Annotated in this window: 62 protein-coding genes (1 of these 62 running past the window's edge); 28 read left to right on the forward strand and 34 right to left on the reverse strand. The window is 42.1% G+C overall.

Annotation, left to right across the window (positions count from 1 at the left end; genetic code table 11):
* The first annotated feature begins 164 nt into the window (after nt 1–164).
* From OU792_RS06835 to OU792_RS06855, 5 genes are read left to right on the forward strand one after another with little or no spacing between them, the layout of a single operon-like run.
* Nucleotides 165–1,403, forward strand: coding sequence for a dihydroorotase (locus OU792_RS06835; protein ID WP_274669813.1), 1,239 nt, complete (start codon nt 165–167; stop codon nt 1,401–1,403).
* Nucleotides 1,396–1,908 carry a DUF4199 domain-containing protein gene (locus OU792_RS06840; RefSeq protein WP_134202808.1) on the forward strand — a complete coding sequence of 171 codons (513 nt, stop codon included), beginning with the start codon at nt 1,396–1,398 and terminating at the stop codon, nt 1,906–1,908. The genes OU792_RS06835 and OU792_RS06840 overlap by 8 nt, the downstream gene beginning before the upstream one ends.
* A gap of 6 nt (nt 1,909–1,914) precedes the next feature.
* Nucleotides 1,915–2,463 carry a DUF4199 domain-containing protein gene (locus OU792_RS06845; protein ID WP_026947173.1) on the forward strand — a complete coding sequence of 183 codons (549 nt, stop codon included), beginning with the start codon at nt 1,915–1,917 and terminating at the stop codon, nt 2,461–2,463.
* Nucleotide 2,464: 1 nt separating this feature from the next.
* The gene (locus OU792_RS06850; protein WP_274669814.1) at nt 2,465–3,427 is read left to right on the forward strand and encodes a glycosyltransferase family 2 protein; all 963 of its coding nucleotides are present in this window, start codon (nt 2,465–2,467) and stop codon (nt 3,425–3,427) included.
* On the forward strand, nt 3,427–4,389 hold the full coding sequence (locus OU792_RS06855) for a glycosyltransferase (protein WP_026947171.1): 963 nt from the start codon (nt 3,427–3,429) through the stop codon (nt 4,387–4,389). Before OU792_RS06850 ends, OU792_RS06855 begins: the two co-directional genes overlap by 1 nt.
* Here the strand turns inward: OU792_RS06855 and OU792_RS06860 are convergent.
* Nucleotides 4,386–5,150, reverse strand: coding sequence for a class I SAM-dependent methyltransferase (locus OU792_RS06860; protein ID WP_274669876.1), 765 nt, complete (start codon nt 5,148–5,150; stop codon nt 4,386–4,388). The two genes, OU792_RS06855 and OU792_RS06860, sit on opposite strands and share 4 nt — an antisense overlap.
* 154 nt (nt 5,151–5,304) lie before the next feature.
* Between OU792_RS06860 and OU792_RS06865 the strand changes: the two genes are divergently transcribed.
* Nucleotides 5,305–6,780 (forward strand): TolC family protein, encoded by a 1,476-nt coding sequence (locus OU792_RS06865; protein WP_026947169.1) that lies wholly within the window; start codon nt 5,305–5,307, stop codon nt 6,778–6,780.
* A 26-nt stretch (nt 6,781–6,806) separates the two neighbouring features.
* On the opposite strand, the gene OU792_RS06870 is transcribed toward OU792_RS06865, so the two are convergent.
* The 9 genes from OU792_RS06870 to OU792_RS06910 all read right to left on the reverse strand — a co-directional run bounded on the left by OU792_RS06870 (nt 6,807) and on the right by OU792_RS06910 (nt 10,854).
* Nucleotides 6,807–7,199 (reverse strand): hypothetical protein, encoded by a 393-nt coding sequence (locus OU792_RS06870; protein WP_134202813.1) that lies wholly within the window; start codon nt 7,197–7,199, stop codon nt 6,807–6,809.
* 66 nt (nt 7,200–7,265) lie between these two features.
* The gene (locus tag OU792_RS06875; RefSeq protein ID WP_134202814.1) at nt 7,266–7,439 is read right to left on the reverse strand and encodes an Arc family DNA-binding protein; all 174 of its coding nucleotides are present in this window, start codon (nt 7,437–7,439) and stop codon (nt 7,266–7,268) included.
* Complete coding sequence (locus tag OU792_RS06880) at nt 7,432–7,932, reverse strand: hypothetical protein (protein WP_274669815.1); 501 nt, start codon at nt 7,930–7,932, stop codon at nt 7,432–7,434. Before OU792_RS06880 ends, OU792_RS06875 begins: the two co-directional genes overlap by 8 nt.
* A 3-nt stretch (nt 7,933–7,935) precedes the next feature.
* Nucleotides 7,936–8,784: an SPFH domain-containing protein gene (locus tag OU792_RS06885; RefSeq protein ID WP_026946855.1), complete on the reverse strand. Its 849-nt coding sequence runs from the start codon at nt 8,782–8,784 to the stop codon at nt 7,936–7,938.
* A 117-nt stretch (nt 8,785–8,901) separates the two neighbouring features.
* On the reverse strand, nt 8,902–9,858 hold the full coding sequence (gene ftsY, locus OU792_RS06890; protein ID WP_026946856.1) for a signal recognition particle-docking protein FtsY: 957 nt from the start codon (nt 9,856–9,858) through the stop codon (nt 8,902–8,904).
* 93 nt (nt 9,859–9,951) lie between these two features.
* The gene (locus tag OU792_RS06895) at nt 9,952–10,104 is read right to left on the reverse strand and encodes a DUF4295 domain-containing protein (RefSeq protein ID WP_081701440.1); all 153 of its coding nucleotides are present in this window, start codon (nt 10,102–10,104) and stop codon (nt 9,952–9,954) included.
* Between the two features lie 33 nt (nt 10,105–10,137).
* Nucleotides 10,138–10,320, reverse strand: coding sequence for a 50S ribosomal protein L33 (gene rpmG, locus OU792_RS06900; RefSeq protein WP_026946857.1), 183 nt, complete (start codon nt 10,318–10,320; stop codon nt 10,138–10,140).
* 29 nt (nt 10,321–10,349) lie between these two features.
* Complete coding sequence (rpmB, locus tag OU792_RS06905) at nt 10,350–10,592, reverse strand: 50S ribosomal protein L28 (protein ID WP_026946858.1); 243 nt, start codon at nt 10,590–10,592, stop codon at nt 10,350–10,352.
* A 103-nt stretch (nt 10,593–10,695) separates the two neighbouring features.
* On the reverse strand, nt 10,696–10,854 hold the full coding sequence (locus tag OU792_RS06910) for a DUF5522 domain-containing protein (protein ID WP_162142704.1): 159 nt from the start codon (nt 10,852–10,854) through the stop codon (nt 10,696–10,698).
* Between the two features lie 72 nt (nt 10,855–10,926).
* Here OU792_RS06910 and rocD point away from each other — a divergent pair, with 72 nt between their 5' ends.
* The 3 genes from rocD to hemB all read left to right on the forward strand — a co-directional run bounded on the left by rocD (nt 10,927) and on the right by hemB (nt 13,882).
* Complete coding sequence (gene rocD / locus OU792_RS06915; protein WP_134202817.1) at nt 10,927–12,195, forward strand: ornithine--oxo-acid transaminase; 1,269 nt, start codon at nt 10,927–10,929, stop codon at nt 12,193–12,195.
* A gap of 68 nt (nt 12,196–12,263) precedes the next feature.
* Nucleotides 12,264–12,911, forward strand: a complete 648-nt coding sequence (locus tag OU792_RS06920; protein ID WP_274669816.1) for an HAD family hydrolase — start codon at nt 12,264–12,266, stop codon at nt 12,909–12,911.
* A gap of 2 nt (nt 12,912–12,913) precedes the next feature.
* The gene (gene hemB / locus OU792_RS06925) at nt 12,914–13,882 is read left to right on the forward strand and encodes a porphobilinogen synthase (RefSeq protein ID WP_134202819.1); all 969 of its coding nucleotides are present in this window, start codon (nt 12,914–12,916) and stop codon (nt 13,880–13,882) included.
* A 32-nt stretch (nt 13,883–13,914) separates the two neighbouring features.
* Here hemB and OU792_RS06930 read toward each other — a convergent pair whose 3' ends face one another.
* On the reverse strand, nt 13,915–14,289 hold the full coding sequence (locus OU792_RS06930; RefSeq protein WP_026946862.1) for a co-chaperone GroES: 375 nt from the start codon (nt 14,287–14,289) through the stop codon (nt 13,915–13,917).
* Nucleotides 14,290–14,366: 77 nt separating this feature from the next.
* Nucleotides 14,367–16,283, reverse strand: a complete 1,917-nt coding sequence (gene dnaK / locus OU792_RS06935) for a molecular chaperone DnaK (protein WP_026946863.1) — start codon at nt 16,281–16,283, stop codon at nt 14,367–14,369.
* 401 nt (nt 16,284–16,684) lie between these two features.
* Between dnaK and OU792_RS06940 the strand changes: the two genes are divergently transcribed.
* On the forward strand, nt 16,685–17,482 hold the full coding sequence (locus OU792_RS06940; RefSeq protein ID WP_274669817.1) for an MOSC domain-containing protein: 798 nt from the start codon (nt 16,685–16,687) through the stop codon (nt 17,480–17,482).
* Nucleotides 17,483–17,531: 49 nt separating this feature from the next.
* Here the strand turns inward: OU792_RS06940 and OU792_RS06945 are convergent, their stop codons facing one another.
* The 7 genes from OU792_RS06945 to truA all read right to left on the reverse strand — a co-directional run bounded on the left by OU792_RS06945 (nt 17,532) and on the right by truA (nt 24,097).
* Nucleotides 17,532–18,272 (reverse strand): DUF6733 family protein, encoded by a 741-nt coding sequence (locus OU792_RS06945; protein ID WP_274669818.1) that lies wholly within the window; start codon nt 18,270–18,272, stop codon nt 17,532–17,534.
* 291 nt (nt 18,273–18,563) lie between these two features.
* Nucleotides 18,564–19,589, reverse strand: a complete 1,026-nt coding sequence (gene hemE, locus OU792_RS06950; RefSeq protein WP_274669819.1) for a uroporphyrinogen decarboxylase — start codon at nt 19,587–19,589, stop codon at nt 18,564–18,566.
* Between the two features lie 112 nt (nt 19,590–19,701).
* Entirely contained in the window at nt 19,702–20,250 is a 549-nt protein-coding gene (locus OU792_RS06955; RefSeq protein ID WP_274669820.1) for a hypothetical protein, read from the reverse strand.
* Nucleotides 20,251–20,409: 159 nt separating this feature from the next.
* Nucleotides 20,410–20,931 (reverse strand): hypothetical protein, encoded by a 522-nt coding sequence (locus tag OU792_RS06960; protein ID WP_222585033.1) that lies wholly within the window; start codon nt 20,929–20,931, stop codon nt 20,410–20,412.
* 3 nt (nt 20,932–20,934) lie between these two features.
* Nucleotides 20,935–21,516, reverse strand: a complete 582-nt coding sequence (locus OU792_RS06965) for a hypothetical protein (protein WP_222585032.1) — start codon at nt 21,514–21,516, stop codon at nt 20,935–20,937.
* Between the two features lie 43 nt (nt 21,517–21,559).
* Nucleotides 21,560–23,332: an ABC transporter ATP-binding protein gene (locus OU792_RS06970; protein ID WP_026946870.1), complete on the reverse strand. Its 1,773-nt coding sequence runs from the start codon at nt 23,330–23,332 to the stop codon at nt 21,560–21,562.
* Between the two features lie 6 nt (nt 23,333–23,338).
* On the reverse strand, nt 23,339–24,097 hold the full coding sequence (truA, locus tag OU792_RS06975) for a tRNA pseudouridine(38-40) synthase TruA (RefSeq protein WP_274669821.1): 759 nt from the start codon (nt 24,095–24,097) through the stop codon (nt 23,339–23,341).
* A gap of 101 nt (nt 24,098–24,198) precedes the next feature.
* Between truA and OU792_RS06980 the strand changes: the two genes are divergently transcribed.
* The gene (locus tag OU792_RS06980; protein ID WP_274669822.1) at nt 24,199–24,681 is read left to right on the forward strand and encodes a DUF4293 domain-containing protein; all 483 of its coding nucleotides are present in this window, start codon (nt 24,199–24,201) and stop codon (nt 24,679–24,681) included.
* A 44-nt stretch (nt 24,682–24,725) separates the two neighbouring features.
* Here the strand turns inward: OU792_RS06980 and OU792_RS06985 are convergent, their stop codons facing one another.
* Genes OU792_RS06985 through OU792_RS06995 form a run of 3 tightly spaced genes read right to left on the reverse strand, consistent with a single transcriptional unit; the run spans nt 24,726 to nt 26,727 of the window.
* Nucleotides 24,726–25,484 carry a hypothetical protein gene (locus OU792_RS06985; protein ID WP_274669823.1) on the reverse strand — a complete coding sequence of 253 codons (759 nt, stop codon included), beginning with the start codon at nt 25,482–25,484 and terminating at the stop codon, nt 24,726–24,728.
* Nucleotides 25,485–25,507: 23 nt separating this feature from the next.
* Complete coding sequence (locus OU792_RS06990; RefSeq protein WP_274669824.1) at nt 25,508–26,200, reverse strand: hypothetical protein; 693 nt, start codon at nt 26,198–26,200, stop codon at nt 25,508–25,510.
* The gene (locus OU792_RS06995) at nt 26,197–26,727 is read right to left on the reverse strand and encodes an RNA polymerase sigma factor (RefSeq protein ID WP_274669825.1); all 531 of its coding nucleotides are present in this window, start codon (nt 26,725–26,727) and stop codon (nt 26,197–26,199) included. Before OU792_RS06995 ends, OU792_RS06990 begins: the two co-directional genes overlap by 4 nt.
* A 138-nt stretch (nt 26,728–26,865) precedes the next feature.
* Here OU792_RS06995 and OU792_RS07000 point away from each other — a divergent pair, with 138 nt between their 5' ends.
* The 4 genes from OU792_RS07000 (at nt 26,866) to OU792_RS07015 (ending at nt 30,598) form a co-directional block, all read left to right on the forward strand.
* Nucleotides 26,866–27,978 (forward strand): trans-sulfuration enzyme family protein, encoded by a 1,113-nt coding sequence (locus OU792_RS07000; RefSeq protein ID WP_274669826.1) that lies wholly within the window; start codon nt 26,866–26,868, stop codon nt 27,976–27,978.
* A 97-nt stretch (nt 27,979–28,075) separates the two neighbouring features.
* On the forward strand, nt 28,076–28,468 hold the full coding sequence (locus OU792_RS07005) for a PAS domain-containing protein (protein ID WP_026946877.1): 393 nt from the start codon (nt 28,076–28,078) through the stop codon (nt 28,466–28,468).
* On the forward strand, nt 28,465–29,307 hold the full coding sequence (locus OU792_RS07010; RefSeq protein ID WP_134202830.1) for an MBL fold metallo-hydrolase: 843 nt from the start codon (nt 28,465–28,467) through the stop codon (nt 29,305–29,307). The genes OU792_RS07005 and OU792_RS07010 overlap by 4 nt, the downstream gene beginning before the upstream one ends.
* Before the next feature lie 199 nt (nt 29,308–29,506).
* Nucleotides 29,507–30,598, forward strand: a complete 1,092-nt coding sequence (locus OU792_RS07015; protein WP_274669827.1) for a 6-phosphofructokinase — start codon at nt 29,507–29,509, stop codon at nt 30,596–30,598.
* Here the strand turns inward: OU792_RS07015 and OU792_RS07020 are convergent.
* Both OU792_RS07020 and OU792_RS07025 read right to left on the reverse strand, forming a co-directional pair.
* Nucleotides 30,595–31,032 carry a DUF2214 family protein gene (locus tag OU792_RS07020; protein WP_274669828.1) on the reverse strand — a complete coding sequence of 146 codons (438 nt, stop codon included), beginning with the start codon at nt 31,030–31,032 and terminating at the stop codon, nt 30,595–30,597. The two genes, OU792_RS07015 and OU792_RS07020, sit on opposite strands and share 4 nt — an antisense overlap.
* Nucleotides 31,033–31,052: 20 nt before the next feature.
* The gene (locus tag OU792_RS07025; RefSeq protein WP_274669829.1) at nt 31,053–31,799 is read right to left on the reverse strand and encodes an MBL fold metallo-hydrolase; all 747 of its coding nucleotides are present in this window, start codon (nt 31,797–31,799) and stop codon (nt 31,053–31,055) included.
* A 282-nt stretch (nt 31,800–32,081) separates the two neighbouring features.
* Here OU792_RS07025 and OU792_RS07030 point away from each other — a divergent pair, with 282 nt between their 5' ends.
* Nucleotides 32,082–32,639 carry an HdeD family acid-resistance protein gene (locus tag OU792_RS07030; RefSeq protein ID WP_274669830.1) on the forward strand — a complete coding sequence of 186 codons (558 nt, stop codon included), beginning with the start codon at nt 32,082–32,084 and terminating at the stop codon, nt 32,637–32,639.
* 17 nt (nt 32,640–32,656) lie between these two features.
* Here the strand turns inward: OU792_RS07030 and OU792_RS07035 are convergent, their stop codons facing one another.
* On the reverse strand, nt 32,657–33,937 hold the full coding sequence (locus tag OU792_RS07035) for a metal-dependent hydrolase family protein (protein WP_274669831.1): 1,281 nt from the start codon (nt 33,935–33,937) through the stop codon (nt 32,657–32,659).
* A gap of 247 nt (nt 33,938–34,184) precedes the next feature.
* Here OU792_RS07035 and OU792_RS07040 point away from each other — a divergent pair, with 247 nt between their 5' ends.
* Nucleotides 34,185–34,658: a DUF2784 domain-containing protein gene (locus OU792_RS07040; RefSeq protein ID WP_274669832.1), complete on the forward strand. Its 474-nt coding sequence runs from the start codon at nt 34,185–34,187 to the stop codon at nt 34,656–34,658.
* Here OU792_RS07040 and OU792_RS07045 read toward each other — a convergent pair.
* The 6 genes from OU792_RS07045 to OU792_RS07070 form a co-directional block, all read right to left on the reverse strand.
* Nucleotides 34,627–35,334 carry a tetratricopeptide repeat protein gene (locus OU792_RS07045; RefSeq protein ID WP_274669833.1) on the reverse strand — a complete coding sequence of 236 codons (708 nt, stop codon included), beginning with the start codon at nt 35,332–35,334 and terminating at the stop codon, nt 34,627–34,629. The two genes, OU792_RS07040 and OU792_RS07045, sit on opposite strands and share 32 nt — an antisense overlap.
* A 9-nt stretch (nt 35,335–35,343) precedes the next feature.
* Entirely contained in the window at nt 35,344–36,225 is an 882-nt protein-coding gene (locus OU792_RS07050) for a restriction endonuclease (RefSeq protein WP_274669834.1), read from the reverse strand.
* A 26-nt stretch (nt 36,226–36,251) separates the two neighbouring features.
* The gene (locus OU792_RS07055) at nt 36,252–37,790 is read right to left on the reverse strand and encodes a YifB family Mg chelatase-like AAA ATPase (protein ID WP_026946894.1); all 1,539 of its coding nucleotides are present in this window, start codon (nt 37,788–37,790) and stop codon (nt 36,252–36,254) included.
* Between the two features lie 57 nt (nt 37,791–37,847).
* Nucleotides 37,848–38,219 (reverse strand): hypothetical protein, encoded by a 372-nt coding sequence (locus tag OU792_RS07060; RefSeq protein ID WP_274669835.1) that lies wholly within the window; start codon nt 38,217–38,219, stop codon nt 37,848–37,850.
* A 29-nt stretch (nt 38,220–38,248) separates the two neighbouring features.
* Nucleotides 38,249–40,081, reverse strand: coding sequence for an ABC transporter ATP-binding protein (locus OU792_RS07065; RefSeq protein ID WP_274669836.1), 1,833 nt, complete (start codon nt 40,079–40,081; stop codon nt 38,249–38,251).
* Nucleotides 40,082–40,181: 100 nt separating this feature from the next.
* On the reverse strand, nt 40,182–41,885 hold the full coding sequence (locus OU792_RS07070) for a hypothetical protein (RefSeq protein WP_274669837.1): 1,704 nt from the start codon (nt 41,883–41,885) through the stop codon (nt 40,182–40,184).
* 207 nt (nt 41,886–42,092) lie between these two features.
* On the opposite strand from OU792_RS07070, the gene OU792_RS07075 reads away from it, so the two are divergent.
* The 11 genes from OU792_RS07075 to OU792_RS07125 all read left to right on the forward strand — a co-directional run bounded on the left by OU792_RS07075 (nt 42,093) and on the right by OU792_RS07125 (nt 51,383).
* Nucleotides 42,093–42,338 carry a type B 50S ribosomal protein L31 gene (locus OU792_RS07075; RefSeq protein WP_024283367.1) on the forward strand — a complete coding sequence of 82 codons (246 nt, stop codon included), beginning with the start codon at nt 42,093–42,095 and terminating at the stop codon, nt 42,336–42,338.
* 72 nt (nt 42,339–42,410) lie between these two features.
* Complete coding sequence (locus tag OU792_RS07080) at nt 42,411–43,601, forward strand: GlmU family protein (RefSeq protein ID WP_274669838.1); 1,191 nt, start codon at nt 42,411–42,413, stop codon at nt 43,599–43,601.
* Between the two features lie 17 nt (nt 43,602–43,618).
* The gene (locus OU792_RS07085; protein WP_274669839.1) at nt 43,619–44,767 is read left to right on the forward strand and encodes a DNA polymerase III subunit; all 1,149 of its coding nucleotides are present in this window, start codon (nt 43,619–43,621) and stop codon (nt 44,765–44,767) included.
* Nucleotides 44,751–45,203 carry an ATP-dependent zinc protease family protein gene (locus tag OU792_RS07090; RefSeq protein ID WP_274669840.1) on the forward strand — a complete coding sequence of 151 codons (453 nt, stop codon included), beginning with the start codon at nt 44,751–44,753 and terminating at the stop codon, nt 45,201–45,203. The genes OU792_RS07085 and OU792_RS07090 overlap by 17 nt, the downstream gene beginning before the upstream one ends.
* Nucleotides 45,200–46,108, forward strand: coding sequence for a 30S ribosomal protein S6--L-glutamate ligase (rimK, locus tag OU792_RS07095; protein WP_026946901.1), 909 nt, complete (start codon nt 45,200–45,202; stop codon nt 46,106–46,108). Before OU792_RS07090 ends, rimK begins: the two co-directional genes overlap by 4 nt.
* Nucleotides 46,105–47,040, forward strand: a complete 936-nt coding sequence (gene hemC, locus OU792_RS07100) for a hydroxymethylbilane synthase (protein WP_222585009.1) — start codon at nt 46,105–46,107, stop codon at nt 47,038–47,040. Before rimK ends, hemC begins: the two co-directional genes overlap by 4 nt.
* A complete protein-coding gene (locus OU792_RS07105; RefSeq protein WP_274669841.1) occupies nt 47,037–47,882 on the forward strand; it encodes a peptidylprolyl isomerase in 846 nt (281 codons plus the stop codon). The genes hemC and OU792_RS07105 overlap by 4 nt, the downstream gene beginning before the upstream one ends.
* Complete coding sequence (locus tag OU792_RS07110; protein ID WP_222585008.1) at nt 47,872–48,789, forward strand: SDR family oxidoreductase; 918 nt, start codon at nt 47,872–47,874, stop codon at nt 48,787–48,789. The genes OU792_RS07105 and OU792_RS07110 overlap by 11 nt, the downstream gene beginning before the upstream one ends.
* A 39-nt stretch (nt 48,790–48,828) precedes the next feature.
* Nucleotides 48,829–50,214 (forward strand): sodium-dependent transporter, encoded by a 1,386-nt coding sequence (locus OU792_RS07115; RefSeq protein WP_026946905.1) that lies wholly within the window; start codon nt 48,829–48,831, stop codon nt 50,212–50,214.
* Between the two features lie 136 nt (nt 50,215–50,350).
* On the forward strand, nt 50,351–50,722 hold the full coding sequence (locus OU792_RS07120) for a response regulator (protein WP_026946906.1): 372 nt from the start codon (nt 50,351–50,353) through the stop codon (nt 50,720–50,722).
* 67 nt (nt 50,723–50,789) lie between these two features.
* Nucleotides 50,790–51,383 (forward strand): porin family protein, encoded by a 594-nt coding sequence (locus tag OU792_RS07125; RefSeq protein ID WP_134202850.1) that lies wholly within the window; start codon nt 50,790–50,792, stop codon nt 51,381–51,383.
* A 72-nt stretch (nt 51,384–51,455) separates the two neighbouring features.
* Here OU792_RS07125 and OU792_RS07130 read toward each other — a convergent pair whose 3' ends face one another.
* The 3 genes from OU792_RS07130 to OU792_RS07140 all read right to left on the reverse strand — a co-directional run.
* Nucleotides 51,456–53,960 (reverse strand): VPS10 domain-containing protein, encoded by a 2,505-nt coding sequence (locus OU792_RS07130; RefSeq protein WP_274669842.1) that lies wholly within the window; start codon nt 53,958–53,960, stop codon nt 51,456–51,458.
* Nucleotides 53,961–54,054: 94 nt separating this feature from the next.
* Nucleotides 54,055–55,221, reverse strand: coding sequence for a hypothetical protein (locus OU792_RS07135; RefSeq protein WP_274669843.1), 1,167 nt, complete (start codon nt 55,219–55,221; stop codon nt 54,055–54,057).
* A gap of 72 nt (nt 55,222–55,293) precedes the next feature.
* A protein-coding gene (locus OU792_RS07140; RefSeq protein WP_274669844.1) for a hypothetical protein crosses the window boundary here: on the reverse strand, nt 55,294–55,760 show its final stretch. Its footprint extends 730 nt past the window's final position; 467 of the gene's 1,197 nt are visible here — the last part of the coding sequence; the start codon falls outside the window, past its right edge — the gene reads right to left on this strand; its stop codon occupies nt 55,294–55,296.

Below are 55,760 nucleotides of genomic sequence, written 5' to 3' on the forward strand. Positions count from 1 at the left end.
CGCCGCCTCATTATTCAAAACCTCAGCCTAACAGCTGGGGTTTTTTGGTTTTAGGACAACCCACTTTTAGTGATCAATGAAATCTGATAATATTCATTCCTGATTAGGAGATTTATTTTTCATTTTTGGATTATTGTCGCAGTTTTGTAGCAAATCACGATCGAATGGCTGTATTATTTAAAGGGTTGAGATGGGTTCACAAGGGAAAGTCCACAATTGGGGACTTTATCTTTGATAATGGAGAGATTATTCCAGCTGGATCTTATGACTCATCGCCAGCTGAGACTATCATAGCTGATGGCTGGATTTGCTCTGAGGGTTGGGTTGATCTGAGAGTAAGTGCAGGAGAACCGGGTCACGAACATAAAGAAACAATTGAGAGCCTTTGCAATAGCCTTCATGTTTCTGGATTTTCGGCAGCTGTTCTTACTCCCAATACAGATCCTGTAATTGAAAACAAGGGATTGGTTGATTTCTTATTGAGTAAGGCCAAAGCCTTTCCAGTTGAAATCATACCCCAAGCTGCAGTTACTAAAGGTACTCAAGGAGAAGATCTGACAGAAATTTTGGATCTACATTTCCAGTCTGGGGTCACCATATTTGGTGAGGGAAAGGTCTCTCTTTCCAATAGTGATCGCTACCTCAAGATTGTCCAATATTTACAACGTGTCAACGGGATTCTTTTTGATCATACTTATGATCCTTTACTAGCAATATTTGGTCAGATGCACGAAGGGGAAGTTTCTACCCAATTAGGGATGAAAGGAATTCCAAGGCTTGCAGAAGAGGTAGCAATTCAAAGAAATCTAGAATTACTTCGATATGCAGGTGGACGTGTACATTTTCAAACTATCAGTACTGCAAAGTCAGTCGACCTGATAAAGCAAGCCAAAAAGGAAGGTTTGAATATTACAGCTGATGTCTCTATCTATCAATTGATTTTTAATGATCAGGATTTATTTGATTTTGATCCAAACCTAAAGGTCAACCCCCCATTTCGAGAGAAAGAAGATAGAGACGCATTGATTGAAGGTTTGAAGGATGGAACCATTGATGCTTTGGTCTCCAATCATCAACCTGAAGATTTCGATTCGAAATTTATGGAGTTTGATCTAGCCGCTTTTGGTATGACAGGATTGCAGACTTTTTTGCCTGCGCTAAATCAATTGCAAGAAGAGCTAGGTTGGGAATTATTATTAGAAAAAATAACCACTGGACCAGCAAAAGTACTTGATTCAAAGATTTCTCGGGGTTTTACGATTTTCGATCCAAAGGAAAAATGGATATACAACGAGGACTCCAATCATTCTTTAGCTTCTAATAATCCATGGTTTGGCAAAGAGTTACTCGGAAAGGTCAAATATAGAATATATGAAGGTAACATACTGAAAATCAATGAATAAATACCTCAGTTCTGCTTATCAGTTTGGAACCTTGGGAGGAATTCTAAGCTTAATTTCCTTTGGATTTTTAGCTTGGGTTCAGCCAGACCCGACAAATCTGAATTTGATTTTTGGATACATCATCACTCCAGTTTCCATTTTCTTGGCCTTGAGGTTTTTTAAAGATTACTCTAATAATGGCTATCTTTCCTTTGCGGAAGGAATGTCAGTAGGTTTCGTGACGTACATGCTGATTGCTATTATCTCTGCTTTGGGGATTTGGATTATTTTAGTTCTTTTTCCCGATCTTTTTGAAGTTATAAAGGCCTCAAAAATTCAGGTTATGGAGCAAAGTAAGGATACTATCATTACTCAAGTAGGGGAAGAGTCCTTTCAAGCAACCCAAAAAAGTATTCAAGAAATGGCTTCGATTGACATTGCGATCAACGATGGAATTTGGAAAATAGTCCCCGGACTGTTTTTTACCATTATTATTTCTATTATTTTCAGGAAAAACCCCAATTAAATGACTATGGAAGAAAAACAAACTCCTTTTCAAGCTGCCGTAAGACCAGGTCTTACCATTGGCTTAGTTTCTGTTGCACTTACGTTTCTGGTATATTTTATTGACTCTAGCCTCCTTGTAGCGGGTTGGTTTGGACTTGTGGCTCTTGCCATATTCTTCGTATTGGTTATCTTCTTCGGCAGACAGTACCGGGCTGAATTAGGTGGATTCATGACCTTTGGCGTGGCCTTCAATTTTTCTTTCATCACCATGGTGGTTGCTGGATTAATCTCCATTATAGGAGGAATACTGCTTTATCAAGTAATTGACCCTGCATTGCCTTCTGTTCTTGCAGAGCAATCTGTGGAAAATACTTTAGAAATGATGGAAAGTTTTGGTGCCTCCGCAGATTCGATGTCTGCTGAGCAATTGGACGAAATGAGGAATTCCATTTCAGATGGGTTCTCTTTAATGGGGCAAATTAAAAGCTTTGGCTTCGCTCTTATATTTTATGCAATTCTTTCCCTTATCACGGGTGCTATTCTAAAGAAAAAAGATAAATCACTGGATTACTGATATGTTGCAAATTTCGGCGGTTGTTCCTGTATTTAACGAGGAGGAATCCCTTTCAGAATTGACTCAATGGATTAGCCGTGTCATGAACGATCACGGCTTTTCTTATGAAATTATTTTGGTCAATGACGGAAGTACAGATGACTCTTGGGCTGAAATAAGCCGCTTGTCTGAAGACAATGGGAATATCAAAGGAATCAATTTTACCCGAAATTATGGAAAGTCAGCTGCACTGGATGCTGGCTTCAAAAAGGCACAAGGTAAAGTTGTCATCACCCTAGACGCAGACCTTCAGGATAGTCCGGATGAGATTCCTGAACTCTATCATATGATTCATGAGCAAGGCTATGATGTCGTCTCAGGCTGGAAAAAAGAGCGTCACGATCCAATCACCAAGACAATACCTTCCCGCTTCTTTAATGCAGTGACACGATGGATTTCTGGAATCAAGCTGCATGATTTTAATTGTGGGCTAAAAGCTTATAAATTAAAAGTCGTCAAAAATATTCAGGTCTACGGAGAAATGCACCGCTATATCCCCCTTCTAGCCAAGTGGAATGGGTTTGGGAAAATAGGTGAAAAGGTGGTCCAACATCAAGCCCGAAAATATGGTGTCTCAAAGTTTGGGATCGAGCGATTTCTCAATGGTTTTCTGGACTTGATTTCAGTTTCATTTGTACATCGATACAAAAAGAAACCCATGCACTTTTTCGGGCTCCTGGGTACGCTTTCTTTTGTTTCTGGTTTCTTGATCACTTGCTGGCTTATTTTTCAGAAGATTTATGGTCTGAAAAAGGGTTTAGAAGTGCGTGAAATCGTAGATCAACCGCTTTTCTTTTTAGCATTGGTGGCATTGATCATTGGGGTCCAATTGTTTGTTACCGGATTTATTGCGGAGTTGATGACTTCAAACCAATCCAAAGAATCAGAGTACAAAATAGACGAAGAAATCAATTTTGACTATTGATGTTTTTTTCGGTAATCATTCCAGTTTACAATCGCCCTGAAGAACTTCGGGAGCTTTTGGACTCACTTTCGGTCCAATCTTTCCAAGATTTTGAGGTGATTGTCATTGAGGATGGTTCATCGCTGACATCTGAGTCGGTATGTGATTCATTTAAAGAAAAGCTAACTATCCATTACCTCTATCAAGAGAATCAAGGTCAGGGCTTTGCTAGGAATCACGGAATGCAAGAAGCTAAAGGCTCTTTCTATGTCATTTTTGATTCGGATGTAATTGTTCCCAAAGATTACCTCGAAAAACTCAAGATGGCAATTGAGTCGAGAAATTTAGACGCTTTTGGAGGTCCTGATACGGCCGAATCCAGTTTTTCAACTTTGCAAAAGGCCATGGATTTTGCCATGACCTCTTTCTTGACGACAGGAGGGATTCGTGGAAAAATGAAAAACCCAGCTTCTTACCAAGCGAGAGGGTTTAATATGGGCGTATCGAGACAAGTTTTTGAAGAGACAAAAGGCTTTGTGGATCCGAATCGTGGAGAAGACATCGAATGGAGTATTCGAATAAAGAAGTCCGGATTTAAACTCGAGCTAGTCAAAGAAGCCTTTGTATTTCATAAGCGAAAGAATACTCTTAAGTCATTTTTCAATCAAGCCTATTCCTTTGGTCAGAACCGGATTAATGTGTCGAGGTATCACCCAGATGCCGTAAAGCTGGTTCATTTATTACCTTCTGCATTTTTGTTATTCTTAGCTTTAACCTTTGTTTCAGGACTTTTTTCCTGGTCGATTTTTCCAGTATTGCTCTTGGTCTTTTTGATTTGGATTTCCTTGGTCTTCTTTTTTGCAAGTCTTCAATACATGTCCCTAAAAGTAGGAGGGCTGTCTATGGCAACTTCCATTCTTCAATTGGCTGGTTATGGGGCCGGCTTGCTTGTCGAAGGTTTTAGAAAGCTTTTAAAGGGTTAAACGCCCTTTTTACAAACAAACATGGTCTCATCAGGAGGTAAAGCGAACTTTTGAACCATTTCAGCAGGAAGGTTTTTGACGAATTGATTCTCTTCAATTTGTAATCCTGACCTTCTCAACCGCACTGCATAGTCCTTTCCATACTTTCTTACATGGTCTCGCTGACCAAAGATTCGCTCCCTTTCAGCCGGGTCAGTGATTGATTTATCTTCCAAAGTTTCCGGGAGGTCATATACCGGCGATTGCAAGATTCCCCAGCCATTTGGCCTCAAAACCCGGTTGATCTCTGCACAAGACTTGATATCATCGTCGACGTGCTCTAATACATGATTGCAAAACACTACATCAAAGCTGGCATCAGGGAAAGGAATATCATGAATATCCATTTTAACCTTGGCCAAAGGAGACTCAATATCCGCGGTGATATATTCCAAGTTTTTTAGCGAATCGAAGGGCTTCAAAAAGCAGTGTTCGGGAGCCACATGTAATACGCGGAGATTGGCAGTGAAGAAGTTGGTTTTTTCCTGAAGAAAAAGCCACATCAAGCGATGCCGCTCTAATGAAAGGCAGTTGGGGCAAAGTGCATTTTCGCGTGCCTTTCTTCCATAGGGCAAAAACTTTCCGAATTGAGATTGGCATACTGGACACTGGACAGCATCACCTTTATTTTTCCAGGCAAAAAATTTCATAGCCAAAGGGCTGACACGTTGCAAAAAGGGTCTGGGAACGTAGCGAATGACGAAAGAAATGATGTTTTTGATCATGGAGCTGCAATTTAGCTATCGAAGCTTTGGTGAGCTAGTCATCCAAAAAATGTTTTAGCATTTTTTAGCATCAGATGAAGATGAGTAGGTTTGGAATTGAGATATCTATCAGTATTTTAGTTAAATTATTTCAACCGCCTAAGTTAACTGCATGAAAAAATTATTTATCCTACTACTCTCAATGGGGATTTTTTCTTTCCCCTTTTTTGAAGCCAAAGCCCAAGAGACGGTAACCTACACCCTTCAAGATATGGTGCAGCGTGCCAAGGAACTATCACCGGCTTCCCTTCGTGCCAAAACACAAAAGGAAAACAGATATTGGCAATACAGACTCTTTAGATCAAATTACAATCCTCAACTGCGATTGAACGGTACAATTCCTAGCTATTCTCAGGCATTTAATAGCATTACACAGCCTGATGGATCTATCGAATTCCTTGAGGTACAGCAGAACTTCATGGACTTGGAGTTGGGGCTTCAGCAGGTAATTTCACCTACCGGAGGGGTTATTTCAGTAAATACTTCAACCAATCGATTTGATAATTTCTTGGCCAGTCCAAATGATGTGCAGACTCGCTGGTCCGGTGTACCGGTAAATATTCGCTTGCAGCAGCCAATTTTCGCATACAATCCTTTCAAGTGGGATAAAAAAATTCAGCCTTTGCTTTTTGAAGAAAGCAAGCGAGCGTATGTACAGGAAATGGAACAAGTTTCTTTTTTCGTCAGTCAGCTCTTTTTTGATTATTTGCTTGCTCAGGCCAATGTGGATATCGCGACACAAAATCTGAGTAACACCGAGGAGATTTTTGAAATAGAGAAAGCGAGGTATCAATTAGGAACGACTTTCGAGGATAAGCTTCTGCAGGTAGAACTTCAGGTGCTTCAGGCGAGACAGGATTTGGCACAAGCAAAGTTGGACCTGGAAAGCTCAGCTCTTGCTGTGAATTCATTTATCGGCTTAGATCCGAATACACTGATACAGCTTGAATCGCCAGAGAATGTGCCTGATTTTGATGTAAACGTGGATAATGCCATTTCCCTGGCATTCCAAAATAGGGCAGAGGCACTCGCTTTTCAACGGAGGAAAATTGAGGCAGAGGCTGCTTTGGCGGAAGCAAAAGGACAACGCTTTGCCGTACAGCTAAATGCCAGCTATGGATTTAACAATGCCGCTTTAACCTTTCCTGATATTTATCAAAACCCCAACACCCAGGCTTTGGTCAGCTTAGGGTTTTCGGTACCTGTTTTGGATTGGGGTAGAAATAAAGCGCGAATGGCTCAAGCAGAAGCAAATCAGCAGCTTGTGGAATATACCGTGGAGCAGGATCAGATTAATTTCGAACAGGAGATCTTCACAAAAGTCAAAAACTTTCTAATGATCAAAGAGCGTCTTCAAGTGACAAAAGTATCTGACGAAGTGGCTCAGCGACGGTATGAAATCGCCATTAAGCGGTATCAGTCAGGTAATGTGTCGATCACTGATCTTTCCATTGCTCAAAATGAAAAAGATACCAATCGAAGGGCTTATTTCAGTGCATTGAGGGATTTTTGGTTGGCTTATTACGAATTGAGAGCGCTCACGCTGTATGACTTTGAGACAAATCAACTACTGTATACCGCTGAGTAAAAGATAAAGGTCAAAAAAAAGGCGGGTTAAGACCCGCCTTCTTCTTCATATTCAGCTATTTCTTCTTTTAGTTTTTCGATGTCTTTTTCGAGCTTTTCGATTGATTTTTCCTCTTTTTGAATTTTCTTAGTCAATTTTGCAACATCATTTGGAGAAAGTTTACCCCCCGTATTACTCTTATCAAATTTTGCTCTGCTCTTCTCAAGCTTTTCCTTCATTTTGGCGAGTTTCTCCTCGTTTTTAGCAAGTGATTCTTTAGCCTTTTCATAATTGGCCTTCGCTTTCATTGCTTTTTGCTCTTCTTTGGCAGCAACTTTTTCTTCCTTAGTCATTTCTGATTTCTGAGCATGTACCAATTGGGGCACTGCAAATAACGTCAAAAGAAAAAGGGGCAGTATGAGTTTGATAAATCGTTTCATAATTTCTATTGGTTAGTTTACCTGAATTTACAAATTTCATCAATCAAATAAAAAAGCAGGTAAAATTCATTCTTCGGATGACTTATGGTTTTTGGGTAATCTCCCGGCCTTTTTGAGTGCCTCGCGAATAATCCATTCCAGCTGACCGTTGGTGCTGCGGAATTCATCCGCAGCCCATTTCTCAATCGCTTGCATGGTATCCTCATTAATTCGTAGTGCAAAAGCCTTTTTCTTACTCATTATTTTCCTCCTGCCAGTATCTTAGAAAAGCCTTTAGTTCTGACTCTTTTCCAGTGCCAATCATTATTTTCTTTTTCTCACCTGTGTCTATTAGAAGCCCCATATCACCGATGATGCTAAAGGCTTTTGTTGTTTTATTTCCTTTGATTCCCCAACCTCCATAATCCGTCAATGGCGAGTAATTGATTACTTTCAGGCTCCGGATTTGAGATTTTGGAAGCGTTCTCCATTTATTGATAAAAGGAAAAAATCGATAATGGACTCCTTTTTCGTCTATTCTACTTTCTAGGCGAATAGCCATCATCAGAATAAAGACTAAAGCAGACACTCCAACCAATACTGCCATCCCCATAGCTGTTTCATTCGGGTCTGAATCAGTGGTCTGCATGATTACAAGTACCAATACAATGATGGGTAACTCAGTCATGAGCAACAAATACATAATCCAAGTGCCCCGATAACTCTGGCTTTCCTGAAATATTTGATGTGCCATGACTTATTGATTCAGGGTACCAACATTTAATACCGGGCTTGCACTCTTGTCAGAGCAAAGAACTACCATTAGGTTAGACACCATGGTGGCTTTTTTCTCCTCATCAAATTCAATTATGTCTTTGACTTTTAAGTCCTCGAGTGCCATTTCAACCATTCCAACCGCACCCTCTACAATTTTTTGTCTTGCTGCTACAATTGCGGTTGCTTGCTGTCTTTGTAGCATGGCCGAAGCGATTTCAGACGCATAGGCAAGGTGGGAAATTCTGGCTTCGATTACTTTGATTCCAGCATGGTGTAGTCTTTCAGATATTTCCTCCTCGAGAGATTGGTTCACTTCCTCGACCCCAGATCGAAGTGTGATCTCGGCATCTTCATCTTCGAAATTATCATATGGATAAAGTCCAGCCATTTTCCGAACTGCTGCATCGGATTGGAGATGGACGAAATTTTCATAGTCTTCTACATCAAAAGTGGCTTTGAAAGTATCTTCCACTTGCCACACCACGATAGTTCCGACCATGACGGGATTACCGATTTTGTCATTAACCTTCAAAGGTTTGTTTTCGAAGTTTCTAACCCTCAAAGAGATCTTCTTTTTGGTCATAAAAGGGTTTACCCAGAAAAAGCCATTGGCTTTGACGGTCCCTTTGTATTCACCAAAGAGAAGTAATACCATGGATTTGTTTGGCTCCACGATGAAAAAGCCTGGAATGATCAAAATCAAAAGAAAAATGCAGATTACTCCGAGAATCGGCATTTCATTGAGGAATGAGAAAACTGCAGCCGGGATCATCAAAAGATCAATTAAGATGATCAAATAGCCAGTGATGGGTTTCGTTATTTTTTCCATTTCAGTATGATATTAAATTGATATCACATTGAATTACGCTAAAAAAAATTTAAGGTTCAAATTTTGGCAAAAAAAAATCCCCAAAACGGGGATTTATAGCTTGTCTGAAGGGTTAAATTACTTCTTCGAGAAAAGAGAATCTACAAACTCCTTTCGGTTAAACAGTTGTAAGTCAGTTACTTTTTCTCCTACACCGATATATTTTACTGGGATTTTAAATTGATCAGAAATCCCGATGACTACGCCACCTTTTGCTGTGCCGTCTAGTTTGGTAATGGCAAGAGAAGTGACTTCGGTGGCTTTGGTAAACTCTTTTGCTTGGATAAAAGCATTTTGACCTGTTGATCCGTCCAGTACCAATAGTATCTCATGCGGAGCATCAGGGATGAATTTTTGCATCACCCGCTTGATTTTGGTGAGTTCATTCATCAGGTTTACCTTGGTATGTAGTCTTCCTGCGGTGTCAATGATGATTACGTCTGCATTTTCTTCCTTTCCTTTTTTGACCGTATCAAAAGCTACGGAAGCTGGATCCGTATTCATGCCATGAGAAACTACCGGTACACCTACTCTGTTTCCCCATAGAATCAATTGGTCCACTGCCGCAGCACGGAAAGTATCGGCTGCGCCTAATACCACTGATTTTCCGGCATTTTTGAATAGGCTGGCTAATTTTCCTATTGTGGTAGTTTTTCCAACACCATTGACTCCAACCACCATGATGACGTAGGGCTTTTTATCTTGAGGAATGTCAAAATCTAAAAAGTCTTGGGATTGATTTTCTTCCAAAAGCCCAATGATTTCTTCTCGGAGAATGGTGTCGAGTTCCTCCGTATTGACATATTTGTCACGAGCTACCCGTTCTTCGATCCGCTCAATGATTTTGATGGTCGTATCCACTCCCACATCGGAAGTGATCAATACCTCTTCGAGTTCGTCAAGGATCTCCTCGTCCACCTTGGATTTCCCTACGACTGCCTTACTGAGTTTTGAAAAGATGGATTGACTCGACTTTTGAAGTCCTTGATCTAAGCTTTCTTTTTTTTCTTTTGAGAAAAAACCAAAGATTCCCATGTTGATTCGATTGTATGAATTGAAAAATACTAAAAAAGTCCCTACTGACCGAAGTACAGAGGGACTTTGCTATGAAATATGCCTGATGGCAACTTATTTTTTCAACGTATCCTGCACGAGTGTGCTAGGAACCATTTCTTCTTTAAAGGTATAAGCACCGGTTTTGTCAGACTTTACAGCACGGATAACTTTGGCGTAAGTCACACCACCTTCTTTTTTCAGGGTTGCTACTACTTTCTTTGCCATGATGAATATGGGTTAGGGATTGCTCCTTGTGAATTACTTAATTTCTTTGTGTACGGTCACACGCTTAAGAATAGGATTGAATTTTTTCAATTCCAATCGCTCTGTTGTATTCTTTCTGTTCTTGGTCGTGATATACCGAGAAGTACCTGGCATTCCGGATGTCTTGTGCTCTGTGCACTCCAAAATCACCTGAACTCTATTTCCTTTCTTAGCCATCTTTCTAAATGTTTATCGCTGAGATATGATTATTTGATAACGATCATCCCTTTATTCTGAGCTTCTTTCAATACTGCAGAGATACCTTTTTTGTTGATCGTCTTCAGTGCCTTGGAGCTAACTTTCAATGTGATCCAAGCATCTTCTTCTGGTACGTAGAAGGTCTTCTTGTGTAGATTTGGATAAAATCTACGCTTGGTTTTGTTATTAGCATGGGACACATTGTTACCCACTTGAGGTCTTTTTCCGGTAATGTCGCAAACTTTTGCCATGATTCAGTATCGTAATGGATGTGCGTTTCTGTAATTGGTCTGCAAATATCGGAACTTTTTGCGAATAAGCAATAAAGCCCCTGAAAATATTCTGGTTAAATCCTCAGCTTTTTGGAAAAGGACAATGCTTACACCCACTTCCGCAACAATAGCCCCGCTTGAGATGGTATTTCTCTGTAAAAACCATCAAGCCCTGCTCATTAAAATAATAATCTCCGGGCTCTAAAGAAGGAGGATTGCTTGCTTTCTTTTCAGGTTTCATTCCGCGGGCAATAGGGCATTTTGTATATTTGAACTTTCTAATTCTAATACAATCCCAAAATTACTAAAAGATATGCAGACCATCACTTCCAGTAAGCAGGCAATCCAACTTGAAGACCAATACGGTGCTCATAATTATCATCCACTGCCCGTAGTATTGACAAAGGGGGAAGGTGTTTTTCTTTGGGATGTAGAAGGAAAAAGATATTATGATTTTCTATCGGCTTATTCGGCGGTCAATCAAGGACACTGTCATCCTAGGATCAAGGATGCTCTAATCGAGCAAGCGGGTACTTTGACACTTACATCTAGAGCATTCTATAATGATGTATTAGGGCCGTTTGAAAAGTATATCACCGAGTACTTCGGCTTTGAAAAAGTCCTACCGATGAATACGGGGGCTGAAGGTGTGGAGACCGCTATCAAAATTGCTCGAAAGTGGGGCTACGAGCGAAAGAGAGTTGATGAAAACCGAGCCAAAATTATTGTTGCAGAAAATAACTTCCATGGCCGGACGACGACCATCATTTCATTCTCTAATGATGCTAATGCGCGAAAGAACTTTGGTCCCTACACAGCGGGATTTATAAAGATTCCGTATGATGACGTCAATGCTCTAAAAGAGGCACTTCAAGACCCCGAAGTTGTTGCATTTTTGGTCGAGCCAATTCAAGGGGAAGCTGGAGTATATACTCCTTCGGAAGATTTCATCCGAAAGTCCAAAGAGGCTTGTAAGGAGAAAAATGTGCTTTTCATAGCAGACGAAATCCAAACAGGTATTGCCCGCACTGGCTCATTATTGGCAGTCTGTGGGAATTGTAGCTGTGAAGGTCACTGTGAGCGTCAGTCCACGTACACCAAACCAGACATGTTGATTCTAGGGAAAGCTATCTCGGGAGGTTTTTATCCTGTTTCTGCAGTATTGGCAGATCGAGATGTCATGGATGTCATCAAGCCAGGACAGCATGGATCCACTTTTGGTGGTAATCCTCTCGGTACTAAAGTAGCTATGGCTGCCCTTGAAGTGGTGAGAGATGAGAAGCTAGCTCAAAATGCTCGAAAACTGGGACAGATTTTCCGAGATCGTATGCAAAAAATGGTGGATAAATTCCCAATCGCCAAGCTAGTGAGGGGCAAAGGGCTACTTAATGCCGTCGTTATCAACGATTCAGAGGATAGTTCTACTGCTTGGGATATTTGTATAAAGCTTGCAGAGAATGGTTTATTGGCTAAGCCAACCCATGGAAATATCATTCGATTTGCTCCGCCGCTTGTGATGACTGAAGAGCAGCTTCATGAATGCTGTGATATTATCGAGCGAGTAATTGCCGAGTTTAATTAATTGAATAAAAGATCAAATGCTAAGGCCGCTTTGTTCGATAAGAATGGCGGCCTTTCTTTTAAAATAGTATGAATCAAGCAGTGATTTTCGATATGGATGGGGTTATATGTCACACCAATCCATACCATTCTAAAGCGTTTAGGATTTTTTTTGAGAAAAGAAATGTATACCCCACCGAGGAGGAATTTGCTCAGCATATGTATGGGAAAAACAACTCCTACATTCTGAGCCATTTTTTGGGTAGGAAAATTGAAGGTCAAGAACTTTTGGAACTGGAAGATGAAAAAGAGGGGCTTTTCAGAGAGATTTATCAGCATCATATTGACCCAATTCCTGGATTTTTGGAATTCTTGACAATGCTGAAATCCAATAATTTTAAGACTGGTGTGGCGACTTCTGCTCCTTTACTCAACTTGGAATTGATTGCGGGGAAATTGAATTTATACCCTCACTTCGAATCTACTTTTGCCAGCGAGCATGTAAATAAACACAAGCCCGACCCCGAAGTATATTTAAAAAGTGCGTCCAAGTTGGAAGTAGCTCCGGATAGGTGCGTGGTGTTTGAGGATTCTTTCTCAGGAGTCATGGCAGCAAAAAATGCAGGAATGAAAGTGGTTGGAGTACTTTCATCGCATGGTAAAGAGGATTTGCCAACCTGTGACTTATATATCGAGGATTATTCTAAACTTTCATTCGAAGCAATTCATTCGCTATAATTATGCAATACCGTAGACCAAGAAGAAACCGAAAATCAGCATCAGTTCGTGAATTGGTGGAAGAAACATCTTTGAGCACTAAAGACTTGATCTTTCCTCTTTTCCTGATTGATGGTCAAAAGAAGAAAATCGAGGTTGACTCCATGCCAGGAATTTATCGATTCTCCATCGATGAGATGCTTTTGGAGATAGAGTCCTGTCTGAAACTGGGGATTCAGGCATTTGATGTTTTTCCTGCTTATCCAGAATCATTGAAAGATCCCTTTGCTAAGGAAAGCTACAATCCGGAGACATTTTATCTTCAAGGGCTTCGTGCGATCAAAAAGGAGTTTCCTGAAATCTGCTTGATGTCGGATGTCGCCATGGATCCGTATAGCTCTGACGGTCATGATGGGATCGTGCAGAATGGAAAAATCCTGAATGACGAGACTTTGGAGATTTTAGCTAAAATGTCCTTGGCTCAGGCTGACGCTGGAGTGGATATTTTAGGTCCTTCTGATATGATGGATGGTCGTGTAGGCTATATCCGCGAAGAGTTGGACAGTCATGGATTCACGGATGTTTCGATCATGTCTTACACGGCTAAGTATGCCAGTGCTTTTTACGGACCGTTTCGGGATGCCTTGGATTCCGCTCCGAAGTTTGGAGACAAGAAGACCTATCAAATGAATCCTGCAAATAGTCAAGAAGCCTTAATTGAGGCAGATTTGGATATGGAGGAAGGTGCTGATTTTTTGATGGTGAAGCCTGCCCTGAGTTATTTGGACATTATTAAACTTCTTCAAGACAATTTCCCGCTACCAATAGCTGCCTATAATGTCTCCGGTGAATATAGCATGATTAAGGCCTCAGCAGAAAAAGGCTGGATAGATGGAGAACGAGCTATGCTAGAAGTTCTGACATCTATTAAGCGTGCAGGGGCAAAAATCATATTGACCTACTTTGCCAAAGAGTTTGCTTCTCTTAAATAAAAACAAAAAAGAGGCTTTTGAGCCTCTTTTTTTTATAAATCTTGCTCTCGCTCTAGCATCAAAATAGCTCCTTGCGAAACGATATAGTATTTCTCTCCCTCGTACATCACCTCATGTGCTCCTGAGAGTAGAAAGATGGCTAAATCACCTTCTTTTGCTTGAAGCGGTACGTATTTCACCTTTTCTTCACTGTCCATCCAAGGCTCGTGATCGTCCACAGGCATCGGAATCGGATATCCGGGACCAGCTTTGATGATGTACCCTTGCTGAACCTTTTCTTTCTCGTGCACTCCTGGAGGAAGGTAGAGTCCGGAAGAGGTTTTTTCATTGGGCTTTTTGAGGCGGATCAGAACCCGGTCTCCAACCACTATTATTTTTTTCAATTTATTGTCGGCTGTCAGTTGCATAGAAGATCGGTATTTGAATCAAAAAAAGAGGCACCTGTACTGTATACAGATGCCATCTTTTATTGGTTTAGCTTTGATTATTTTTTGTCTTCGCTTACTTCTTCGTAATCTACGTCAGAAACTCCATCTCCACTTTCGGCAGAGGCTCCAGCACCTGCGTCAGCTCCTGGCTGTGCACCGGCACCTTGAGTTGCGTTATAGATTTCCTGAGAAGCTGCTTCCCAAGCTTTGTTTAGAGCTTCCATTCCAGAGTCGATCGCTCCCAAATCCTGAGCTTGATGAGCTGCTTTCAACTGATCCAAAGCTCCGGAGATAGCTGTTTTGTTACCTTCGGAAAGCTTGTCTCCGTATTCTTTCAATTGCTTTTCTGTCTGGAACACTAAGCTGTCTGCTTGATTTAGCTTTTCGATTTTCTCTTTCTCAGCTTTATCTGTTGCAGCATTTGCTTCTGCTTCTTTCTTCATTCGGTCGATGTCTTCCTGAGAAAGTCCAGAAGATGCCTCGATCTTGATTTTTTGCTCTTTGCCTGTTCCTTTGTCCTTGGCAGATACATTCAGGATACCGTTGGCATCGATATCAAAGGTCACTTCGATCTGAGGTACTCCACGAGGCGCTGGTGGAATATCAGCAAGCTGGAATCTACCGATTGTACGGTTGTCCTTTGCTAGCGGTCTTTCACCTTGTAGCACGTGTATATCTACTGCAGGCTGATTATCAGCAGCTGTCGAGAATACTTCAGATTTTTTGGTAGGGATAGTCGTATTAGCTTCGATAAGTTTGGTCATTACGCCACCCATGGTCTCAATACCCAAGGAAAGTGGCGTCACGTCTAAGAGAAGAACGTCCTTCACTTCACCTGTCAAGACACCACCTTGGATAGCTGCTCCGATAGCTACTACTTCGTCAGGGTTTACACCTTTAGATGGCTTCTTTCCGAAGAATTTTTCTACTTCTTCCTGGATTTTAGGGATTCGCGTAGAACCACCCACTAGGATTACTTCATCGATATCAGAAGCACTCAATCCAGCATCCTGAAGCGCCTTCTTACAAGGTTCCATACTTCTTCTTACCAAATCTTCGGACAGCTGTTCAAACTTTGCTCTAGAAAGATTGCGTACCAAGTGTTTTGGACCAGTCTGAGTTGCAGTGATGTAAGGCAAGTTGATCTCAGTGGAAGAAGAGCTCGAAAGTTCGATTTTAGCTTTCTCTGCAGCCTCTTTCAGTCTTTGAAGAGCCATTGGATCTTGTCTCAAGTCAATTTGCTCCTCTGCTTTGAATTCGTCAGCTAGCCAGTTGATGATCACTTGATCAAAGTCATCACCGCCCAAGTGTACATCACCGTTGGTAGACTTCACTTCAAATACTCCATCGCCTAGCTCAAGGATAGAAATATCAAATGTACCACCACCAAGGTCATACACAGCGATTTTCATATCCTGATTTTTCTTGTCCATCCCGTATGCCAATGCTGCTGCAGTTGGCTCGTTGATGATACGCTTCACTTCCAATCCGGCAATTTGTCCGGCTTCTTTTGTTGCTTGACGTTCGGAATCGTTAAAGTAAGCCGGTACAGTAATTACCGCCTCAGTCACTTCTTGACCCAAGAAATCTTCCGCAGTGCTCTTCATTTTTTGAAGGATCATCGCAGAAAGTTCCTGTGGAGTATAAGAACGGTCACCGATTTTGATGGCTACCGTGTCATTGGAGCCTTGCTCTACTTTATAGGAGGCATGCTTTTTTTCTTCAGAAACTTCAGAAAACTTTTTACCCATGAATCGCTTCACAGATGAAATCGTATTGGCAGGGTTGGTAATAGCCTGACGCTTGGCAGGATCACCTACTTTTCGTTCTCCATTTCCATTGTCAAGAAAAGCCACAATTGATGGTGTGGTTCTTCTTCCTTCACTGTTTTGGATGACTACAGGTTCATTTCCCTCCATCACGGCTACGCAGGAGTTGGTGGTACCCAAGTCAATGCCTATAATTTTTCCCATGATTATAAATTTTATTTAGTTGCTTTTTTGATTTAATTCCATTGAATCAATGCGTATGCCATCCCGGGTTTTTGAGATTTTTGTGTCACAATGTCAGATTTTATGTGGGTGGATTCCTGACTTTTCCTGCATATTGGCACAGTGGCTGATTTTTCCTGACAGATTTTTTCTTTCTTCGATGCAACTTTGATGATCTAGACTGCATCTATTGGTCATGAGAGGTTTTTTTGATAATAAAAATAATCAGGATCGGCTTCGGTGGTTTTTGATTGTCTTCGTACTGTTGGGTTTTAGCTTGGTTTACAGGACTGGTCTTGTCTTGTTTCTCTTCCAGTGGTTTTATTGAAGTTTCTCCAAACTTCCCGCTATCTTTCAGGGTAGGAATAAATAGCTAGAATTCTATGGTAGTGCAAGATATTTTCATCTATCCGATCAAGTCCTTGGGTGGTATCCGCTTGGATCAAGCTGAGGTTGAAGAAAAGGGGTTTAAATATGACCGGAGGTGGATGCTGATCGATTCAGAAGGGCTTTTTGTATCGCAAAGAACCTATCCTAAGCTTGCTCTACTTGGAGTGGAACTCACCCCTGAGGGACTTTTGGTCTATCAAAAGAAGCGTCAACATGACTCCATTCTTATTCCCTATGCTTTGGCGCCGGGGGAAGAAGTTTCTGTAGTAGTCTGGGATGATACGATGAAAGCTAAGTTACTTGCCGAGCAATATGATCAATGGTTTTCGGAATTTTTAGATAAAGAAGTTAGGCTGGTAATCATGCCTGAATCTACCAGAAGAGCAGTGAGTCCCAAATATGCTGTCAATGCAGAAGCGGTCAGTTTTGCGGATGGAATGCCTTATTTATTAATCGGTCAAGAGTCATTGGAAGACTTGAATCGACGATTGGAGCAACCCGTACCCATGGATAGATTTCGGCCAAATATTGTTTTTTCCGGAGGAGAGGCTTTCCAGGAAGATTCTCTTCAAAAAATCCAAATCGGGGATGTGGCTTTCCAAATAGTCAAGCCTTGCGCGCGCTGTGTGATGACGACCGTAAACCAAAATACAGCTGAAACTAGCAAGGAGCCATTAAAAACTTTGGCAAGCTACCGAACTGTAGGTAATAAGGTGCTTTTTGGACAAAATATGGTAGCGCTAGGCGAGGGAGTAGTCCGTATAGGGGACAAAATCGAAATTTTAAATTAAGAGTCGACCAGAATTGATCGACTCTTTTTTTGGTTTTACTTAATGATTCCTAGAAAGAAAATCCAGTTGTCAACTTAAAGAAGGAGTCATTCCCTTCGACCAGGTCTGTTCCGAATGAAAAGCGCGCAAAGGGACCGCCTTTGGGATCAGCGAATTGCACATATGGACCTAACCATTGATAGACATCCGTGGAGGTAGCGACATTGGATCCGCCCGAATTGATCAAATGCTCATAGTGAGCACCGATGGAGAAGAAGTCACTGGCCTTGAACCCAAAGTTCACCCAATAGTGAATGTAGGCTAGTGTGGTACCATCAGCGAAGGTCTCATCTCGAAGTGGCGCGTAGTAGCCAAAATAAAGTTGTCCTTCAGTTTTTGCTTTGTTGAGATTGACTGTCAAATTAGGGACAATTCCATCACCGAATACTGCCGGGCCAGCTGTTCCTGAACTCAACAAGTTCCCGCCTAAAATACCAATCTGTGGATTGATATCCAGGCCTTCAGTGGCTGTGAAGTTGGCTCCTACACCGAATTCAGTCCAATTGCCCCAGCCCCCGCCGGTACCACCAGACCAAAGAATGCCGTAGAACGTAAAGCTGGCTTTGTCCGAAAAGCCGTAGGATCCTGCAAATGTAGGATAGAACCCGAAGAATTGATCAGAGTTCAAGGTCGCACTAAAGTTGAATTCCTTTTCTTCCTGAGCAGCGGCTTCATTCCAATAGGTCAGCAACGAGTATCCTGCCAGAATAAGACAGAATACTTTCAGTTTCATTTTAAACTGATTTTTCATGATTTGATAGGTTTAGATAATATAATAGGTTTGAATTTTACCCTCATTTTAATTTTAGATTATCAAAATGAGAAATATTGGTTCAAAAATATACCAAAAAATAAAAAATCAATCTTTTTGTTAATATTTTTTCAAATAGACTGAGAGTTCATTGGGGAAAGCGTAATAATTCTACCTTTAAATTGGGAATAAGAGAAAAAGTAAGTAGACAATATCCGAGATGGAAAAAAGCATAGAAGTTCACGCTCTGATTAAAAAATCACAGTTTGATATTAAATATGTGAAAGAAATTTATTGGAAATCCTTGACGCTTTGGATGAAGACCTTGACCATTTCAGGATCTATATCCGGATAGACGCCATGCCCCAAATTGGCGATGTGTCTGCTTCCTTTGAATTGCTCCATCATATTTTGGGTGGCCTTACGTACCTGCTCGGGATTTCCGTAAAGTGCTGCTGGATCAAGATTTCCCTGAAGCGTTTTGTCTGCACCGATCATTTTTCTGGATTCAGCTATGCCCATATTCCAGTCCAAGCCGATTGTATCACAGTTCAACTTGCCCATGGCTTCCCGAGCGAAAAATGCGCCTTTTGCAAAGACGGTTTTGGGAACTTTTTGTATCGCGTCACAGATTTGGGCGATGTATTGGAGAGAAAATTCATCGTATTGCTCTGGTCCCAAGATTCCCGCCCAGCTATCAAAAATCTGGATAAGGTCAGCACCCGCTTTGATTTGAGCTTTCAAGTAATTGATGGTGCTGTCCGTGATCATCTGAAGTAGTTGATGGGAAAGCTTCGGCTCTCGGTACAGCATGGCCCGAGCCTTAGAGAAAGTTTTGCTTCCACTGCCTTCCACCATGTAGGCAAAAATGGTCCATGGTGCTCCAGCAAATCCGATGAGTGGAACCCGTCCATTCAATTCTTTTTTGGTGATTTCGATCGCCTTGATCACGTAACTGAGGTCATTGGCACCATCTGCTACCCGAAGATTTTTTAAGTCTGCTGCAGAGCTTACGGTATTTGGGAACCAAGGGCCTCTTTTTTCTACCATCTCGTATGGCAAACCCATGGCCTCGGGAATCACCAAAATGTCTGAAAAAATAATCGCTGCATCCACCCCCAGTAGATCCACTGGCTGAATAGTAACCTCCGCCGCCAACTCAGGTGTCTGAGCCAATTCTATAAAACCCGAAACGGATTCTCGGACTGCTCGATACTCAGGTAGGATTCTTCCTGCCTGTCGCATAAGCCATACGGGTGTTCGTTCTACTTTTTCGCCTTTGGCTGCCCGGAGCAGCAGATCATTTTGAAATTGCATAGGGCAAAGATAGGAAGCAAATGCGTTTTGCCTTTAAAATTTTGGACATAAAAAAAACAGGATTAGAGCATGGCTTCAATCCTGTTTGTGGTAGGAGTTGGTTTAGTATTTCTTATTGTTTGACTTTTGGGGAGAGCTTCACAAAATCATCTTCCTCAATACCTAGCATCTTCATTACAGCCTCGTAATCGGTATAATCAATTCTTGACTGAAGGTCTGATGGGATGACTACCACTCGAAATAGTAGATTGTCAGTATAGTAAGGGTCCAGACTAGAGAAATCAATAGGGGAATTGTCTAGGAAAATACTGAAATCATTAACGGTGTAGTCAAAGTTGTAAACAAGGATGCCTTGTTCTAGATAGAAGGTTTGAGGCAACAATCTCCATGCAAAGACATTTTCATCAAGTGGGGAAGCCTCCAGCATGTAAACGAGTAAAGCGTCACCGTCAACCAAAGGCTGTGTAAAATCAAAGACTTCGCCGTAGTTATTTGCTTCATTGAAAGTGATTTCCACTTCAAAAGTTTCTCCCACGATATTTACACCATCGAGGCCATCGAGGCCATCTAGTCCGGGAGGTCCTGGAGGGCCCATGGGACCTTCACAGGCTTGGAACGCAAAAATGCTTGCGATGCCAAAGATTGCTAGTAGTCTTTTCATTTTTAGTGTGGTTTTCGTACTGTTATCAAATCTCGTAGCAGCTTAGATTATTGTAATGAAACAGACGTGATCCGTGATTTGATAAAATTTTATTTGGTTTAGTTCTTAGATTTTGTCACGAAAATTTTGAAAATAGGTTTTGTTAATAAATGTAAATACCTATTTATTCTTAATCGGGGCAATTACATGTACCTCATTTTCAGAGACTATCTTATCGATAAAAAATTCTGATAGTTCAAGATTTGCTGAGTCGGCAAAAGCCCAAAGTTTTTCTTTGACTTTTTCTGGACCTGGCATTACCCATTTATTGGCTTTGATTTTGGCGAGTAAATAGCTCTTTTCAGAGAATACTCGTTCTTGGATATCATCTCCTGAAAGCAGCTGATTCAGTCCCACAAAAACTCGCATCGTGTCCAATTTGCCTGCAGGTTCTACTTCATAGATTGTATGGAGAAAACTTCCCGGTCTTAAGGATTTTTCTGCCTCAATTTTTCCGAAAACGTTTTGGAGTTCTGGGTTCTGCGGAGTGCCTACATAATAAATCCCCGAGAGCGGTTCTGGAGATCGATTTACAAGGCTGACCTCGATAGGTGTGTTTCCTCCCAAAGATGTGAATGCAATATATCCTCCTACGATGAGGAGAAATATCACCACAGCCAAGATCGCTATTCTCTTTTGCATAATTTAGAATAAATAACGGACCCCGATCCCGCCTTGGAATTTGATGTGGCCGACACGGTCCAGTAGCTCTACAAAAAGTCCCACCTCACCAAAAACCGAAATTGGTAACTCATCCAAGTAATATTCAGCTCCTCCAAATACTTCAGGACCAAAATCTATGTTGCTTCTGTCCTCTGAGAATATGTTGCCGTTTCCATCACCTACATTGTAGGTATAATTGACTTGAGTGGTACGTATCTGAACTCCCGCTCCTCCATATCCTAGCAAATAGCCTTGGGTAATGTCAAAGGCATCGGTGATATCTTCGTGATAGGCTACCCGACCATGGATAGAGGCGCCTTTACGGGTAGAATGACCGATGTAGAATGAATTGGAGTTCGGTGGATTGTTTTCAAAATCCCGCTGATAGTAGCTCGGGCCATTCACACCGCCACTTCCAAGCATGACTTCCCAAGACCAATAGTCGTCAAAGAAATCTTTGTAGGTCAGTGAAAAAGGTTCGCCCAGTCTGATACCGGCTCCCCTTTCTTGGGCTAGAGAGGCAAATGGGAGCATAAAAAGAAGCAATAGTAATTTGTTTCTCACGATGAATGAATAGTTGGTTTTGATGATTTAAGCAAATTCCAGGCTAGATTGCCATGCTTTTAAGTTGCATTTGATGCAATTGGGTGTAGTATCCTCCTTTTTCCAGAAGTTCGTCATGCCTACCCTGCTCCATGATCTCTCCTTTGTGCAAAACAATAATTTGATCAGCTTTTTGGATGGTAGAAAGTCGGTGAGCGATTACGATGGAGGTTCGGCCTTTCATCATTTTTTCGATAGATTCCTGGATCAACTCTTCAGTTTCAGTATCAACGGAGCTGGTCGCCTCATCCAGGATTATGATCTCCGGATTGTACACCATGGCTCTTACGAAGGAAATTAATTGGCGCTGACCAACAGAGAGGGTTGCTCCACGTTCCATCACATTGTAGTCTAATCCTCCGGGAAGTCTTTCAATGAATTTTCGGGCTCCCACCATTTCTGCTGCTTCCATGACTTGCTCACGCGTGATTTTTGGATTGCCAAGGGTGATATTGTAGTAAATGGTATTGGAAAAAAGGAAAACATCTTGTAGTACTACCCCAATGTGCTTGCGAAGGGTGCCCAATTCAAAATCCCGGATATCAGTCCCATCGATAGTAATGGCTCCCTTATTGATTTCATAGAAGCGTGAAAGCAAATTGATGACGGAAGACTTTCCAGCGCCAGTGGCACCAACCAAAGCAACAGTTTGTCCGCTTTTTACCTCAAAATTGATGTTTTTCAAAACGTAGTCCTCATCCACATAGGCAAACCAAAGGTCCTGAAATTGGATATTTCCCTTGACTTTTTCTGGCTTGAAATCACCTTCATTGGCAATATACTCGTCACTGTCCAACAGCTTAAATATCCTAGATGAACTGACCACTCCCATTTGCAGGGTGTTGAATCGATCTGCAATCATCCGAATGGGGCGGAAGAAAAGCTGAAGATACATGATGAAAGAGATCAATACTCCTACTTGTAATTCCATCCCTAAAACTCCAACTGCTCCGTACCAAACTACCAGGCCGATGCCGATTGCTTGGATGATCTCTGCTACAGGGAAATAAATAGAATAATATAATACCGATCGAATATGTGCCGTTCGATGCTCTCGATTGATTTCTTTGAATTTGTCAAATTCCCGTTCCTCTCGATTGAAAATTTGCACAATATTCATCCCGGTAATGTGCTCCTGAAGGAAGGAATTGAGGTTAGATACTGCGTTTCGGACATCGTTGAAGGTGACTTTGATTTTCTCTTTGAAGATGTAAGTCGAAATAATCATCAGCGGTAAAGTACACAAACTGACCAAGGTGAGCTTCCAGTCGATGTAAAACATCACACCCAAAATGGTCACAAGCTGTAGTAAGTCACCGATAATCGCTGCAAGGCCTTCGCTGAAAACATCTGCCAATGTTTCGATATCGGAGACGTTTCGGGTAACCAGCCTTCCAATGGGTGTATTGTCAAAAAACTTCAACTTGAGTTTCAGTAAGTGATTGAAGAGTTTGACTCGTAGGTCTCTGATAATGACCTGACCGATCCAGCCTGAATAAAAAGTATGGGCCCATTGCACGATCGCCTGCAAAATCATCAGGCCTACTAGGATATAGATCATCCGGACCAGCCCAGCACTGTCCCCAATGGCCACATAATCATCAATCGCTACCTGGATGAAATAGGGGCGAGTCGGAGCCAACAAAGCCAAGGAAATGGTCAAAAACACCAGCAGGTAAAACTGAAACTTGTAGGGCTGTACATAGCGGTACAATTGCTTCAGGACTTTGGTGTCTAAAATTTCTCCGGAAGAAGTTTTTTCTTTTTCTAAGCTCAAGATTTCTTAATCTAAATAAATGCTCTCGGGATAAATGACTTTGCACAAAAACAAACCTTTTGCGGGTGCAGCTTTACCTGCTTGTGCTCTGTCCTTGGAAGCTATGATTTTTGGCATATCCTCTGGAAGTCGCTTTCCGAGACCAATATCCACCAAAGTTCCGACAATTGCCCGTACCATCCCACGCAAAAATCGATTAGCGGTTATATGGAATAACAATTCCCCGTCTTTTTGTTCCCAATAGGCCTTCTTTATTTGACAACGGAAGTGATTGACTTCCGTATGAACCTTACTAAAAGCCTCGAAGTCTTGCTCCCCCAAAAGAAAATTAGCCCCTAGATTCATTTTTTCTAAATCTGGATTGGTAAAAAGAGTCCAGGCTAACTCATCCTGAAAAGGACTTTTTTGAAATATAATTCGGTAGAAATAGGAACGTTCGATTGCATCAAAGCGGGCATTGGCATCTTTTTCTACCTCTCGAATCCGTTTAATGGCTATTTCTTTTGGTAAGATTCCATTCAGCGCTTTCAGCAATCTTTCAGGCTCAAACGCCATATCGCAGTCAAAATGACAGACTTGATGACTTGCATGTACTCCCGTGTCCGTTCTCCCGCTACCCATGATGGTGGTGGGTTTTTGAAAGAAAGTGGAAAGTGCCGATTCAATTGATTCCTGGACGGAAAAGGCATTTTTCTGTATCTGCCAGCCATGAAAGGGTTTGCCATGGTAGCTTAATTCCAGAAAATAACGCTTTTTTTGACTCATATCCCGCAAAGATACAATTCCGTAAGGATTCCTGATATCAGATTTATTCAATCCTTGTGAAAGCGGGGAATTGGCCTTTTCTTTGCCAAAAAATTGATAAAATGATCCAACGCGTTCAAACCATATTTCTTTTCCTAGTAGTCATCTGTATGGGCATTACCATCGGCTCCACCCTTTGGGTGCAAACAGAGACGGGTTCAGGTACCAATGATTCCTGGCAATTGTCAGCATTTATGCTTAGCAATCTAGACTCCTCAGGTGAGGTAATTCAGGAGTCATCCAAGTGGTATATTGCGACTTTGGCTGCTTTTGCAGGTCTGATGGCCTTAATTTCTATTTTTCAGTATAAAAATCGCACTCGGCAGATGCTTTTTAATATGATCAATAGCCTAGTGATGGTTGGCTTGGTTGTAGCAGTATTTCTGACGACTAATGGAATTAATTCTGCCATCAATGCTACTTCATCCGGCACTTATCAGTTGGGTTTTTGGGTAGTCTTGGCAGCGATGGTCTTCAATATGCTGGCTAATCGTTTTATCCGTAAGGATGAAGCTTTGGTCAGGTCGGTTGATCGAATTAGATAAAAAAATAAAAGAGCCAGAAACGGCTCTTTTTGTTTTTTAAGGTTCTAGAATCTGATTCTGAATCCCACTACTGGATAAAAGGTGGTTAGATTTTTTGTGCCAACTATTCCGGCCTGTACACTCATATGTCTACTTAAGGTCTGCTTATAAGTAGCTCTCATCGTAGTCCCTTCAAAAAGCTGACTGTTGGAGTTATTGAGTAAATATCCAACCTGTATGGTTTGATGTTGGTTGGCGTATAGGCTTCCCGGTTTCCAATGGTATTCGGCGTTGACAAACCAGTTGCTGTTGACCGAAAATCCAGACTCTGATTCCGGGAAATAAACTGTATTGGTGATAGAACCGCCTATTTGAAATCCGGGCAGGCTTAATGCTGCCTGAAATCCGATCTCGGGCGTAAATTTTCCCGCTGTAAAATCCAAACCTACTGGAAAGCCTAATTCAATTGAAGTGAGCCATTTCGAGTATTTTTTTTCAACATCCTTTTTTACTCGATTTAAGCTAGTTGGTGAAAAATTTTGGCATAGTCTATAAACATGGGTTTCAAAAGCAGGAAATTGGGTGGCCTGCTCCAGCAAAGGTCGAAACTCTTCCTCTAGCATTTCGGGCGTAAATTCTTCTCGATTAAAAAGGAAGAGAAGCTTTCCTTCATTAGGGAAATCAAAAGCCATGGTATCGGTGATTGGAAAGCTTCTGTCCGCCCATGCTTGATGGTTTTTTGGGAGTTTGTTTTGCAGTTCTTGGGCAAAGCCGATAGAGCCAGAAAGGCATAGGAATAACGCGATAAGTAGGAGTCGTTTCATTTTGATAGTTCGTTTAGTCTAGTTTACTTTTTCCGGGTAAGTCTGATTCGGGCTTGATAATCCCGTTTCTCAGTTTTGGAGGATTCTAGCAATAGTGGATCTTGAGCTCCAAAATTTGTTTTTACCTGGAACTTGATTTTATCAAGACCCCAGGAAATGGCGACCGAATGGTAAGTTTCGTCCTTGGTTTCAGCGATGGGGATATATTTTTCCCTTGCTTCCAAATCCATTCCTTTTACAGTCAGTTCATCCCTAATTAAAATGGGCGGTCTAGAAGAAATTTTGGGGATAAATTCTCTTCTCCTCGATGATTGGGTAATTATTTCAGGGACTGATTCTTTTTCATTTGAATCAGAAAGGATTTGATTCTGATCTATTGGTTTTGTCTGTTGAGCAGTGTCGGTTTCTGGCACTTGTCTTTCAGGAATTGTTTCAGCAATTGGCTGTGGAGGTTCAAACTGAACAGTTTCTTGCCTGACTAGGAAGAAAGCCAAAAGGAATAGTGCGGCAAGCGAGGCTGCAATCATGAATGTTCTCCAAGGGAAAAGTCTCTTTTGTCCGTCCAGCTTTTCTTCAATCTTATCCCAAGCCATGTCAGAGGGAGCATAGGAGGGAAGTTCGTCTAGATTTTTACTCAACTGAGAATCAAAATCTTTCTTTTGCATGATTCTTTCCCAGCTGTTGTCCTTTGGTTCGTGTTCTGGTAGATTTTTCATGCCCGGAGTAAGGTTTGAATTCGAGTTTTCAGCAGCTTCTTTGCATAGTTCAATTGAGATTTGGAAGTGCTATCTGAGATTCCAAGAAGGTTTGCTGCTTCCTTGTGAGAGTAACCTTCCACCGCTGTCAACATAAATACTGCCCGAGCTCCCGGAGGTAATGCTCTGATCGCTTGATCTAAAAGTTCCCCATCAAACCAAGAATCGAATTGATTGTCTACAGGATCATGATGCTGGTCCAGCTGATCAAATTCGAACTGCCTTTTTCCAGCCTTGATGGACTTTCTTGCTGCGATCGTTTTCATCCAAGAAATCAAAGCTTCCGGATGCTTCAAGTTTCGTATTTGTTGGAAGACTTCGATGTAAGTGTCCTGAAGTACATCATGCGCTAGTTCCTCATCATTCAGCATTCGAAAAGCGAGCGAATAAACCATCCTTTTTGTGAGCTCAAAGAGCTGAAATTGAGCTTTTCTCTCTTGAGAAATCACCCGCTCAATCAATTCAGAATCTAGTTGGATTTGGTTCATTTTTGCTTTTTCTAACTTAAAGAGTCAGCTCGGAGCGGAAAGGTTGGAAAGGCTCTAAGAAAAAATATTAAATACTGTGTGTCTTTTCTCCTGTTTTCATTCCAAATGGTTTTCTTAAATTTCCAGAAATACCTAGATATGAAATTCGAAACTCGCGCCATCCATAAAGGTAACCATGTGACTGATAATTCTGGCTCCGTGGTACAGCCAATAACCCTAAGTACAACCTTTGAGCACGGAAATGAAGCAGGTTTACTTTACACGAGAGCAGGGAATCCGAACCGACTATCTCTCGAAGAATTGATTGCCTCCCTAGAGCAGGGTGCTGATGCGGTGGCTTTCTCCTCAGGAAATGCTGCCGGAACTGCCGTGTTTCAGGCACTCGAGCCTGGCTCACATATCATCGCACCGGATGATATGTATCATGGGCTACATAATTCCATGACCAAGCTTTTCAAGGGAATTCACACAGTCAGTTTTGTAGATATGAGCGATCTCGAAGCTATCAAGGCTGCACTGCAACCAAATACTAGACTTATTTGGGTGGAAACTCCTTCTAACCCCTTATTGAAGATCAGTGATATCCGAAAAATTGCAGAAATCGCTCATGAGCATCAAGCGATTTTGGCTTGTGATAATACTTTTGCGACTCCTGTTTTCCAAAATCCACTCTTGCTTGGAGCAGATATCGTCATGCATAGTAGTACCAAGTATTTTGGAGGGCATAGTGATATCCTTGGAGGAGCTTTGGTGACCAAAGAGCAAAATGATTTTTGGACAAAAATCAGAACCATTCAACGAGTAGGAGGGGCTGTGCCTTCTGCCAGTGACTGCTATTGGTTGGCTCGGAGCATTCGATCCTTGGCCTACCGGATGAAAGGACATGCCGAGCATGCAATGGTATTGGCGGATTACTTTCTGGTAAATCCGAAAGTGGAAAAAGTTTTCTATCCAGGCCTAAAAAGTCACCCCGGACATGAGATAGCCGCTTCTCAAATGAGCGGTTTTGGAGGGGTAGTTTCCTTTCAGGTCAAAGGAGGTGCTGAGGCTGCGGATAAATTGATTTCCGAGTTAAAACTCTTTGCAAACGCAACAAGCTTAGGTGGAATAGAGAGTCTTATCGAACGAAGAGCAGCGGTGGAGGGACCTGATACACTCACACCTCCGAATCTGATTCGGGTTTCAGTTGGCTTGGAGCATACGGACGATCTATTGGAGGATTTAGATCAGGCTTTTTCTAAAATTAATTGAATCGACTTAATCTAATTCATAGAGTTTTTTAATTATAAAATAATTATTTCAAGAATTTTATTAACTTTTAATTGATTTTGGACAATGTTCTACTGATATGCCAGCACAACCTTTGGAGTTGATTTTGGGTCGACAATTCATTGATACGATTTCCTTACCTGCTTTTCTTGTTGATACGGAAGGGAATTTATTGTTTTACAATGAATCGGCCGAGACTGTTTTTGGGTTGAAATTTGGTGAGACAGGAGGAATGCGGGTAGAAGAATGGGCTACCATTTTTACTCCATACAATGAAAAAGGAGAACTCATCTCCCCTGAAGGTCTTCCGCTTGTGCAAACACTTCAAACCAAAAAACCTACTTCTGGTAGCTTCTTTATTAAGAATATGCAGGGGAGAGATGAACATATTCAAGTCACCGCATTTCCCATTATCGCAAGACCTGACCGCTTTCTAGGAGCAATGGCAATCTTTTGGACCCTTGATGAATGATGAAAGTCAAAATCTGGGGTTGTCGTGGTTCCCTTCCTGCGCCAGGCCCAGAGAATAATTTTTACGGAGGGAATACATCCTGTGTGCAGGTTTCGGATGGAGAGACTTGTTTGGTTTTAGATGCGGGATCAGGTATTCAGCGATTAGGGAGGTTTTTAGATCAAGATGTTCGGCAGATTCATATTTTTCTTTCCCATTTACATATTGATCATACTATGGGGCTAGGTTTCTTTCTGCCTTTGTACAATCCAAACGTCGAGGTGCATTTATGGGGGCCAAGTACCTCTGATACTCCACTTCTCCAAAGACTTCGAAAATACTTTTCACCGCCGCTTTTCCCAGTGAGATTGGGAGATTTACCCAATCATCCCATTATTCACGAGCTTTCTGACGACCAAATCCAAATTGGGAGTTTTACTATTCATTCAGAATTTGTCTGTCATCCAGGGCCTACTTTAGGTTTTAGAATTAGTCATGGGGATACTGTCTTGGCTTACATTCCTGACCATGAGGTACGCTTGGGGTCAAACGATTTTCCAAATGATCCAGAATGGACCAGTGGGTATGAAATCGCCAAAAAAGCAGACTTGTTGCTTCATGACGGTGCCTACACCATAGCTGAGTATGAGGAGAAAGCTGGTTGGGGGCATAGTGCTGTTCAGGATACCATTGAGTTTGCAAGCATGTGTAAAGTGAAGCATTTGGGGATTTTTCATCATGAACCCAACAATACAGACTCCCGGTTGGATGAGATTCTCGCTGAAAGGCTAGCTGGGAAGGAACTCGATTTTTCGGTGGAGATGTGTCGTGAGGGTGCTGAGTATATTTTTGGTACTTGAGCTTTTGTACCTTATTGATGGAGCTTTAAGTTGGTTTTTACTCTTGATTTCTTCTTTTTGCAAGAGAAACCTATTACTACAAGAATATGAAATCGAGCATGTCGTACCCGTCACACAGAGAGATGACTATAATTGCGAGATTCTCCCGAATCAAGTTCGGGACAAGCTATGTGACAATTAAAAAGGAAATTACAAACACATGAAAAAGGTATTGATTACGACCGGCGGTGGAGACTGTCCGGGACTGAATGCAGTGATCCGAGGAATTACCAAAAGAGCAGCAAAGACTGGTGAATGGCAGGTTTGGGGAAGTTTTGAGGCTTTCAACGGGCTGATGGAAGATCCTCCGAGGTTGATGCAGCTAAATGAATCCAATACCGCTGGAATCCATGTACAAGGTGGCACCCTAATCGGCACTACCAACAAAGGGAATCCTATGCGATTTCCAGTCAAAAAAGCAGACGGAACGATTGAAATTGAGAATCGCTTGCCTTTATTAATTCAGAAAATCAAAAATCAAGGGTTTGATGCTGTAATTAATATTGGAGGAGATGGTTCACAGGAAATTTCCCAAGCGCTATTTGAGCAAGGTATACCAGTAGTAGGCGTGCCAAAGACGATTGATAATGATCTGTCTTCCACTGATTTTACTTTTGGTTTTCAGACAGCTGTACAGGTAGCCTCGGATTCTTTGGATCGGTTGGTGACTACGGCTGCAAGTCATCATCGGGTGATGATTATGGAAGTGATGGGTCGAAACGCTGGTTGGATTTCCCTCTATACTGCACTTTCCGGAGGAGCTGAGATTTGCCTCATACCGGAGATTCCGTACGACTTAGAAAAGGTAATTGATCGAATCAAGTCCCGCTATGATGATGGGCGTGGATTTGTCAATATTGTCATCGCAGAAGGCGCGTATGCCAAAGATGGGACGATTACCTCCTCGAAAGGAGAGGAAGGACGGCAGGCAGTAAAATTAGGTGGAGTTGCTTTTACACTCAGTCAGCAACTCAAAGATGCGGGCTTGGAAGCAGATATCCGTGAGACGATTCTTGGGCATATCCAGCGTGGAGGTACTCCAGTCGCTTTTGACAGAGTGATAGCCTCTGTTTTTGGAGTGAAAGCGATGGAATTGGTTTTGGATAGAAAATTCGGTCAATTGGTCGTGCTTCGAAATAATGACTTTTCCTCAGCTCCGATCAAGGAAGCGATTAGTACCTACAATGTGGTAGATCCATCCGGTACTTTGGTTCAGGCAGCCAAAGGAATGGGGATGTGTTTTGGGGATTAGAATATTCTGATTCCTTTTGCCATTAGCCCAGCAAAAAGTGGGATTAATGCCAGCAGAATTAGCTCTGCTCTCAAAGACCAATGAACCAAGGATGGGATTTTTACGATTTCAGTGGCATCTCCTTTTCCTTGCTTGATGAAAAAAACTGTCGGGTAAATTGAAATCAGGCCGATCAATACAAACAGGCCAAGCTTAAGGTGGAATGTTGGATTTTCGCTGTAGAACTCAGTTGGTTTTCCATATCCGCCAAGCCAAAGCGTCAGGCCTACACCTAGCAGAATCAGAGCAGAAATGCCATAGACTGCATCAATTTGGCCTAGTAGACGAATCTCTTTTTTCTCTAAAGAACTCTTCAAAAGAAAAAACTCAGCAATCAAAGTTCCTGAAAGGGTGATGACGGAGATGAAGTGGAGGTAGCGGAGCAGGATTTCCATCAGAGTTAGTTCGGTGTAATTTAATTCTCTGGATACCAATTTCTCAATCTTACATCTACTCCAGGGGCAGTCGAATTGACAAGAGATCTAAACTTCTCAACATCTGCCAGACCTCCTGTACCCCGATAATGGTAAGGATAAACGACTTTGGGCTTAAAGTCCGATACGGCACTAGCAGCCTGATCCACATCCATGGTGTAAGGAAGGTTCATGCATACAAAGGCAACATCGATCCCTTCCAAAGCTCTCATTTCGGGAATATCCTCTGTATCTCCTGAGAAATAGAATTTTTTGCCATCTAGCTCTACAATATAGCCATTGCCTCGTCCTTTTGGATGGCGGCTATCGGCTGTCTCTGGTAGATTGTACATGGGAATAGCTTCCACATTATGTCCCAAAATGCTTTTCATCTCTCCATTCCCGATCACTACGATACTTTTATATTTCTCAGCAGGAAGTTGCGCCGCGACTGCCTGCGGGGCAACTATAGTAGCTTGAGAAAGATCTAGACCATCCAGGGTTTCCTGATTGAGGTGATCACCATGGATATCTGTGATCAATACCAGATCGGCGGGACCAAAAGACTCAAATCGCTCCGCTCCACCGTAAGGATCAACGAAGATGGTCAGATCATTATATTCTAGAGCCAACGAACCATGCAAAATTGGATTGATTTTTACTTGGGATCGATCAGTTTTGACGATGTCTTGACCTTGTGCATAAAATGAAAAAACTATTAAAAACAGTGCGAGAGCTTTCTTTATCATTTCAATTTTGGATTTAATGTAAGATTTGATTCGTATCATGAGAAAACAACCTTTCCAGCGACTCAAGGTTTAATGATTTTTTCAAATGGACATGAAGTTCACTTTGGTTAATTTAGAAAAAAAAGAGTCAGATATTCAGTAGAATCAAATTTTAAGAGAGAATATTCTTTTCTGAAAGAACTTTTTGTAGATTTATTTTGGGAGGATTAGTATTGTTTGGCCAGGATCTTCTCATATATCTCAATTTTCTTGTTTAAATATTCAATTAATTATCAAATCGTGATGAAATCAATTTTTAAAAAATGGTGGGTAATCCTAATTCAGGGGCTACTTTTTGTGATCCTAGGGATTTATGTGATGCGCCATCCAACTGATATGTTGGCAGGTCTTTCCTTTTGGTTGGGGATTTTGACATTAGTAGCAGGAATTACAGGGCTCTTGGGCTACTTTTTTGCACCAAAAGAAGAAAGAGAAAATCAGTCCCTTTTTTGGAGTGTGTTGACAGCTATTCTGGGTGTACTGATGTTGGCAAACATAGTGGCCACCATGAAACTAATCACCATCTTCTTTGGGCTATGGCTGTTTTCTACCGGAGCATTTCTGGCTATTCAAGGTTGGAGCTTGAGAGAAGCAATCAGTTTTGGATGGGTTATTTTTGGATTGGGATTGATAGCAGTAGTTGGAGGAGTTATGATGGTTTTTGATATCGGTAAAGGAGCTGTTGGAGTCAGTGTGTTCCTAGGGCTTCAGGCGGTATTAGCTGGTATTGGTTTTATTATCCTTGCATTTTTGAAGCGTTTTCTAAAAAAACGACTAGAAAACAGTCGTTTTATGAGCTAGGATAATTTGGGACCTTATTATTCATCAGACAAAATAATCCTTCCTCCCTTCATCACGAATTTCACTCTTGTCAATTCATAGATATCATCAAGAGGGTTATTCTTTGTCGCGATAATATCAGCAAACTTCCCGGATTCAATCGTACCGACCTCATGGTCTTTGCCCATTAATTCGGCATTAACACGGGTGCCCGCTTGAATTGCTTTCATGGGTGACATACCCAACTTGACCAATTCCCCAAATTCGTTGGCTGCAAAATTGGGAGGGAATCCTACATTGTCTGAGCCAATTCCAATTTTCACTCCCCGTTCAATCGCTTTTTTATACATACGATTGGTAGGTTCCTGATACTTTTTATGAAGAGCGACACTTTTGGCTTGGGCAGGATCACCATCCCAATTGCTCACGGCATACTCTCCGATATAAATCGTGGGAATCAGGTAAGTTCCCTGCTCAAGAAATAGGTCAATACTTTCATCGGATAGAAATGTACCATGCTCAATAGACCGAACTCCCATCCGGATAGCCATATTGATCCCTTCGGTAGAATGGGCATGAGCCATGACAGGAACTCCACGTCTTTCGGCTTCCTGAATGACTGTTTGAAGTTCTTCTTTACTGAAATGTACGTTTTGTGGATTGTCGCCTGCAGACATAAATGCTCCTGTCACCAGTACTTTGATCCAATCGCTGCCGTTTTTTAGTTCTTGGCGAACAGCTTTCCGAACTTCGTCCACTCCATCCACGACTAGCCCGTCTGCGATGAGTTTTTGCTCGGGAGAAAAATTATTGATATCTCCACCACCACCTGTAATGGATAGGTAGTGTCCTGCACCGTAAATCCGGGGACCTTCAAACAACCCTTGATTGATAGCATCCCGAATTTCCAAATGCGCATATTGCACATCCGCATCTCCGGCTATACGCAAGGTGGTCCAACCTTCTTTAAGCCAGGTTTGAACTGTTTTGAGTCCACGAAGTGCATTAAATGCTGAAGAGCCTTTTAGGAAATTGGTTTGATAGGCGCTGCCGTAAATCAAAGGATGTACATGAGCATCAATGAGTCCGGGTAAAACCGTGTATTCCGAAAGGTCAATTAAAGTGTATTCCTCGCTGAGTAGACTTTGATCTCCGACCGCTACGATTCGCTCTCCCTCGATCAAAATAACTTGCTTGTCCAAAACCTGATCATTGCTTGCTGTAATCAGTTTGCCACAGAGAATTGCCGTTTTTTCTTGGGCTAGGGAAAGATGGGAAGTTATAGCTACTAGAATTAGAAGGAAAATTGTCTTTTTCATTTATAAATAATTCGGTTTTTTCTTCCAGGTAACCTGCCTCAAACCATGCTTGGCTTAATCCCAGCTTCTGGTAGAAAATCTTGATTTCATGCTCAATATTACCAATAGATTTAATATCACAAGCAAAGCCGTAATTTGAGAAGGGATTTAGAAACTTAACACTTTGAAAGTTTTGGAAACCCGAAAAGGAAATCTATTTCTTTTTTTGAATTAAAAAATCTGGAAAATGACCATTTTGTTACTAATAATGAGTGCTTCACTAATCCTGGCAGATTGGTTTTTTGTCATTTTTCATTCGGCACTTATCCTTTTTAATCTTTTTGGTTGGGTATGGAGAAATACCAGAAAAGCCCACCTCATTACGATTAGCCTCACGCTACTCTCATGGGGTTTTCTGGGGATTTGGTACGGTTGGGGTTATTGTCCGCTGACTGATTGGCACTGGCAAGTATTGGAAAGGATGGGTAATGAAGGACTTCCCAATTCTTATATCAGCTACCTTTTGGAACGACTTCTAAACTGGCAGCCCAAACAAGAGTGGGTGGATATGGGTACCCTAGCATTTACCCTTTTGGCATTTGGGGTGTCGATTTGGGTAAATTTTTGGAAAAAGAGATTTACACAAAGATTTCTGAATGATAAAAGTTTGTGCAGAATGAATCAGGGTTGTTGTATGACTCTTTTACAAATCAATTCTGATTTCGACTTCTGTAGTGATTGATCATGTCTTTTACATAATCTCTATACCACCTGATTGGACACTCTTTCAGGAAATCTTCGAATAATTGGGTTTTTTCTTCTCCTGAAATATCCTTTTTCAGAATGATCTTACCCATGCGCACGTTCCATTCTAAATTCGTATTGGCTAAAAAGTCAATCATTTCAAGAGGTTTGAGGTCCTTGTCTTCAAATCCCAAACTTTCCACGACAAAGTCAATTTTACCCTTGAATCTTGGATCAAATGCCCATCCGGTATCTTGACATAGCTTTTGGTACTCTTCCAAAAAATCTAAAGTATCGAACCCTTTATCTGGATTTCCTTCAGAAAGTAAATTTTGCTCCAAAAGGGAGAATGCCGCCTTTAATTTCCCAAGTAGTCGATTTGTCCGGATAAGGAGGAGGATGTAGAGGTGTTTTCCTGCGGTTTCCTTTGGGGTATCTAGCGCATTGATTTCTTCTAGGAGGGGTAGAGCCTTTTTATACTCCTCTTGGTCAAAATAGATATTGGCAAGTTGGGTCTTTGTCATGTACTCGACTAGCTCAAGGGGATAGTCTACTTTGACAGAATCAATATAATCCAACGTGAACTGGACTTTGGTTTCCGTATCCGCATTGTCCAGTTCACGATAGAGTTTTAGGATAAATTCCTTCGAGAAAAATTCGTTGGGGTGGGGCATTATAGAGTTTTATTGGCCTTCGAAAAAATCTTCATCAAGTTCTTTAACCATGTAGGTTGATTTTATTTGTACCCCCACTTCATATTCATGCATTAAGGTTACCAGTCTTTCCCCATCAATTAAGATTATATTGTGATGAGCAAACTTTGCTTTGTCGATTGCACCTTTATCAAATTCAGAAGTGGTAACGAAAATTCCTTTTGATGTATCCCCGCTCATGGCTCCAATAAAATTTCGAATGTCTTTCTCTCTGACTTTATTGGAATCGAATCTTTTAGCCTGGATGTAAATTTTATCAAGACCTAATTTGTCTTCGTTGATTATTCCATCAATACCCCCATCACCAGATTTCGGGGTTTCTAAAAAGTCTCCATACCCCATTTTCTTGAAAAGTTTGAGGACAACCTTTTCAAAATAATAAGGATCTATAGCCTTTAACTTTTCTAAAAGCTCTGATTTCACTTGGTTTTCCAATTCTGCAATTCCTCGATCTATTAAATCCTGTGGAGTTGAAGATTTAATTTCTGTTTCTTTTGAAATCCCCTTGGACTTTTCCTCCGAGTAGAAGTCAAAAAGGCCACTTTCTGATTCTAGGTCTTTTAGTTTTAAATCTCCGATTTGATTAAGTCCCTTCTCCGAAATTTGAACGATTCCTCTTTTTGGATAATGTATGTAGCCTCCTTTTTTCAAATAAGACTTTCCCCAAGCTATCCTATTTTCAATTAAAATCTCTCCACTTTTTGTTTTTTCATTTAATAAGTCCGTAGGAAGGCCCGAATAGTATTTTTGGATGACCGATTTGATTAGATCTCTATGGTGAACAGGCTTTCCATCTTTGAGTACATCCAAAATTGGGTTGAATGTTTCGTGAAACTTAGGTATTTCTTTCATTCTTTAAATTTTAAATTCATCATTATTTACCCTGCCCAGCCTTCACGGTCCAAGCTTCGATACTGAATAGCCTCGGCTAGGTGCTCCACTTTGATGTCCTTGCTGTCGGCAATGTCTGCTATGGTTCGGGCAACTTTAAGTATTCGGTCATAGGCTCGGGCGGAGAGCCCTAAGCGCTCCATTGCAGTTTTGAGCAGGGCTTTTCCGGCTTCATTGATTTGACAGACTTCTTTGACCATATGTGAAGGCATCATGGCATTGCAATAGACTTCAGGATTGTTTTGGAAGCGGTCTTTTTGTCTTTCCCTCCCTTGGATTACTCGTTCACGAATGGCTTTGCTTGATTCTGCTTTACGGGTGGAGGTCATCTCGTCAAACTTCACCGGGGTGACTTCCACATGTAGGTCTATTCGATCGAGTAGGGGGCCGCTGACTTTGTTGAGATAGCGCTGCACGATGCCCGGACCGCAGACGCATTCCTTTTCGGGATGGTTGTAGTAGCCACAGGGACAGGGGTTCATACTAGCAATGAGCATGAAATTAGCAGGATAGTCTACGGAAACCTTTGCTCGGGAAATGGTTACTTTTCGCTCTTCGAGGGGTTGTCGCATTACCTCCAATACCGTCCGTTTGAATTCGGGCAATTCATCTAAAAACAGCACTCCATTATGTGCAAGGGAGATCTCTCCGGGTTGGGGATTTCCTCCACCTCCAACCAAAGCAACGTCTGAAATGGTATGGTGGGGACTCCGGAAGGGTCGATTGGCAAGTAGGGATGCATTTTTTCCAAGCTTTCCAGCTACTGAGTGGATTTTTGTAGCTTCTAAGGCTTCCTGAAGTGAAAGTGGAGGAAGAATGGATGGCAGTCGCTTGGCAAGCATGGTTTTGCCCGCTCCAGGAGGGCCGATCATGATCACATTGTGACCACCTGCTGCGGCGATTTCCATCGCTCGCTTGATATTTTCCTGACCTTGCACATCCGCGAAGTCAAACTCTACATCATCCAGAGAATGATAGAAAATCTCCCGGGTATCGGTGACGAGCGGTTCGATCTCCAAATCCCCCATCAAAAAATCAGCGGCTTGCTGGAGAGTTTCCACTCCAATGATGTCTAGATTATTGACGATGGATGCTTCTTTGGCATTTTCCAGAGGAAGAATAAAACCCTTGAATCCGCGCTTTCGTGCTTCGATGGCGATAGGGAGTACTCCTTTGATCGGTCTGAGGTTACCGTCTAGGGACAGCTCACCCATGATGACATAGCGATCTAGCTCAGGAAATTCCACCTGCTCTGAAGCTTGCAAGATTCCCATGGCGATCGGAAGGTCGTAGGCTGAGCCTTCTTTCCGAATATCGGCAGGGGCTAGGTTAATCACTACCTTTTGCCTCGGCATTCGAAATCCGAAGTACTTCAGAGCTGACTCCACCCGTTGTTGAGATTCCTTGACCGCCGAGTCGGGTAGTCCCACCATGTAGAAACTGGTACCTTGTCCGACATTGACTTCTATCGTGATGAGATTGGCATCTACTCCTGATACCGCACTGCCAAAAGTTTTTGCTACCATAATAAAAAAGGAAACCGTTTTTGGTTTCCTTAATATACAGGTTTCAGATCGAAACCGTCAATCTTCGGTGAAATTTTGTCTTGGAGGAATTGACCCTGAATCTCCTTCTGTAGGTTTTTGTGGTGTTTCCTTCTTGGGTTTATCCATTGTCTTAGGGTGCTCAAAATCGTAGATTTTCGCTTTGAGCGAATTCATTTCAGATTCCATTTTCTTGATTCTCCCATTCAGCGATGATTTTACGGCTTTTCCTATCAGCCATGATATTAAGAAAAGGACCAAGCCTGTAAGCATGATCTTGACGACCGAATTGGAAGTAACCTCTGCAATACCCACGAGGCTTCCCATGGTGTCAAATGCAATGAAAAAGATCAAAATGCCTACAAAATAGACAAGGAGAATAATCTGAAGAATCCTGTGAAATTTTTGCATGGGTATAAATATTAAATCATTCGAATATACTAAACGGACTGAATACTGGAAAGCTTTTGGTACAAGCCCTGCTCCTGAATCAAGTCTTGGTGGCTTCCCCTTTGGATGATTCTTCCCTGCTCGATGACCAAAATTTCATCGGCATGCTGAATAGTACTCAGTCGATGTGCAATGACCAAGGTAGTCCGGTTTTTCATTAATTGGGTTAGGGCCTCCTGCACTAGTTTTTCAGATTCAGAATCCAAGGCCGAAGTGGCCTCATCCAAAATTAGAATGGGTGGATTTTTAAGCACAGCTCTAGCAATACTCAGTCTTTGTCGCTGTCCTCCGGAAAGTTTACTGCCCCGCTCACCGATGCTGCTTTGGTAGCCATTCTCCATTTTAAGGATAAATTCATGAGCATTGGCAATCTTAGCCGCCTCGATGACAGCTTCCTCCGTCACTCCTTCCAGTCCAAAGGCTATATTATTGAAGACCGTATCATTGAATAAGATGGATTCCTGGGTCACAATGCCCATTTGTCTTCGAAGAGATTGCAAGTCGAGGTCTTCTAGGTTTATTCCGTCAATTAAAATTTCTCCCTCACTAGGATCGTAGAACCTTGGTACCAAATCGGCTAAAGTGGATTTGCCACCTCCCGAAGGCCCCACTAGCGCGATGGTCTTTCCTTTTTCCAAGTCAAAGTGTATGTCCCTCAGTACTTGCTTATCTCCGTAAGAAAAGCTGACATGTTGAAAAGAAATTCTGTCTTGAAAGCCCTGAAGTTTCTCGGCTTTTGCTTTGGATTGGATTTTTGGCTGTGTGTCCACTACTTCAAATATCCGCTCTGCCGAGGCAATACCCCGCTGTATGCTTGAAACAGCCCGGGAAATTTCCTTTGCCGGATTGAGTACTTGTGTGAAAATGATAATGTAAGTGATAAATTCTGCTGCATCCAGGCTGGATTCACCGCTGAGAACCAAGCTTCCTCCGTAAACCAAGATTCCAGCCACCACCGTCACTCCCAAAAATTGAGAAATGGGAGAAGCTAGTTCGTTTTTACGAGCCATGTTAATATTGACTGCCGCATATTGATCGGTTTCTTCGTCAAATTTTCCAAACATAAAACGCTCCGCATTGAAGGCCTTGATGACCCGCATGCCGCCCAGCGTTTCATCCAAAATATTGACGATTCGTCCCAAACTCTGCTGACTTTCTACGGCCCGTTTTTTTAGTCTTCGGGTGATGCCTCCAATGATTGCCCCTGAGATGGGAATCAATAAAATGGTGAAAATGGTCAATTTGACTGACATGAAAAATAGAACCGCGAAATAGAGGATGATCGTAGCGGGTTCCCGGAAAACCACCCGAAGGGACTGTACAATGGTGTTTTCAACTTCCTGCACGTCGTTGGTCATTTTAGACATCAAGTCACCTTTGCGCTCATCAGAAAAATAACCCAAATGAAGACCGCTGACTCGTTGGAAAATATCAGTACGCATTCCCTTGATGACTTTTGCCCGAACTTTAGCCAAAACTACCCCTGATAGGTAAGTGAAGAGGTTGGCCAAAAAGACCGAAAATACAATCACGATGCAGACGAAGGCTAGGGTTCCTACTTTGCCATAGCTTTCCTGAGCCTGAATAAAATAATGATTAAACAGCCCAGAGAAATAGGAAAGACTTAATTCGAATGAAGGAGCTTCCCGAAACTGATCTAGCTTATCTGCCGAAACTTGATCAAAAATCACATCAAAAAGTGGCTTGAGAAGGGTGAAATTGACTAAGCCAAAAATAATGGACAGTAAGGTGTAAAGAATATAAGCAGGAACGAACTTGCCATAGGGTCTGGCATAGGACAGGATCCTTAGATAGGTCTTCATGAAGTAAACAAGCCAATTTTGGCTTGCAAGTTACGCAAATTTAGTGAGGAGCTTTCCACTTGGATGGTCAGAATCGTGATTCCAGGAAAGCTCTTCAAATTCAAAAGCTATATTCCGGACGAATGAAATTCCATCGTAATCCCAACTGAATGACTTGGGAATTATCAGGGGCATCAAGGTCTTGTGCTGTTCGTCTTCGGAATACATGTGTGGCATCCACAAAGAGATTGTGCTTGATCATGTAACTTGCTACTAAATTCGTTTGGATTACTTTATTCTCGATTCCTTGTCCAGTCACATTTCCAAAAAGACCTGTCGGACTTCCTTCCAGCCTGTTTTTTAATACATCACCTCCCCAGTTGGTCTCGGGGTCAGGATCGCTTCCATAAAGTTGATAATTGCCTAGCAATGTCATTTGAAGTTTCGGGATAGGCTGGTATCGAAGGATACCCAGGAATTCTTTGAAATTGGCGCCTAGGGGGTGAGTCAGTGGAGTCCGCCAGTTGGAGTAGGATTGGTAGTCAAATTTTTCTTGAAAAGTGTAAGGTCTAGCCGTATTGAATTCCAATTGAACATCGAGATTGGATAGCCCCAGGACGTTGATGTACTTATATCCTGCCTGTACTCCGTATTTATTTCTTTTTGAGCCTTTTCCGTCTATTCCGAAGAATTCATTGAATACAAACTCATCCAGTGCAAATTGCCCATAGAGTTGCATTCCGGGGCGAAAATTCCATTTGACATCCATTCCGAGCATCACTTTGTCGGGTGTCCCGAGCTGCTGCTCCACCCAGCGGAAAAATACCACAGGGTTGAAATAATTGAAATTGACCTTATCTGTCATGACAGACTCAAAGAAACCAAGATTCAGTTTTTTGCCGATATCGACTCCCAATCGATGCATAGAGAAATACTTCTGGGGATAGCGTCCGTCGGTAGGTCTTCCCCTGTCAAAAATCACATCCGCGGTCATCTGAGTCCAGAGATTAGTAAGCTGAAACCTTCCAAATCGTGTGTTGATTTTGACAAACATGTAGGGATTTGAAAAATCTGAAAGCAGAAAAGATCGGTACCCTTCGCCAATGAAATTGCGATCATGCCCAACCTGCGCTTGAATACTTTTAGTCAAATGAAAGTTGACATGTCCTCTAGCGGAGAAAAAGCTGTATCCGCTCGAATTATATTCTTTCCAAAAACCCTCACCGGGTACTGCTCCTCGGTACTCGGCATAGTCTTTTACCCAACTTGGGAAAAACAATTCGGTAGTCGTGAGGTAGGTGAAAAAGCTCACTTTTTTATCAATCGCTCCCCGAACTACAAATCCACGGCTGAGTTGAGCCGGGCGATCCTCGTAGTCATTTTCCATGCCTCCGGCCAAATAAATAACGGGACTGAGATGAATATCAAAGTCCTCCGAGTAGGAATGGGCAAAGTCTCCAGGTCGTCGGTAAAGCTTTTTGAGAAAAGGTTTCTTGGAATCAGGAGTTTCTTGATTTACAAATTCCCAATTATCCTGGGCGAGATAGGAGAGGTTGAATCGATCCGAAGCAGTTTGGATGACCGGGTCCTTAGCGAGGCTGTCTAAAAATAGGGCCAGTTTATCCCTGCGTATGGGTTTATAGCCTGTCTGGAAAAAGGGATTGTTGTACCCTTGGAGGATTTCGTATCGCTCAAATCGGTGATAGTAGTCCCGCTCAAAAGGGATGTAACTTCCTTGTGCCAAGCTTTCCAAAGCGAAAGCACTAAAGAAAAGGACGATAATTAGAGTTGATATAGATTTATCCCAAGAAAAGAGCTGCTTCATGTAGGGCTGAAATTTAAATAGCAAGCCCTTTATGGGCTGTTTAAATCGAAAAATAGTAGTTTTGTATTCTACTCAGTTGCCGTAAGGGCAATTTCTGTTAAAAAAAGTCTGATGGTCAGATTATTTTTAGCAAAGATTTTGTCTCTTTTTACAAAAAGGGTAACTTTGTGCCTCATTTGAGCAAGCGCCGACAAAAACACTGAAAATATGAAAAAAGATATTCATCCAAACTACAGACCAGTAGTCTTTTATGACACTTCTTCTGAGTTTAAATTCTTAACCCAGTCTACTATCGAAACCAGCGAGACAATCGTTTGGGAAGATGGTAATGAATATCCCCTATACAAAATAGAGGTAAGTTCTCAGTCGCACCCTTTCTACACCGGAAAGAAGATGCTTTTGGATACTGCTGGTCGAGTAGAGAAATTCAACAGAAGATACGCGAAAAAGTAAGGTCGTATTTATCACAAAATTCAAAAAGTCTTCCAGAGCAAAGTTTCTGGGAGACTTTTTTATTTTTGCCTCATGGAAAATATCCTTTTGTTTGATGACCCTTCGATTCGTGGGGCATTACTACCTTTCACTTTTACCCGTCCCATCGCTGATATCAGAGTAGGTATTTTGAAAATATCCGAAAAATGGGAGAAGTTCTCAGGTTTTACCCCTTCTTTTTTGACCCAAGACTATCTGCAGGACCTTTTTCCTCGTCAATCTGGTGCTCACTTAGCTGTAAACGGAGCACTTATTCCCACTCCGGAATTATGGGAGGAATTAGGTAAGTTAGGTGATGGACAGGCGTTGTATTTTGGAAAAACACTAGTGGCTAGCTATATCGGTGAGACTGAAAAGAATTTGAGCCACATCTCAAAAAAGCAAGCTGTACAGCTCAATTTTGAACCTGTGATGATTCAAAAAAGCTGGGAGATTTTCCAGTTCAATGGCAGAGAAATACGACGGGATTTTGAGCTATTGACCAAGGACAGAAGAAGTCAAGTCATCACAGACCCTCACACCAAAGTCTATTCTCCTGAAAATATTTTCATCGAAGAAGGTGCTGTCATTCGGGCATCTATTTTGAATGCTGAGGGAGGGCCGATCTACATCGGAAAGAATACAGAAATCCAAGAAGGTTCTTTGATTCGTGGACCATTTGCCCTTTGTGAAGGCTCTACGGTGAATATGGGTGCAAAACTCCGGGGAGATACCACAATAGGTCCCCATTCCAAGGTAGGAGGTGAGGTTTCAAATTCGGTGATTTTTGGCTATTCCAATAAAGGCCATGAGGGCTTTTTAGGAAATTCGGTCATCGGTGAATGGTGTAACCTAGGAGCGGATACGAATACAAGCAACTTGAAAAACAACTATGCTCCTGTCAAACTTTGGGATTATATCCGAGGTGGCTTTACCAATACTGGTTTGCAGTTTTGTGGCTTGATGATGGGAGACCATTCCAAATGTGGGATCAATACCATGTTTAATACAGGAACTGTTGTAGGGGTAGGTGCCAATATTTTTGGAGATGGTTTTCCAAGAAATTTCATCCCTTCATTTGCCTGGGGTGGGGCAGCAGGTTTTTCTACCTTCCAGTTTCCAAAATTTCTCCAAACTGCCCAAGCCGTCATGCAGCGCAGAAAGGTTGAGCTAGGGGAAAAAGACCAAGAAATGCTTCAGAAAGTTTTTGATTTCAGCAAGAACTATAGAATTTGGGAAAAATAATATAATACCTCATTTGCATGCAGTTTGCTCAAATTCCCGGACTAGAAGATACCAAAACCAGGCTTGTACAGGCGGTTAAAAATAACCATCTGGCGCATGCCTTGCTTTTTCATGGGCCGGAAGGTTCGGCATCACTGACTATGCCATTGGCTCTTGCCACTTACCTGTACTGTGAGAATCCAACAGAAACCGATTCCTGTGGCACTTGCTCCAACTGTCAGCGAATGGCCCGATTGGTTCTTCCTGACTTTAATTTCGTTTTCCCTCGAGTAGCGCTGACCAAAGAGGAGCAGAAAAGAGCAGATCAGATCAATGCTCAACTCTTAGCCAATTTTCGTGAGTTTGCTTCCAAAACGCCCTATGCAAATATTCACGACTTTATTCAGCTGAATAAATTTGAAAAGAAAAAGCTCAATATCTCAGTAGCCGCTGCAAGGGAAGTCATCCAGTCTCTTTCACTCTCTTCCTTTGAGGGCAGCTACAAAATTATGATGATTTGGGCTGTGGAGCATCTCAATACAGAAGCTTCCAATGCATTATTGAAGATTTTGGAGGAACCGCAACCCGGGACGTTTTTTATGCTAATCACTTCCCAGCCGGATCAGTTGTTGACGACTATTTTATCTCGAACCCAAAAAATTAACATTCGCTCTTTCACCGATCAGGAGATACAGGATTATTTGATCGCCTCGCAAGGTTGTAGCGAAGAAGTGGCACGTCAAGTAGCGATGATAGCTGATGGCAATATTCGTACGGCTGTGCGAATGGTCGATCAGGTCGAAGATAAGCAGGTGATTTGGATCCGGGACTGGTTTAGGCTTTGCATGACACGCAAGTTTGCCGCTTTATTTCAGCGAGCTGATGAATTCAGTAAATCCAACCTTGACTATCAAATGTCCTTGTTACAAACAGGCCTGAATGTCGTGCGGGAGATTTTGCTTCAAAATGCCAAAGCCGAAAAGCTTTTGCGTACCCAAGGTGAGGACCGGGATTTTATCCAAAAGATCAGTGCGTCTGTAATTGATGCCGACTCTGCAGCTCTTTTGTATGAGAAATTTAATACAGCCATCTATCACTTAAATAGAAATGGAAATGCGAAGTTGATATTTACCGATCTTTCTTTGCAGGTCCTTCTCTTAATGTATCGCAATGTCAAAGCAGCCTAAAACCATCATCGGAAGAAAAGAGCGCATCAGCTTACCTGGATTGGGACTAGACTCTGTCTGGGCCAAAGTTGATACAGGGGCTTACACCAGTGCGCTACATGCTGAGCATATCCGATTGGAGGAGCAAGAAGGAAAAGTGGTACTCGTATTTCAGGTTTTGATGCCCGGACATAAAAAATTCACAGGAGAGGAAGTCGTTTTTGAAAACTTCAGAGAAAAGAAAGTTAAAAATTCATTCGGGCAGGCAGAAATCCGATATTTGATTGAGACCGAGTTGGAGCTAGGAGGAAAGAAGTTTCAGGCTGAGTTTACCCTGACTGATCGGTCCAAAATGAAAAACGCCATCTTGCTCGGGCGTAAAATTTTAAAAGGGAGATTTTTGGTAGATGTAGACTCCATCAATCTTTCCAAAAACAAAAATTCAAAGAATTCATGAAGATCGCCATACTATCCCGAAACAGTAACTTGTATTCTACGCGCAGACTTGTGGAGGCTGTCAAAGCTGCAGGCCATGAGGCGGTCGTAGTCGATCATAGTATTTGTGATCTGATCATCGAGCAGGAAGGCCCTTCGATCATTTTTAAAGGCCAAAGTCTTACTGATATTGATGCTATAATTCCCAGAATTGGCGCGTCTGTTACTTTTTATGGTACGGCTGTGGTTCGTCAGTTTGAGCTGATGGGAGCATTTTCGGCAAATAATTCCCAGGCAATTGTCCGAAGTAGAGATAAGTTGCGTAGCCTTCAGATTCTTTCTAGAGCAGGTTTGGGTATGCCTAAGACGGCATTCACTAATTTTTCCAAAGGTGGAGAAAAGCAAATCATTGAGCATGTAGGCGGAGCCCCTTTGATCATCAAACTATTAGAAGGCACTCAAGGGCTCGGTGTAGTCTTGGCAGAGACCAAAAAGGCCGGGCAGTCTGTCATCGAGGCTTTTCATGGGCTTAGGGCTAGAATTATTGTTCAGGAATTTATCAAAGAAGCTAAAGGAGCTGACATCAGAGCTTTCGTAGTCAATGGCAAAGTCGTCGGGGCAATGAAGCGACAAGGAGCTGAGGGTGAGTTTCGCTCCAATTTACATCGTGGAGGGAAAGCTACCGTGATCAAACTTTCCCGAGCTGAACGAGCAGCGGCTTTGGGGGCTGCTAAAGCGCTAGGACTTGACGTAGCGGGTGTGGACATGCTTCAGTCTGACCGGGGTCCCTTGATTTTGGAAGTGAATAGTTCTCCCGGACTAGAAGGTATCGAAAAGGCTACAGGTGTAGATGTCGCCGGGGCAATTATCAAATTTATAGAAGAAGGAGTACAGAAAAATTCTCCAAAACGTAGTGCAGATCAATGACGAAAATAAAAATAGGGACGAGAGGGAGCAAACTGGCGCTTTGGCAGGCATACCATGTTCAGGATTTATTGGAGCAAGGTGGGTTAGAAGCCGAGATTGTCATCATCGATACCAAAGGAGATCAGATACTGGATGTCTCCATTTCAAAAATTGGAAGCAAGGGGGTTTTTACCCAAGAGCTTGAAGATCAACTACAAGATGGGCGAATAGATATTGCAGTTCATTCTGCAAAGGATATGCAATCTTCCCTTCCGGAAGGTTTCGAAATCATCGCATTTACCGAGCGAGAGCTTCCCCACGATGTGATTCTTTCTCACAAAAAATCCATTTATCTGGACGATTCGTCCAAGCCTCTTCTTTTGGGTACATCATCTACTAGACGTGTGGCCACCTTGAAGCATTTTTATCCCCATGTCAAAACAGTAGAAGTTCGAGGCAACCTCCAAACCCGCATCCGAAAGATGGAAGAGGGTTTGTGTGATGCCCTGCTTTTAGCCTATGCCGGGGTTCATCGGATGGGGTATGATGAGATGATTGCTGAGAATTTGTCACTGGACAAATTCATTCCGGCGGTGGGGCAGGGCTCTGTCGCCATCGAAGCATCCACCAATCTTGATCCATTTCTAAAGGAAAAAATAATCGCCACTTGTGATCATCCCCAGACATCCCAAAAGTTGAGGGCGGAAAGAGCTTATTTGAGAGTTTTAGAAGGTGGGTGTAGCATTCCTGTTTTTGCTTTGGCTGGACATAAAGATGACGACTTGACACTCAAAGGCGGAATTGTCAGTTTGGATGGGCAAAAAAGAATTTTCTTCGAAGTAGAGGGGCCAGTTACTGATCCAGAGGGCCTAGGAGAAAAGCTCGCAGCGAAAGTATTTGCAGCAGGAGGAAAAGAAATTTTAGAAGATATAAAATCCAATTTAAATCAATGAGTATAAAATCATTTCTTGGTATTGCGCTGGCTGTATTCGCAATGCTTGGCTGCGCAGGTCAGAAGGAACAAGTCATCCGAATAGATACTAGGCATGGTGAAATCGTGGCTGTGCTATTTGATGATACTCCGGTTCACAAGTCGAATTTCCTTGATTTGGCTGAATCAGGTCGCTTTGATTCCACTGAGTTTCACCGAGTGATTCCTGATTTTATGGTACAGGGTGGGGATGTTTTTAGCAAGGAAGAAATGCCGGCTGAGGAGTGGCCGGCATTGCCGGCTGAGATATTGCCTCATCATTTTCACAAAAAAGGAATGATCGCCGCTGCCAGACAAGGGAACAATATCAATCCTGAACGTAGATCTAGTGGTTCACAGTTTTACATTGTCCTTGGCGAGGAATACACGGAATTAGAGCTTACGACTGATATGCCTAAGCTTCAGGCAGCATTTATGCAGTATGTGCAACTTCAAAGTCAGGATTCCCTACGCGTGCTATACAATCAGCTATATGAGCAGGAGGAATTTGATTCACTTACACAGGTGATTTTATCAAAGCGGGACGAGATAGAACAGTCGCTGAATATGAAATTGACCAAGGATATGTCAGCAGAGCAAATTCAAGCCTATACCACCGTGGGAGGAACGCCACATTTGGATGGGGAGTATACGGTATTCGGTGAGGTGATTTCAGGAATCGATGTCGCCGAGAAGATTGCTCAAGAGCCGAGAGCTTCTCGAGATAGGCCTGTGAATCCTGTATATATGACCGTCAAAGTCGAATCCATGTCCCGATCTCAAATCGAGCGGGAGTTTGGTTATGTGTATCAAAATGAAAAATAAAAAGCGGATATTTTTAACGGGAGCAAATGGTCTTCTGGGGCAGAAGCTGATAGACTTGCTGGATAATCATCAAGACTATGAGCTCATTGCTTCTGGACGAGGAGCATCCCGTCTTGGGGATAAAGCAGTGAAGTATGTCTCCTGTAATCTGGAAGACAAGGAGACTGTCACCAAAACCATTGAAGAAATTCGGCCTGACATCATTATTCATGGTGCTGCCATGACTCATGTCGATATTTGTGAGCAAAACCAGGAGGCCTGCTATAGCGCTAATGTTTTGGCGACAAAATATCTTATTGATGCTTCCCAGTCCTTTAGCCCGCATTTTATTTTCGTATCGACAGATTTTATTTTCTCCGGAGAGAAAGAATTATTGACAGAAGAGGAGGACGCAGCTCCGGTCAATTATTATGGTCAGACAAAGCTGGAGGCAGAGGAGCTCGTAAAAAAATCGGGCCTTAAATGGGCAATAGCACGAACAGTCTTAGTTTTTGGAATCTCACCCGGTTTGAGTAGAAGTAATATTGTGCTGTGGGTGAAGGAAAGTCTGGAGCAAGGAAAGACCATTCAGGTAGTCAATGACCAGTTCCGTACTCCTACTTTGGCAGAAGATCTAGCAATGGGCTGTTTCTTGATTGCTCAAAAGGGTGCCAAAGGGGTATTTAATATTTCTGGTCCAGATTTATTGACTCCCTATCAAATGGCCTTAGAAGTAGCAGACTATTTTGATTTGGATCAAAGCTTGATTCAGGAAACGGATAGCACGAAGTTTACCCAGCCAGCCAAACGCCCCTTAAAAACAGGTTTTGTAATCAAAAAAGCCCAAAAAGAGCTTGGATACGAGCCGAAAACTTTCCGAGCGGCAATTGGTATTTTGGCAAAACAAATTATCTTAGCCCGCTCTTAAAAAGCGTTATTTCCCAAAAATTTAACATTCGCATCATCTATGGCAGTAAGTGCAAACCCCGAATCGAGGGGACAATTTGGTTCTAGCTTAGGGTTTATCATGGCAGCAGCAGGGTCGGCAGTCGGCCTTGGGAATATTTGGAGATTCCCTTATTTGACAGGTGAAAATGGAGGTGGAGCCTTTGTTTTTGTTTATCTCATCTGCGTGCTCTTCATTGGTTTACCCCTTCTATTTAATGAGATCGCACTAGGTAGAAAATCGGGTAAAAACCCCATTGGAGCGATTCGTGATACGGGAGGAAATAAATTCTGGCAATTAGCAGGCGTACTTTGTGTGATGGTCTGCTTTTTTGTTTTTAGCTACTATTCAGTGATTGCAGGCTGGACAGTTGGATATATCGTTACAGAGATAATCAATATTCCGGTGAATTTTGAAGAGTTTGTTCAGACTCCTCTTTACGTTATCCCGCTGACATTCTTGTTCATCCTCATTACAATTTTGATTGTATTGGGTGGTATTTCTGGTGGTATCGAGAAGGCAGCTAAGTTTCTAATGCCTATCCTCTTTATCATTATCATTTTCATCGCCGGACGCTCTGTCACTCTGGAAGGTGCAGAAGCAGGTATTCAATACTACTTAAATCCTGATTTCTCTAAAATCAACGGTACTGTAGTATTACAAGCTTTGGGACAAGCTTTCTTTTCCATGTCTGTTGGTTGGGGTTTGATGATCACTTTCGGTTCTTATTTACCAAAAGACTCCAACATTATCCAGTCCTCTGGTTGGATTGCTGGAATGGATACCATGGTGGCCCTTTTGGGAGGTTTGATGGTGTTTCCCGCATTGTTTGCCCTTCTTCCAGGAAAAGATCCAGCAGCAGGACCAGCACTTGTATTCGACGTTTTACCAAGGGTATTTGATGCCATGCCGGGCGGAAGCATCATTGGTGCACTATTCTTTTTATTGCTAATGGTTGCAGCTTTGACCTCTACAATCTCGATGCTAGAGGTTCCTGTTTCTTACTTGATTGATGATAGAAAGTGGAATCGTACCAAAGCTACTTGGACTGTAGGTATTGCAGCGATGTTGATGTCTGTACCTTCTGCACTTTCCTCAATTAAGGGTAATTTCTTTGCTGAGATTCGATTCAACTTCTTGAGCAATCCGATAGAAGGATTCTTTGGAGCAATGGACTTTATCTTCGGTACATTCGCAGTAATTGTAATTTGTTTGATGCTTTCTCTTTACACCGGATGGGCGCAGAAAATTGGAAAGTTTGCTGACGAATTAGCTTTGGGTTCTCCAGGTTTTAAGGGAATCTATCGTATAGGCTGGGTTTTCTTTATCAAATGGGTTTGTCCAATTGTAATTATTCTATTGATTTTGAACATGGTAGGATTGTTTGGAGCACCTCAGGCTGCTTAATAATCTTATTAAATCATACGATTGAAAAGCTGTCTTTCACAAGGCAGCTTTTTTTATTTTTTAAAAAAATCAAGCTGGAGTAAAAGTTTGGAACGATTATTTCATAATATTGAATGATCATTTCAAATATAAAAAAATGCGGGTCCTTCTTGTCGATGATGATTTGATGCATCTTTTAATCTTAAAGCGAATTTTTGAAACTTCGCAGGATATCGTCGTGACCGCGCATAACGGTAAAGAGGCCCTTGAGATTTTGAGTGAGAATTCGGATTTCCATGTAATCCTTACAGATATCCAAATGCCGGAGATGGATGGGGTAGAACTTTTGGCAAAAGTAAAGGAAAACGGTCGAACGAATAAGATACCTGTAGTAGGCTTTACCTCAGGAGATGTGGGTTACTACCGAAAAATATCTTCTATACCATTTGATTCTCTTGTGCCAAAACCCTTAAACTTTTCAGACCTTCATCATATTGCGAAGGAAAAAGCACTTCATGACTTAAATTGATTTTTTGGCAATGGAATTGTACGGTTGATTAAGTCTTTTCGTTTGATCATTAAACCTCAATACCACTATGAAAAAGCTATTTGTCATTATTTTATTGGCAGGTCTTAGTCTTCCTGCCTTCAGTCAAAACTCAGGATTCGGGATTAAAGCTGGACTCAGTAGTTCAAAGGTGGATTTTGAATCTCAGCAATTCATTCCAGATGGATCTACTACCGGGTATCATTTAGGGATTTTTGCAAGACTTGGAGGAGCTGGTTTTTACGTACAGCCTGAATTACTCTTTACCCAAACAAGCGGCGAATTTAAGCTCAATCTTCAAGGGAATAATAGCACTGAAAGCTACCGGGCAGATTTTAACCGCATCGACTTACCTGTTATGCTGGGAGTTAAAATGTTCAAATTAATCCGGCTACAAGCAGGACCGATTGCTTCATTCAATGTGAATTCCAATTTGGAAAATGCGGCCGGAACGGTAAATGATGTCAACTTTAAAGAGGCTAGTATAGGATATCAAGCTGGTGCCGGGGTGGATATAGGCAATCTTTTTATAGACGTAAAATATGAAGGCGGTTTGAGTAGTGTAACCCAACAGGTTGCTGGTTTCGAGACTGACAACCGACTGAATCAGTGGATTCTTTCTGTTGGATTCAAAATCTTCTAAAATCCTATTTCAATCCAAAAAAATTTACCGGTAAGTATGAATCTCACCGGGCTACTTTATTTAAAGTCTAATTCACTGCATCACTTTTTGATCAGGTTGGGCTAGTTTTTGGATTTCTTCCAGCTCAACGATGTACACGCTTCGGCCATGCGTACCGATGACAAGATCATTTTCCCGCTCCTGAATGACCATGTCATAGATGGCTACGTTTGGAAGTTCGCCTTGGAAAAGATTCCAGTTGTTTCCTCCATCCATGCTGACATACAATCCGTGATCTGTTCCTAAATAAAGGATATTCGGGTTAGTGTGATCTTCCACGATGATATTGGTAGACTCTTCAGGAAGGTTTCCTTTGATGGAAGTCCAGTTCTTGCCATAATCTGTGCTTTTGAAAACATAGGTTTTGAATTCATCATAGCGATAGCCATTCAAAGTGGTATAAACCAAACCCTCCTGATGCTTCGATGGGGCAATTGAACTTACCCAGCGATCCTGAGGCAGGCCGTCATTGAGGGATGCCCAGATACCGCCATTATTTCTGGTAATCCATACATTTCCATCATCAGAGCCCGCGTACAAGGTCCCAAATTCAAAAGGTGATTCTTCTACAACGGTCAAAGTAGCAAATGGAACATTTCCGCTTTTTTGATTTTTGGTCAAGTCAGGAGATATAGTAGTCCAGGTGCTGCCCTGATCCAGGCTTTGGTACACATACTGGGAGCCCATGTAAATGATGTCTTGATTATGGTGGCTCAAACGAGCCGGTGTTCGCCAGTTCCAGCGATTGGGTTCATTGCCGATATCATGACCCGGAGTGATTCGCTTTCTGTCACCAGTCGATTTGTCAATCCGGAAGTAATTTCCAAACTGGAACCCAGTATAGACAATGTCATTGTCTCTCGTATCTACAGCCACGACCATTCCATCACCCCCCATTAAGGATTCCCAGCGATCGGATGGGTCATTTTTAGAGCTACCAAACCATACCCCATTGTCCTGCATCCCGCCATAGACATTGTACGGGGAAGCATTGTCTGTCATGATGGAATAAAATTGCGAAATAGGCATTTGGGTATTCAGATGATCCCAAATGGCTCCACCGCCATAGCTTCTGTAGAGTCCACCATCATTCCCAAGAAGAATATGCTTTGCATCTTGTGGATTGATCCACATGGACTGATGATCGGAGTGTGGGCGACCCACAGAATCAGTTCGGGTGAAGTTTTTACCTCCATCCCTTGAGACCAACAGCGGTACTCCCAAGACGAATACTTCATCTTCATTTTCGGTACCAACTCGGACTTCCCCAAAGTAGTACCCATAGGTATTGTAAAGTCTGCTTAGATCAGATTCTGATACTTTTTTCCAGGATTTACCAGCATCCTCGGAGCGAAAGACCTCAGCTCCGATGATGGGTGCTGAAAATAAAGCTTCATTGGCATCATTTGCATTTCCATTGTAGTTAGCGATTTGCGCTGTTGTGATTTTTCCGGTTCGAAGCTGTCGCTTGATTTCACTGGCTGTGTATTTGGAAGCAAATTGATTTCTTCGAAGGAATGAATTTAAGCGAGCATCTTCTAGGCCCATAGCATCTTCTATAGACAAGCCTTGAAAGTCTTCAAACTTCAAAGGGTTCTCTTCTTGATTTCTCCGCCTTCTTGGCTCCTCTTGTTCTTTGTCTGAAGGGCCTTGGTTGTCATGCAAAGCATAGACTACATCAGGATTACTCTGTGCAAAATCAAAACCAATTCTGCCTACAAATTCGTTTTGGGGGAAACCATCCACTGCTTTTTTCCAGGTTTTACCTCCATCTTCTGAGCGCCAGATAGCCGAGCCTTCTCCGTTACCAATGAAATCATGTGCTTGCCTAATACGCTCCCAGGAAGCTGCTAGCAGGATGTCGGGATTATTCGGATGTACTTTGATGTCGATAATACCCGTATTGTCGTCGATATACAATACTTTTTTCCATGACTCTCCTCCGTCAGTAGTCATGTAAAGTCCTCTCTCCTTGTTTGGGGAGTAAAGTCCTCCCATAGAACCTACCCAAACGATATCAGGATTGGTCGGATGAATCTGGATCTGACCGATGTGCTGTGAGTGGGGTAGGCCCATGAATTGCCAGGTTTTTCCGGCATCAGTGGATTTGTAGACTCCTGCACCAGCATAGGTGGATCGGCTGGAATTGTTTTCTCCGGTGCCTACCCAAAGGACATTATTATCCGATGAGGAAAGTGCCATATCTCCAATTCCCAGCGCTCCCTGATGGTCGAAGATCGGAGTGAAGGACTGGCCATTGTCTTCCGTCTTCCATACGCCTCCAGATGCTGCGGCGATATAAAAGGTGTTGGGATTTTGGGCTACTTCGATGTCTACGATTCGGCCAGACATATTCGTGGGGCCTATATTTCGAGCTTTGAAATCTTTGAGTGGAGTGGAAGCATAGAGTTGTCTGTGCTTTTCGACCGCCTCTACTAGTTCTTTTTCCGTGGTGGGTTTGATTTGCTGAGCGGAAGCTGTGCCCATGAAGAGCATCCCTGCAGCAGCTAAAATCAGGTAGGTAGATGATTTTTTCATGTGGATTTTTTAGATCAGGATGGAATATAAGCATAAGCGGGCAAAACCGAATCAGCTTTGCCCGCAAATGGAAATGGGAATAGATAAGTGGTTTTTATTGACTGACTAGTCTGGTTTTATAGATTACCGAATAATCATTTTCGGCTTCTGAAAAATTGAGCGAGAACCAGATTTCATCTTTGGAGATGAATTTATTGAGGTTACCCAGGATTTCTGGTTTCTCGATAACAGGACTGAGTTGGGAGCCGTCGAACAGGGCGAAGCCACCGCCGTTGTATTTCTCTGCATCTTCAAACATTTTGTTGAAATCTGTCCCTGCCGCTGAAGTGACTTCATTTGCTTCCTCATCGGTAAGGCCTGTCAGATATTGGATTAAAAAATCACCATCCCCTGTAGGGAATAAAGAGAGGTTTGTTCCAAGAAAAAAGTCCCTCATATTGAAGCCTCCATTTATCGGTTTATCATCCACCTTTCGTTCAATAAATTCTGGATATGGAATGGACTTGACGCTGGCTGGCTTTTCTAGATCGGATAGATGATAGGAAAATAGTTTTGGTTCATTGCGAAAAAACAAGAACAAGGAGTCTCCTTCGATTTTGAAGGTGGTGTAAAAATCCAAACTGCCAAACTCCTGGGTCTCGCTACTGTATTTGGACTCTTTTGGAAAAGGTGTTACAGATTCAAACTCTCCTGAATTTAGGTTCAAAACCTCCAGTCTTTTGGAATTTTTCTGAAAATCCAGACCTTGCTGGCCCAAGTCGCTATATCTTCCTGGTAGATAAATGTAAATTTTTTGACCTGAAGCATCATGCACCTGATTAAATGGGATAACTAGACTTGACATCCCTGTAAAATCAGGTTTGAATACCTTCTTGAGCTTTCCCGAGATTTCATAGGTTGCGATGCCTTGGCTTCCCGGAATCAAGATGGTTTGATTATCCAAAAACTTGCCCAAACCGGTGCGGTTGCCAGGAATGGCTTCTGGATCATCACCGTTTCGGTAGTATTTGTGCTTTATTTCCCCTTGAGGATCGATGACAAAAAGAGTATCCGTATTTTGATCGATCATCAGATAATTTTGTCCATCTGGACTGATGTCCATTAGCAGTAAATTTCCCAAATAATCCACCACCAGCGAATCGTAGATTTCGAATTTTAAATTTTGCTCGCTTAAAGATGTTTCAGGCTTTTCGCTTTTGGATTCACCGCAGGCAGTCAAAAATCCCAAGAGGATTGAAAAAAGAATGATATTTACTCTCATTTGTGTTCTAATTAATAATTTAAAAGGTAAGAGTTTTTAATTAGGAGAAAACTGTTCAAACAAAAAACTTAATCAATCCAATTTGTACTTAAAAATTCTTACAAAATCTTCTTCCACTTCTTCAGAGGCGGATTTTTGGAACCAAAGTACATTTCCTGCCGCCAAGAAACCTCCCGTATCCACTCCTTGAGGTAAGTCTATCCGGTCCAGCAGCTGGAGTGTTTCCAGATCAAAAACCAAAAAGCCCTTGGGTACGTCCTCTTCCAACTTATCAAACAGTAACCCCGCTTCCTCTTGATTTCCGGATTGCCAAAGCTCTCCAGCTTCTTTTACTTTCTCGGGGTCCATTCCTGCATAATAATGAAGGATCAATTTATCACCTACTCGATGAATATTCCGGACAGAAGGAGTGCTTCCGTCGACTGTAATACTTCCTTCCGAAAATTCATTTCGCTCTCGTACTGGTAGTTCCCTAAACTCAGGAATGGTTAAGTTGATCGCGGTATCCAGATTGACACTTTCCCCGCTCATATCATAAA

The organism is Algoriphagus sp. NF, from assembly GCF_028823735.1.
In the GTDB taxonomy this organism is placed as follows: Bacteria; Bacteroidota; Bacteroidia; order Cytophagales; family Cyclobacteriaceae; genus Algoriphagus; species Algoriphagus marincola.

Bases quoted from the DNA above. Each gene is read 5' to 3' on its own strand.
- OU792_RS06910 (WP_162142704.1), bottom strand. From the start codon at position 10,854: ATGAAACCTGAAAAGAAAGCAAGCAATCCTCCTTCTTTAGAGCCCGGA.
- OU792_RS07015 (WP_274669827.1), top strand. From the start codon at position 29,507: ATGAAAAAGGTATTGATTACGACCGGCGGTGGAGACTGTCCGGGACTG.
- OU792_RS07130 (WP_274669842.1), bottom strand. From the start codon at position 53,960: ATGAAAAAATCATCTACCTACCTGATTTTAGCTGCTGCAGGGATGCTC.
- OU792_RS07040 (WP_274669832.1), top strand. From the start codon at position 34,185: ATGAGTGCTTCACTAATCCTGGCAGATTGGTTTTTTGTCATTTTTCAT.
- OU792_RS06850 (WP_274669814.1), top strand. From the start codon at position 2,465: ATGTTGCAAATTTCGGCGGTTGTTCCTGTATTTAACGAGGAGGAATCC.
- OU792_RS07030 (WP_274669830.1), top strand. From the start codon at position 32,082: ATGAAATCAATTTTTAAAAAATGGTGGGTAATCCTAATTCAGGGGCTA.
- OU792_RS07070 (WP_274669837.1), bottom strand. From the start codon at position 41,885: ATGAAGCAGCTCTTTTCTTGGGATAAATCTATATCAACTCTAATTATC.
- OU792_RS07005 (WP_026946877.1), top strand. From the start codon at position 28,076: ATGCCAGCACAACCTTTGGAGTTGATTTTGGGTCGACAATTCATTGAT.
- hemE (WP_274669819.1), bottom strand. From the start codon at position 19,589: ATGCAATTTCAAAATGATCTGCTGCTCCGGGCAGCCAAAGGCGAAAAA.
- OU792_RS06945 (WP_274669818.1), bottom strand. From the start codon at position 18,272: ATGAAAAATCAGTTTAAAATGAAACTGAAAGTATTCTGTCTTATTCTG.
- OU792_RS06940 (WP_274669817.1), top strand. From the start codon at position 16,685: ATGGTAGTGCAAGATATTTTCATCTATCCGATCAAGTCCTTGGGTGGT.
- OU792_RS06920 (WP_274669816.1), top strand. From the start codon at position 12,264: ATGAATCAAGCAGTGATTTTCGATATGGATGGGGTTATATGTCACACC.
- OU792_RS06855 (WP_026947171.1), top strand. From the start codon at position 3,427: ATGTTTTTTTCGGTAATCATTCCAGTTTACAATCGCCCTGAAGAACTT.
- rpmB (WP_026946858.1), bottom strand. From the start codon at position 10,592: ATGGCAAAAGTTTGCGACATTACCGGAAAAAGACCTCAAGTGGGTAAC.
- rimK (WP_026946901.1), top strand. From the start codon at position 45,200: ATGAAGATCGCCATACTATCCCGAAACAGTAACTTGTATTCTACGCGC.
- OU792_RS07035 (WP_274669831.1), bottom strand. From the start codon at position 33,937: ATGAAAAAGACAATTTTCCTTCTAATTCTAGTAGCTATAACTTCCCAT.
- OU792_RS06895 (WP_081701440.1), bottom strand. From the start codon at position 10,104: ATGGCAAAGAAAGTAGTAGCAACCCTGAAAAAAGAAGGTGGTGTGACT.
- OU792_RS06955 (WP_274669820.1), bottom strand. From the start codon at position 20,250: ATGAAAAGACTACTAGCAATCTTTGGCATCGCAAGCATTTTTGCGTTC.
- OU792_RS06840 (WP_134202808.1), top strand. From the start codon at position 1,396: ATGAATAAATACCTCAGTTCTGCTTATCAGTTTGGAACCTTGGGAGGA.
- OU792_RS07120 (WP_026946906.1), top strand. From the start codon at position 50,351: ATGCGGGTCCTTCTTGTCGATGATGATTTGATGCATCTTTTAATCTTA.
- OU792_RS07135 (WP_274669843.1), bottom strand. From the start codon at position 55,221: ATGAGAGTAAATATCATTCTTTTTTCAATCCTCTTGGGATTTTTGACT.
- OU792_RS07080 (WP_274669838.1), top strand. From the start codon at position 42,411: ATGGAAAATATCCTTTTGTTTGATGACCCTTCGATTCGTGGGGCATTA.
- OU792_RS07060 (WP_274669835.1), bottom strand. From the start codon at position 38,219: ATGCAAAAATTTCACAGGATTCTTCAGATTATTCTCCTTGTCTATTTT.
- OU792_RS06875 (WP_134202814.1), bottom strand. From the start codon at position 7,439: ATGAGTAAGAAAAAGGCTTTTGCACTACGAATTAATGAGGATACCATG.
- hemB (WP_134202819.1), top strand. From the start codon at position 12,914: ATGCAATACCGTAGACCAAGAAGAAACCGAAAATCAGCATCAGTTCGT.
- OU792_RS06865 (WP_026947169.1), top strand. From the start codon at position 5,305: ATGAAAAAATTATTTATCCTACTACTCTCAATGGGGATTTTTTCTTTC.
- ftsY (WP_026946856.1), bottom strand. From the start codon at position 9,858: ATGGGAATCTTTGGTTTTTTCTCAAAAGAAAAAAAAGAAAGCTTAGAT.
- hemC (WP_222585009.1), top strand. From the start codon at position 46,105: ATGACGAAAATAAAAATAGGGACGAGAGGGAGCAAACTGGCGCTTTGG.
- truA (WP_274669821.1), bottom strand. From the start codon at position 24,097: ATGAGTCAAAAAAAGCGTTATTTTCTGGAATTAAGCTACCATGGCAAA.
- OU792_RS07010 (WP_134202830.1), top strand. From the start codon at position 28,465: ATGATGAAAGTCAAAATCTGGGGTTGTCGTGGTTCCCTTCCTGCGCCA.
- OU792_RS07050 (WP_274669834.1), bottom strand. From the start codon at position 36,225: ATGAAAGAAATACCTAAGTTTCACGAAACATTCAACCCAATTTTGGAT.
- OU792_RS07115 (WP_026946905.1), top strand. From the start codon at position 48,829: ATGGCAGTAAGTGCAAACCCCGAATCGAGGGGACAATTTGGTTCTAGC.
- rpmG (WP_026946857.1), bottom strand. From the start codon at position 10,320: ATGGCTAAGAAAGGAAATAGAGTTCAGGTGATTTTGGAGTGCACAGAG.
- OU792_RS06985 (WP_274669823.1), bottom strand. From the start codon at position 25,484: ATGAAACGACTCCTACTTATCGCGTTATTCCTATGCCTTTCTGGCTCT.
- OU792_RS07075 (WP_024283367.1), top strand. From the start codon at position 42,093: ATGAAAAAAGATATTCATCCAAACTACAGACCAGTAGTCTTTTATGAC.
- OU792_RS06980 (WP_274669822.1), top strand. From the start codon at position 24,199: ATGATCCAACGCGTTCAAACCATATTTCTTTTCCTAGTAGTCATCTGT.
- OU792_RS07090 (WP_274669840.1), top strand. From the start codon at position 44,751: ATGTCAAAGCAGCCTAAAACCATCATCGGAAGAAAAGAGCGCATCAGC.
- OU792_RS07110 (WP_222585008.1), top strand. From the start codon at position 47,872: ATGAAAAATAAAAAGCGGATATTTTTAACGGGAGCAAATGGTCTTCTG.
- OU792_RS06845 (WP_026947173.1), top strand. From the start codon at position 1,915: ATGGAAGAAAAACAAACTCCTTTTCAAGCTGCCGTAAGACCAGGTCTT.
- OU792_RS06870 (WP_134202813.1), bottom strand. From the start codon at position 7,199: ATGAAACGATTTATCAAACTCATACTGCCCCTTTTTCTTTTGACGTTA.
- OU792_RS07000 (WP_274669826.1), top strand. From the start codon at position 26,866: ATGAAATTCGAAACTCGCGCCATCCATAAAGGTAACCATGTGACTGAT.
- OU792_RS06995 (WP_274669825.1), bottom strand. From the start codon at position 26,727: ATGAACCAAATCCAACTAGATTCTGAATTGATTGAGCGGGTGATTTCT.
- dnaK (WP_026946863.1), bottom strand. From the start codon at position 16,283: ATGGGAAAAATTATAGGCATTGACTTGGGTACCACCAACTCCTGCGTA.
- OU792_RS07020 (WP_274669828.1), bottom strand. From the start codon at position 31,032: ATGGAAATCCTGCTCCGCTACCTCCACTTCATCTCCGTCATCACCCTT.
- OU792_RS06835 (WP_274669813.1), top strand. From the start codon at position 165: ATGGCTGTATTATTTAAAGGGTTGAGATGGGTTCACAAGGGAAAGTCC.
- OU792_RS07085 (WP_274669839.1), top strand. From the start codon at position 43,619: ATGCAGTTTGCTCAAATTCCCGGACTAGAAGATACCAAAACCAGGCTT.
- rocD (WP_134202817.1), top strand. From the start codon at position 10,927: ATGCAGACCATCACTTCCAGTAAGCAGGCAATCCAACTTGAAGACCAA.
- OU792_RS07045 (WP_274669833.1), bottom strand. From the start codon at position 35,334: ATGCCCCACCCCAACGAATTTTTCTCGAAGGAATTTATCCTAAAACTC.
- OU792_RS06960 (WP_222585033.1), bottom strand. From the start codon at position 20,931: ATGCAAAAGAGAATAGCGATCTTGGCTGTGGTGATATTTCTCCTCATC.
- OU792_RS07025 (WP_274669829.1), bottom strand. From the start codon at position 31,799: ATGATAAAGAAAGCTCTCGCACTGTTTTTAATAGTTTTTTCATTTTAT.
- OU792_RS07105 (WP_274669841.1), top strand. From the start codon at position 47,037: ATGAGTATAAAATCATTTCTTGGTATTGCGCTGGCTGTATTCGCAATG.
- OU792_RS07055 (WP_026946894.1), bottom strand. From the start codon at position 37,790: ATGGTAGCAAAAACTTTTGGCAGTGCGGTATCAGGAGTAGATGCCAAT.
- OU792_RS07125 (WP_134202850.1), top strand. From the start codon at position 50,790: ATGAAAAAGCTATTTGTCATTATTTTATTGGCAGGTCTTAGTCTTCCT.
- OU792_RS06880 (WP_274669815.1), bottom strand. From the start codon at position 7,932: ATGGCACATCAAATATTTCAGGAAAGCCAGAGTTATCGGGGCACTTGG.
- OU792_RS07065 (WP_274669836.1), bottom strand. From the start codon at position 40,081: ATGAAGACCTATCTAAGGATCCTGTCCTATGCCAGACCCTATGGCAAG.
- OU792_RS06885 (WP_026946855.1), bottom strand. From the start codon at position 8,784: ATGGAAAAAATAACGAAACCCATCACTGGCTATTTGATCATCTTAATT.
- OU792_RS06990 (WP_274669824.1), bottom strand. From the start codon at position 26,200: ATGAAAAATCTACCAGAACACGAACCAAAGGACAACAGCTGGGAAAGA.
- OU792_RS06930 (WP_026946862.1), bottom strand. From the start codon at position 14,289: ATGCAACTGACAGCCGACAATAAATTGAAAAAAATAATAGTGGTTGGA.